We start from the raw sequence: 57,671 nt of genomic DNA on the forward strand, positions 1-57,671 counted from the left end.
AGGCCTGATCAGGGTGCCGTCCCGTAGCTCTTTCTCGACCAGGAACAACTGCGCCATGGCAATGCCCTGGCCTCCGACGGCAGCGGCATAGACCATCGAAGAACTCTGATATGACATGCCGGCAAGCGCATCGACGTCTCGGCTCACACCACTTGCCTCCAGCCAGTAGCGCCAGTCCTCGGGTCTGGCGATCGAATGCAGCATGGTGTACTGCGCGATGTCGGCGGGTGTGTTCAGGCCCGGGCCGTGTTGCAAAAGCGAAGGGCTGCAGACTGGTGCAAGGCGGTTGTCGCTCAACACGTAACAATTGCAATTGGGCCATTCGCCGGAACCAAGACGGATCGCGGCATCGATGTCTTCCTTGTAAAAGTCGACCGGCTCAAGCGATGCGGTCAACAACACCTCGATCTTGGGATGTTCGGCGTGAAAGCTGGCCAGCCTGGGTATCAACCATTGCATGGCAAACGTGGTGTAGGCACGCACCTTGATTTGCCGACGCAAGGGCGGCGACATGAGTTTCTTCGTGGCGCCGCGCAAGTCTTCGACCATCCTGGCCACCGCACGGAAATATTGTTCGCCGGAATGGGTCAAGGTGATTTGCCGGTGCCCCCGGACAAACAGGTCGAGTCCGAGAAACTCCTCGAGCGCGCGGATCTGCCGACTCACCGCACCCGGCGTGACATTCAACTCATCGGCAGCATGGGTGATGCTCAAATGACGCGCTACGGACTCAAAGGCGCGGATGGCATTCAGTGGCGGCAGTCGGTCCATGGAAGTCATCTCTTGTTGTTGGAAGTTACTGTATTGGAAAAAACGAGGACGCGGAGTGTATTTAATTGCCCGGTGCATCCCAACAATAAAGTGAACGCTTGATAAAAGCTCAAGGTGGGCGCTCGTTTTAATCGATTGTCGTCCGGGGTCTGCGATTTCTACGATCGGCGCGCACGCGCCATCTGGTCGTGTTGCAGCTCCCGACAACAATAAGAGATCCATCTATGAAGATCGCTAGAACGCGCCATCGCAAGCATATTCAACGAGCCTCAGGACTGGCATTGTGCGGCGCAGTCAGCACTGTGCATTCGCCGGCATATGCGGACTTCATCGCCGACAGCAAAGCCAGCATTGATTTACGCAACTACTACTTCAATCGCGACTTTCGCCAATCAGGTGCGGCGCAAAGCAAGGCAGAGGAGTGGGCACAGGGTTTTGTCCTGCGCTATGAGTCCGGCTTTACCCCCGGAGCGATCGGCGTTGGCCTGGATGCGTTGGGCATGCTCGGCGTCAAGTTGGACTCCAGTCCATCCAGGACCGGCACGGGGTTGCTCGTTACCGACCGTGACGGCCGGGCCCAGGATGAATACAGCAAGCTGGGGCTGACCGCCAAGTTACGCGTGGCGCAAAGCACGCTGAAAGCCGGCACCCTGATGCCCAAACTGCCGGTGGCGATGTACAACGATACGCGCTTGTTGCCACAGACTTTTCGTGGTGCCTGGCTCAACAGTGTCGAGTTGAGCAACACGACCTTCGATCTCGGGCGACTAGACCGGATCAATCTGCGCAACTCAACCGACAATGAGCCCATGACGGTCTTCAACGGCGCCGCACGCAATATCAGGGTTGGTCGGCAGGCAAGCAGTGAGCGCTTCGACTTCGCCGGCGTGACCTATCGCTGGACGCCGACGTTGAATACGGCTTACCACTATGGCGCCTTGGACGGCATCTACCGCCAACATTACCTGACGTTGAGCCACAAGCTGGCGCTCACCGAGCGACAATCGCTCACGTCCGATATCCGCTGGGCGCGCAGCCTCGATGAGGGCGGCAGCAACGTCGAAAACTCCGCCCTGGGCGCAATGTTTACCTACAGCGCGATCGGGCATTCGGTAGGCCTTGGCTATCAACGTATGAGCGGGGCCACCGGTTTCGCCAACCTCAATGGCACCGACGCTTATTTGATCAACCTGGTGCAGATCAATGATTTCGGCAATCAGGATGAGCGTTCCTGGCAGCTACGCTACGACTACAACTTCACGGCGCTTGGCATTCCTGGCCTGACCTTCATGACCCGCTATCTGTCGGGTGACGAGGTGACTGTGCACAACCGGGCTCAGGCTGGAAAGGAGTGGGAGCGGGACACGGAATTGGCGTATGTCATTCAGAGTGGTGCATTGAAAAACCTTGCCGTGAAATGGAAGAACGCCAGCACGCGCAGCAACTTTGCCAGCGATATCGACGAGAACAGGTTGATTGTCAGCTACTCCCTGGCGATCTGGTAAATAGTTAACGAAAAGGGCACAGCCAATGGCTGCGCCCTTTTGTTTTTTGTGTGGAAAGGACTTAAAGGCGAATGATCACGGACTTGAGCTGGGTATAGTGGGAGAGGGCGTCGATACCTTGCTCTCGACCGTAGCCACTTTGCTTGAAACCACCACAAGGCGTCTGGACGAAACCGCCACTGTACTCGTTGACGACAATCCGGCCAGCCTCCAGTTGCGCGGCAACCCGATGCACCCGGCCGATGTCACGGCTCCAGATGCCGGCACCGAGGCCGAATTCGCTGTCGTTGGCAATCCGCAACGCATCGGCTTCGTCCTTGAAGGGAATGACGCAGACGATAGGCCCAAAGATCTCCTCGCGCGCCAGGGTCATATCGTTGGTCACACCGCTGTAGACCGTCGGTTCGATGTACCAGCCATTCTCATAGCCTGCTCGCGTGGCCACCTTGCCGCCGATGGCCGGCTTGAGCCCCTCGCGCTCGGCGATGGCGAAGTAGCTTTGGATCTTCTCGAATTGCGCGTGGGTGGTAATCGGCCCGGACGTCGAGTCATCCTCCGGGCCGACGCGCAAGGCACCCACCTCGGAAATCAGCTTGTCGACGAAGCGGTCATGGATGCTTTCCTGGACCAGCAACCGCGTGCCTGCCGCGCACCATTGGCCACTGTTCCAGGTAAATGCCTTGGTCGAGCCTTTGGCGGCGGCATCGAGGTCGGCGTCGTCGAAAACGATGTTGGCGGACTTGCCGCCCAGTTCGAGGGTCAGTGGCAGGATGCGGTCAGCGGCGATGTGCCCCAGTTCCTGACCCGCGCGCAGGCCGCCAGTAAAGGAGATTTTGCGGATGTGCGGGTTGTGCGCCATGGCGGGGCCGATCACGCTGCCTTTACCCACAATGACGTTGAAGACACCGGCAGGGACTCCCGCCAGCACGGCAATACGCGCCAGCTCCACCAGTGAGGCAGAGGTGTGTTCGGAGGGTTTGGCCACCACGGTATTACCGGTAGCGAGGGCGGGTGCGATAGCGCGCGCAGCCTGATGGAGCGGGGCGTTCCAGGGCAGGATGACGCCAATCACGCCAAACGGATCACGGCGTGTATAAATGTGATAGTCAGGACCTTGGTTGATGACGTCCCCGTCCATGACGTTGACGATGCCACCATAAAATTCGAAGTACTGGGCGGTCAGGTCCATCAGCGCCGCCATCTCGCTGCCGGGTTTACCGGTATCGGCCTTTTCCAGCGCGCCCAGCGTATTTTCGCTTTGACGGATGATGCGCCCGAATTCATTGAGGATGCGCCCACGTTCGGCGGGGCGCATGTCGCGCCAGCCTTGCAGCGCCGAGGCTGCCGACTCGATTGCCAGAGCCACATCCTTCGGTCCGCTGTTGGCGACTTCACTGATCTTGGCGCCGGTGCGCGGATCGATTTTGTCGACATACTGCCCATCAGCCGGCGCCAGGGAACGGCCATCGACGAAGCTGTTAACTTTTACAAACATTGTGTGTCTCCTCTAAAACTGCAGTGAGGCTCGCCTTTATTGTTTAAAACTCCTTTACGAATTCCTATTACATCCAGCGGCCTCTTATTGCTCAACTGAGTTTTATGACATTGGCGATTGAGCAAATATCAAACGTCTTCAAATAACCTGAAATATTCAATAGACGCCTATGCATTGAGATTTAGTCAAGGGTACAGGGCGTAAATGTCGGTTCACCGGGGGGTGGGTAAATAGCAGTATTAACTCGCAACAAGGCCGCGACTAAAGGTCAATAATAATAGCGCCCACGGGAGCCGTAGAAATGAACAACGACAATAGTTTAATGAGTGCACTGGCACCGGAGTCTGCCTCAGGCGCCAGGGAGAATGTTCAAGGCCGACAACTGACCTATGCTGAAAAAAAGGCCATTGTCGCCGCAACGCTTGGCACCATCGTCGAATATACCGACTGGGTGATTTACGCCACGTTTTCTTCCATCCTTGCCCGCCAGTTCTTCCCGGCGGGGGATGGTATTACCAGCTTGCTGTCGGTATTGGCGATCTTTGCCGTCGGTTTCATCATGCGGCCTATCGGTGGTGCGGTTCTCGGTCAGGTAGCCGACCGCTACGGTCGCAAGAAAGGCTTGACGCTGTCTATTCTGCTGATGTCGCTGGCTTCGCTGGTCATCGGCCTTTGCCCCAACTATGACAGCATCGGAATTGCCGCGCCGATCATTCTGGTCTTCGCGCGCCTGGTTCAAGGGTTTTCCGCTGGCGGTGAATTCGGCTCCGCTTCCGCGTTCTTGATCGAGTCGGCACCTGCACACCGCCGCGCATTTGCTGGTTCGTGGCAATGGTTCGCGATCAATGCCGGGACCATGGTCTCGTTCCTGCTGGGTTTTGGTCTGGCATCGCTGGGCAGTGACGCTGCGTTGAACGACTGGGGTTGGCGCGTTGCCTTCATCATTGCCGCCCTGATGGGACTGATCGCGCTGTGGATCCGCCTATCGGTGCGCGAGACTGAAATCTTCAAGGCGAGCGCCGCGAGTAACGTCAAAAAACGGCCTCTGCGTGAACTGTTCTTCAGCCACAGGAAAGATGCGATGCGGGTGATCGGCATCGCCATGGCCGGTAATTTGCTGAACTATGTATGGATGGTGAGCTATCCCTCGCAGGTCCACCTGATCACCGGGATGTCGATCCGTGACACGTTGCTGGCAGGCGTGATCTCGGTAGGGGTGTCACTGGTGCTGCTGCCCTTTGCCGGGAAACTGGCCGACCGTGTCGGTCGCCGGCCGGTACTGATTGCATTCGCAGTCGCATCGGTGCTTTGGGCGTGGCCAAGTTTCGGACTGTTGCATGCTGGCATCAGCCTGACGGAAGTGACCATCCTGCAAACCATTTCCATGATCATCATGACAGGCTTCGGCGCGGCCTCTGCAGTGACAATGGCGGAACAATTCCCGGCTGAGGTTCGCGTGACCGGAATCGCCTTGCCGTACGCATTGTCTGTGACGTTGTTTGGTGGAACCGCGCCGTATCTTATGGCCTCGATGGCCGGTTGGGGATATGGGCACCTGTTCTGGATCTACCTGGCGGTGATCAGCGCCATCAGTGCCGTCGTCTATCTGCGCATGCCAGAAACCAAGGGCCTGCCACTGCGCTGATTATTTAGTGTTACACCGGTTTCAATCAAACGCCCGATGCACCGCGTCGGGCGTTTTGTAATTTCAGTGATGGATATAGAGGGTGAGCGCGGTTTTGGTTGTTGCACAATTTAATGCGATTAAAGCCAATCCAAACTTAGCTCAACTAAATAGACGTTTAGTTGAATTATCAATGAGTTAGCGGCATGCGTTAGTGTGACCGCTGCTTTCGCGAAGTAGTGATACAAAAAAAGAAGTCGATGATCGTTTCGCCTGCTTGCGCCGAATTTGAAGCATAAATCTGTAGCAGAGGATGCGCACAGCAAGTGTTCCTCTCGAACAGCCGCAATTTTGCATGAGAATTACGTAAAGTTTGTGGTTCGTCATGATGAACAATGCCATTAACCAAGCCTTCCTGCTTACATTGGAGAGGAATCGGAGATCAGCGCGCCAAGCGCAAGGAGTTTTCTGGCAAACCTTGCGCACCTGCATATAAATCAGCCAGCGATTGGAACCTCCTGAAATCTACGCACCAACTCCATGTTGAACGCTGTAGATTTCATAGAGGGGCGTGCTTCAAGACGGGTTTGTGACGTAAGAAATGCCATGCTTGGTTTACACGACAACCTCACATTTTTCCCATGATGACTTCTCAAAACTGCCGAGGTGGAAACACCTAGCAGAGAAGCTAAACTTAGAAGTATCGGCTCAGTGCTGATTTTTGAGGAGCGAAGCACGACTTTGTCGTTTCGCATTTAAATAACTTTTCACGTTAAATTCCCAAAATACTCTGAATTCCTAGCGTGTGGCGATCCACAAGACAATGATTTTTAAGAGTTTTCCAAGTTTAAATGCCTTTTCCATTTTTAAGTAGTGCTCAGAAGTAAATTATTGACATTTCCTTACATAATATTACCAATAAATACAAAGAGATGACACTGTTTTGAACCAGCGCACGATGCATTGGGAAAAACAATTAGTTCAATCTTGAGAACTGATTGCTTTTCCAAGAGAGCGCCGGAACAAATTTTTTTTCGAAGCTGCGGTCATGCTATAGCGGAAGCGAAACCAACTTGGCTTGGACAAGTATTACGCTCATGCCTCCTCGCGCCGTTATACGCAGATGGCGGAACAGCTTTGGAATGTCATATAAATCAAATGCTCACCCGTCGAAAGCGCTTCGTGTGGTCAAATCGCTTGTTTTGGCCATTTGCTTTAGCTTGGATGGCTGAAAGTGTCAGATCAACACCATTTAAATATGGTGGTGATATTAATGCATTACACGTACGCGTATTGTGCTTGTCGCGATTGATGTGCTTGAGAGGATACTAATCACGTACGCATAAACAGCAAGCAAAATATTAGCTTGGCAACTTTTAGGAGTGTCGCGCGATGATTTTAACGTCTGGGCTGCTCGGCAATTAGTTGAGGTGTTCATATTATAAATTGATATAGCGAAATAAAAATTTCACGTTAGATTTAAGCGTGGACAGCCGGAGGCGGGTGTATGAACGCGGGCAAGCATTCTCTCAAGCAAGAGCACAGAAGAAGGATTCTGCAGGAAGCGCGAGCGCGCGGACATGGAAGTAGCAACCTTTGGTACGTGTATAGCGTCAAGCTGAATAGAGATTTGGTACTGCCGTCTGACAGCGCTCTAATTTACTGGGTAGTGTTCCTGGAGACTAATTTAGACGTAGTAGAATTTAGCCAGTCTGAAGGCGGGGATGGCTTCGATTTTCTGGTGAAAAAACATTCAGGAAGTGTGTCTGAAGTGGTTTTTTCGGATCTGGACGAACCTTCAGGCAGCGAAGAGGGACACCCCATTCGTATTTCACGGAGACAGCTTCTGGCAAAGGCACCTTTGGCTATCAAGGCCATGAAAGCGATGGCATATGCAGCGGCGATCAGGGGATCTGCATGTACGGCAGCTTCAAATGCCGTGCGTGCAATTGAAGTATCACTGGGAGCTGGAGATGTTCAGGCTGTGCTTAGAAACGCCCCGCTTATCGCCCCACCCATAATATGCGGTGTCTTGGTCCGCCATTTCATCGCCGGACTCATAGAGATTGATCTAACGAGAGAGTCTTCATTCGGTCGCTATACCCAATGGAAGTGCCGAACATGACCAATAAAGACGTTGAGGCTAACAACTGGGTCGGATCCTTAAGCAAAAGGGCGATAGCGTTTGGAACCTTTCATGACTGGCAAAAGCCAGAGCTGATTGGGCTGACGGAAGTTGAGTTAGAGGATTTTCAGATAAAGTCTCTAGCAATGAAACTCTATTGCGAGGGAGTGCCCATTAAGGACATCGTCGCCGCAACGGGCATAAACAGGCAGTGCATAAACTACTATGCCGCACGCTGTCTGCAGTCGGCGCCGGATGGCATGTGGTGGGGGTGTCGCGCGCTGTTGCCATACTTGCACATAAAAAACTACGGCAGAACCAAATCGGTGGCCCCAAAACTTTCGGAAGCGCAAGGCGGTCATGCAGGCGCATTGGGCATGGTATTTGACAAATACCCGGAACTGGAGAAGCGGTTCAACCGGAAAATTCTCTCTCATGTAGATCCTGAGTCTGAAAACGAATACGCAATCAAACCAAAGACATTGCATAGATTTTTCCTTTCCCTACTCGAAGAGTTCGATATTCAAGAACCTGAGTGGCCATTTAATACCAAATGGTTGGGGCAGCGTTCAGTATGCGAACACATCAGAAATGTTAGGGAGGGTAACTTCAGTCGCGTGGTGCGCAAAGAGGGCGAGCGCGAGGCGAAGGCCCACATGGCAGTCGGAAAAGGGCCGAGGCCCGGGTTGATCTATACCGAGCCCTTCGATGCCGTTGAGATCGACGGGTACAAATTTGACAGCCATTCCTCGGTGCTGATGAAGGCTCCAAACGGCACCTACGTCGCCAAGAGAATTAACCGGATATGGGTTGTCCTCATGTGTGAGTGCGCATCCGAAGCCGTCTTGGCTTACAAGTGTGTTTTCAGAAGTGAGGTCTCTGCCACCGACGTGATCGATGTCATGCGCTATTCGATAGTGGGACAGTCCAGGCCAGAGCCAGTTATTGAAGGACTATATATCCCGAAGGTAGCGGATTACCAAATGAAGTCATTCAAGAATGTAAAGGTGCCTTGTTCACAGTCGTAAAGTTTGATGGGGCGTTGGCGCATCTATCTGAAAAAGTGACGAATGCCGCCAGAAAGGAGCTGGGCTATTTTTGGACGCTCGGCCCTCCAGGGCACTTTGAAAGGCGACCATATGTAGAGCACTTGTTTGGCCTGCTCTCCAACAATGTGTTCTGCCGGCTTTTAAGCACAACCGGACACGGCCCGAACAACGGGCGTGCAGATAATTGCGAAGAGTATGCCACACAGGCTCCAGTACTTGCGGAACACCTGCTGCACCTTCTTGACGTTGAGATCGCGCAGCACAATGCGAGGATCAGTGAAGGGTTGTTCTTTCTGTCGCCATTGGATTTTATCCGGCAAAAGCTGGAACAGAACCGGCATCATTTTTTGGTAAGAACACTACCTGACGCTAGTGATAGAGGAGTTACGATATTGCAACTGAAGAAAATCGTCACTGTTCGCGGTAACACAAAAAACGGACGTCATCCGTATGTTCAGTTTTTGAGGGTTCATTACACCTCCAACTACTTGTACGACGCATGGCCCATGATTGGGAAAAAAATTGTCCTCCATATTAATGAGAACGACTTGAGGTTCGTAACGGCATTCACAATGGAAGGCTTTTTGCTTGGCAACCTGGTTGCGTTAGGGAAATGGGCTGATACCAAGCACGATATGCGAACCCGTAAAGCCATCAACTCAAAAATGGCGGACAGGACGCTGCAGGTCAGTCTCGAGCAAGACCCGGTTCTGGTTTACCTGGCTTACCTAAGTGCCTCAAAGAGCAAGAAGTCCGTTGTTATTTCGGCCGACGCGGTAACCGAGGCAAAACGGGTAGCGAGTGAAGGGGGAGTGCCGTTGGTAGTTGCCGGACCCCGCCCCGCCCCTCTGCCGGCTATCGAGGGAAAACCGTTGGAGTTTTCGGACACATTGATCATTGGCAAAAAGGTTCCTGATCTGAACGCATTGCTCAAGCAGAGGAGGTTTAAAGAATGAATACTACCAACAATGGTTTTGACCGGGAGCTTTACCTAGAGAACCATCCGGTTGTGAGCACTCTCTATACATTGATTACTCCGATGATCGCCAAAGCATATTCGATTTTTCGCGAGCGGGTCTTTTCGAGGCATACGGGCACTTTTCTGTACGCGAAGCCGAGAATGGGCAAAACCAGGTGTGCCAGAATCATTAGGGATCTGCTGGCGGCCGAATTCCCCAAGAAGTACTTTCTGTATCACACCGCGGATGGGAATAAGTCGGCCAAGCTGATCCGGGACTTGGTCGTGGAAGTAGGCCTGTTCAAAAATCCAAAAGAGTCGTACAGCGCCTTGATGGAAAAATTTATTGTCCATGTGCGTGCCGAGGTGGAGTCCCGGGGCGGCGGTCATTTTGTAATTATCATTGACGAAAACCAATTGCTGTCGACAGACAGCTGGAATGAACTGCTGGTCATTCATAACCGTCTGGAAATGCACGGCATCAGCATGACGACGCTGGGGTTCGGCCAGGAAGAAATACTCCAAAAACGACATTTTTTCTTTGGTTTGGGAGCCACCAACTTGGTCGCCCGGTTTTTGTGTGAGCCGATTCGGTTCAACGGCTGCATGTCCGAAGCCGATTTCGAATCCATGCTCAATGAGTATGATGCGAATAAAGAGTTTCCGCTGGACTCTGGCTGCAGTTACACAAACTTCTTCTTGCCCAAGGCCTTCGCGGCAAGTTTCCGCCTTGTCCAGTACAACAAGCTGATCTGGTCTGGGCTGATGAGCGTGGCAGGGGAGAGTGGCCCCGGCGCGTTACCCATGGAACACATGTTCCGTGTGATCGAACGTATCTTGATCAGGTCCCGCCACATGGACTGCTCAGAGTTCAAGCTCACCGAGGGGATCGTCAAGGAGGCCGTGGATTCCAGCCTGATTGCTGAGTTCGTGTCCTTCATGCAACAAGCTCCAAGTAGCGAGTAGATGAAACTCACATATGGGCGATTCAACCACATTCCTTTTGAGTCGTCTTGGGGGATTCTCCTTAAAGCGAGCGCCTTGAACCTTGCATCGCCCCTGCAATTGCTCAGCGGGCTGTTCCGAACCCAACAGCCCAGCTATCCCTCCCAGTATTGGAGAGCCTGTGATGTTGACGACGCGAAACTGGCGGCGGCGCTGTCCCTGCCATATCCAGCAATCAGACGAGCCTTTATCGACAACCTGGTGGAGTGCACTCCGCGGATGTCCCCGGTATGCATCCGGCACTGCGCAAAATGTGTGGCCGTCGGTTATCACTCGGTCTTCTTTTTTCTCCAGATAGTAAAACGGTGTCCTTGGCATAACGAGCTGCTTGAGCCTTGCTCACGCTGCAGCAACGCCATCGTACGTGGACTGGTTGTCACCCATGCGCCGGACGGCTTCAGCACCAAGATGCGCTGCGGTCACTTTTTGTTCGACTCCGCTGGATCCGTTCGCTTGATTTGTGCCACCCCGGACCAGAGACGTAAGTATGCGGAGTTGGGCGCGAGGATAGAAGCATGGCTCGATGCTGCGGGAGCGATGCAGGACCCCTTGGTCAACTATGCAATTTCTTCGCTCCATGCTACCAAGGTGAAAGGCGGGAACAGTGACGAAGAAGAGCGGTTGATCAACATCGGTCTCAATTCAGCAGTTACCGCAGTGGGAGGCTTTCCCGCCCCCAATGCCATCAACCTGATTCCGATTCCCCGATACGAAATGACCTGGGCGACTTACAGCGCCCAAGAGGCTGCTGGTTTTGACTTCAGTGCGCGGCAAGTCTTCCTGTTGTACCGGTGCGTCCGTCGTTACCTGTACAACGCCTACGTGAGACCACATGCGAGCTGCTACAGGTATCTGTCGAGCCTTTCTGCGCGGGGTCGGCATGGCCTCGATTGCCAATGCGCCTGTACGGTTTCCGCGGCCTTTTTGGCATGGCGTGCCGCGTTGCGCTATCGATTCGTAGAGGAGGAAGGGATCAATCTTGTTGCGCCGAACTGGCATGACCGTCCGTCCACGCCTCGTCAGACCATGACACTCTGGATAACGCACTTCTACGCAATTTGGGCCGGCATCGAACTCATGTGCACGGCCTGCAATCTAGATTTGGATCGTTTTTCAGTTGAGCTGTCGGGCAGCAGCTCACTTGTGTTAGGTGCGGAAGCTATCAGCGTCATTGGTGCTGGTTCTCGGCTGAGTTCCGATCTGACCTGCTGGCACGCTTGCCCCGCGTTGCTGTCCCGCTGTACGGACAAGCGATGCGGCATGAGGTTGCGCGTCAGCGACCAGAGCAACTTTCGCGCGCATGAGACAGTTGAGTTCTGGTGCTACGTACCCGAGCCGGCGACCTTTCTACGCTTTTGGTATGGTGATCACATCAAGATAGGGCGTCCGTCGCCGTTTGTTGCTGCGGGGTGACCGGCTTTCAGCTCGCCCGGTACAGCGGATTGCAGTTGGCCCCGAGGAGGTTGGCGCCCCCGACTTCTTCATACGCTTCACCGTTGGCGAGCGTGACGGTCGCCACGGGCATGCCGTCTTTGGCATGGGCGTCGATGCGGTCTACCTGAACCATCGACCAAAGACCCATACCATCGCGATTGGGCAGAACGCTCATAACCCCCGTCACGCTCGCGTTCTGGGGTAGGTCCTCCAGCAGTTTCGCAAAATGTTCAACGCACGATACCAACAACATCCGCCGATAGTCGTAGCAGTGGTCAGTTTGTGTGATGCAAACGTATAGCCAAGGTATCGATAACTGCTGTTCGATGATCGCCCATTGTTTAGTTCCATCTCCGAATTGCAGCCTGCCGTGTAGCTCAGCGCCTGGATGAGTCATAAACATTCAGACCACCCCCCGCATAAAATGAACACTATAGATTGTAGTCCTTTAGTGTTCAATGTCGCCTCATCGTTCCCTTTGCAGGCTGCGCAAATGGAACTTAACAATGCCCTCGGGCAAGCACTGAAGAACGCTCGACTAAGAAGGGGCTTTACCCAGGAGGACTTTGGCGCGATCAGCAGCCGAACCTACATCAGCTCCCTGGAAAGGGGCATCAGGGCGGTGACCGTGAACAAGCTCACGGCCATCGCTCAGACAATGGATGTCCATCCGCTGAGCATCCTCGTCGAAGGCTATATTCTCCAGTCAGGCGAGAGCCTTGACGTGATCCTGGAAAGGATCAGGGCGGAGCTTACCGGAGCGCCATGAAGCGCCCAGAAGTCGCCGCCTCACTGAGCGGCTGGCCTCGCTAGCCATACTAGAGTACAGGCGGCATAGCCCTCAGCGGTGCGCTTGCCGATCCGGCTTATCATTTCATCCCTAGTGCGCTTTGGTGTGCTTGGTCAGGTTTTCGGGCCGAGGAGGTCTGTGACTCGGCTGTGCAGCAGAGTCCCCGCCTGGAAGTAGCCCATCACCGTGGTCACGCTGCGGTGTTCGGTCATGGCCATCACTTCGCCCAACGGCACGCCCTGGCGGCCGGCCTCGGTGACGAAGCCCGAGCGCAGGCTGTGTGCCGCCCAGTCCCCGTCTAGCCCCGCGAGCTTGGCACGACGCTGAACGATACGCGCCACCTGGTCCGCCGACAGTCCCGTGCGACCCACGGTGTTGCCTTTATATAGGCGACGAAACAGCGGGCCGGAATCGGCCGGTGCCGCCGCCAGCCAGGCGGTCAGCGCGGTGGCGGCCGGGCCGCGCAGCGGCTTCTCGCGACGCACGCCGCCAGTGTCGGTTTTGGTCGTACCCAAGGCATACAGCCAGGTGTCGGCATCCAGTTGGCGCACATCACCGACTTGCAGGCCGACCACTTCCGAGCGCCGGCGACCGCCACCGCTCCAGGCCAGCAAGAGCAGGGCGCGATCCCGCACCCCGCGCACGCCGTCGTCGTCGCAGGTGGCGAGCAGCGCCTGCAGTGGCTCGAGCACGATCGCGGTTTTCTTGCGCACGTTCACGCCCTGGCGCGACTGGGCTTTGCGCGCCTCGCGTAACAGGGTCTTCAGCGCCGGCGCCTCGGTCGGACTGTCCCACTCGTTGAGCCGGTGCCATTTACCCAGCACCGCCAGACGGTGACTGACCGTGTTGAACGCCAGCGGCCCCAACCGGCTCTTGACTCGGGCGGCGACCAGTGCCGCGTCGATTGACGGCGGCAGCAGGTGGACCCAGCCGCCGTCGGCCAGCGGCCGCGCCAGGTGATCGAGGACAAACTGCACGGCGACCGTAGTCGGTAGCGGCGCATCGCCCAGCGCCTGGCCGTAACGCAGCTGCAGCCAGGCCGACCAGTAGGCGAGGGCGCTGCGGTAGCTGCGCACGGTGTTGGCTGCGGTGCCGGCCGCGATAAACGCCGCGGCGGCTTGCTGGGCGCTAAGCGCCAGAAAGTGCGGGTCCAGCGGGGTTTCGTCGACCAAGAGTAGTTGGTCTGTAATATTTAATACGTTCAACGTATGATAATTCCAGTATTCAGAAAATAACGTCGGATAATCTTTCATTATCAGACCTAATATACGCGGAGATCAGCCATGGCAGTAGGAGTGCCGGAACACGAGGTGTTTGCCGCGGCGGACGCGGTGTTGGCGCGGGGTGAACGGCCGACGGTGGAACGGGTGCGCCTGCAACTCGGCCGGGGCAGCCCGGCGCGAGTCGGCAGCCTGCTGGATCAGTGGTGGTCGCGCCTGGCCGAACGCCTGAATGGCGAGACCCGCCTGCCAGCGTTGCCTGGTGAGTTGTCGCTGGCCTTTGTTGCGGTGTGGCAGCAGGCGATTCATCTGGCGCAAGGTGTCGTCGAACAAACGCTGGGCGAACAACGCCAAGCGCTGGCCGGCGAGCGCGAACGGGTGGCGGCAGTCGAGGACCAGGCGCGTCTGGAGGCGGTGCAGTTTCGCCAGCAGGCGGCGGAGGCCGTGGCGGGACGCCAGGCGGCCGAGTCGCGCCTGGCTGATCTGGAACAGATGCTGGCGCAACGCCAGACGCAGATCGAGGACCTGCAGCAGCAGCGTGAAAGTCTGCTGCGTGAACGCGGTGAAGCGCTGCTGCACAGCAAAACACTGCAGGGGGAACTGCAGGCGTTGCGACTCAAGGCCGAGCAAGACCGCGTGGCGCAGGAGAGCTACCTTCGCGGGGTCGAGGACCGTGCGCACCGCGAGATAGATCGCGCCCGGGAGGAGGGCAAGCACTGGGCTGCCCAAGTAAAGGAGGCAGGTAACCAACTTGAGCAGTTGCAGCAGAGGATTGAAGGAGTTCAGGCCGCGCTGGGTCAAGCACAGCAAAACGGCGCTGCTCAACAGGCACGGGGAGACACGCTGGAGCAACAGTTAGCGCAACTGCGCTCATCGCCGGTCAGCGAACGCAAGACACGCGTGAGGAAAAAGCCCAAGCCCGAGCCAGCGAAGTAAGCACGCCAGGCTAAATCTTCAGCATAAGGCGCCTAAGCTTCAACGGCTGGCTAGCCGATGAGCCCTTGAGGATGACGATTTCGTGGACGAGTTGTTCATGGTCGTTTCAATGCGGTGGATCTTCTTGCATCGACCTGAGGTAGCAGTACCGTGGCTTGTTCAGCCAACCCACGCCATCCGGCATCACGGAAACACAACATGATCAACAAGTAACCTATCGCAAATTTGCTTGAGCTTCTGTCCGTGCTCAGCCCCCCACCGCGGTTCGATGCTGATGCCGTAGGCGATCTTGCCGCTGACATGGTTGATCAGCCCCTGAAGCGAGTTGAACCCTTTGCGCGCTGCATGGGCCTCGGCGCTGATCTCCGGATGTGACAGGTAATAGAGGTGGTCACTGACATACTTCTTGTAGGCTTTCGTGAGTCTCGGTACAGGGCCATCCACCAGCAAACCCAGCACTACCTTTCTTGTCCCAGGGGTGACGACTTTGGTTTTGGCACGGTTTAGCCAGTACCCCGCGGCACGCAGCACCTGGTTGACGGCCTGAATATGGGTGGAGGCTAAGGCTCGATCGAAAGGCTGCCTTGAAGAGAAAATCAGGTCGTCCGCGTACCGAGTGTAGATGAGCTCATTTCTTGAGGCGAAGTCGTAGAGCTGTTCGTCGAGCGATCGCATGACCAGGTTGGCAATCTTGGGCGAGGTTGCAGCACCTTGAGGTAGATGGCCGATCCTGGAGTCTTTATATGGCAAGTTCGCCGAGAGCTCCCCGCGCCAGAACTTGCTGTCTGGATTACCGCTGACGCGAGTGCGAGTGCAGAGTCTCGACAACTCAAAAGCCACAAGCGGCTGGTACCCAATTGACCTGAAAAGCTTAAAAACCTGTGGCTCCAAGATGGACTCGAAGAAATTGGTGAGGTCGAGTTTAATCAACCAAGTTGCCTGGCAGTGGACGCTAGCCGCTTCCAAAACGCCGTTGCGCTCATCATAGGCATAGCTCGCATGGTGAGGCGTGAGGTTCGACAGGATGTGCTTGTTGATCCATCGCTGAGCTCGGAGCAGCTCAGGACTTGGGGCGCAGATGTATCGGAAGCGATCAGGGCTGTGGCCCGCGTTGGCCTTTTGTAGCCGGAACACGGTGTAGGCTTCTGTCTGGTACGTTCTGCCAATGGTTCTGTGCAGAAAGGGGTAAGGAACGCCTGTCAGGTTGGCCAGGTGCTTAAGGGAGAAGACAGGGGGACAATCATCATGCATTTCAGCGGCGATCTTCACCGCGTTCTGCAGAACGTCCTCAGGAATGCCTGCGGCACGTCCTGCTTTTAAATAGGGCTGAGGGCTCCAGCGTTTCATCTACCTTTAGATTCCGCCTGGCGGATGAGAGCCTTAAAATAGCCAGACATCGATAGCGTCATTTTAAGGCTCTTAACCTCCTGTCAGCGTGAGATCGTTCCAACGGAAAGCAGAGTTTGCTCCCTAAACGTCCCGCACAGCGTGCGGGATACTAGATTCCGCTACTGCGGACCCCTCAGTTGCTCCGGATGATACGGAGCGAAGGGGTCGGGGGCTACAAAAAATTTGGCTCCTTGCCGTCGCAACGTTCTTATCTGTTTTCGGCCCGCTAGCGTGAGGGCCCCCTCTACCGTAATCCAGTCCCGTTTGACGGCTCGATCTTTCGCAAGCAGCAACGTGTCCAGTGATAGCGGGAGCAGCCGCCGTAGATCCGTTGCTCGCCTTTTCTTCTGCGAGAACGCGAGGAGAGTTATCACGGCTAATTTGAGCGTGTTGCTTGCACGCCGAAAACTCGGTGCGCCTTGGATTTCGGGCAGTCTCAGTGCTTCGAGTGCGTTGGTAATGACGGGAGCCATGTCGACGTCGGTGGATCGCCAGTAGTACTCGGTCACTCGCTTGGGGAAAAGAGGTGCCCAGCGTTTGGCACCACGGTTCTTCTCAGACACGAAGATTGCCGGCATGTTGTTCGGCGCACCATGCTCGAAAGCCAGGAGTGCTGCTGCGCCTTGATATCCCAGCGGATTATCGCTATGAGCGCCGTACACCTTACACAGGGCGATTATTTCGTCCTTGTCTTCATCAAAGCTGTTGAAGATGGTGGGGCAGTCAGTGACCACATGCACTTGAGGCGCAAATCTGTGGCTGCGGACATTGATTATGCCTTGCTCCGTCCCGCTGTAAGCCAAGACCCAGAATTTGACGAATTTGCCCGAATACCAGCTCCTGATGGAGGCCACGCCCCACATCGCATCCAAGATTTTCCGGGCCCGATCACCGCTGCCGATGAAGTCTGTGAGCACGACGAAATTTCTGACTTTCGAGTTTCTAATGTTGTCAGCGGTGGGCTGCAAGAGAAAGCGCACATCGTTCTGACGGCACAGGGTATTTGCTATCCAGGCAGTCAGCGCTTCACTGCCAATATCCTGAGTTTTGTACTTGATTGACTTGACCGCTTGGATGGCAGCTCCGTAAGCCCTGATGTGCTTTTTCTTCGATCGCTTACTGTAGGTTTTCATTTCCTTGTACAGCGGGGGCGGGAGCTTGGCTTTGGTGGGTTGGAGCTCACGCTCGATGAATAGCGCGGAAGGTTGTTTGAGTGGCAATACCTTGCGCGTGAGTTTGACCATGCTGTCCTTGAACTCATTCAACGGGCAGTAGTTCACTGAGTTGAGCAGCTTCTCGGCGAGCGCGCGGTCATTCGGCCCTTGGTCGAACTGTGAGAGCCAGAGCTTGGCTTTTTCCTTCTGACTAACCTGCTGCATAGCCTGTTTCCTTAAACGTTCAACCCACCTCATTTTCCGATGTGGTGCCTTTGGCCAGCATTTCCAAGTTCGTAGTTATCTTGGGGGATGAAGGATAGGAGTTTGAGAGCAAATGAGGAGCTTCTTTGCCCCACGGGTCATCGCCACGTAGAGGTTCTTAGCGTTCATCTCATCTGGTTGCAGGATAACTGCAATTTCAGCTTCTAAGCCTTTGAGCAACAATGTGCTGCCTACCGCACGACGTGACAGTGGTCGGCCGAGCATACGATTTCTTTCGCGAATTTGAGCTGCAGCGGCGTACAGGGACTGCCCTTCTATCGTCGCAACTCTCAACGCTGCCAGGCAACAGCGCAGTAACTCGGGTCGGTATACATGCGCCCCCTGTTGTCTAGATAGGCATTGCAGAAGCTCGGCCGCGCTACCGTGTGTCAGCGTGTCGAGGAAGGTAATCGCGCAGTGCTCAGCCGGAGTCGGAGCAGTGCGATTTCGGCCATTGCGAATGATCTCAATCCTAGGTAAAAACGCGGCCGCGCCAACGCCCGTCATCACACTCGCTGCAAAATTAACAAGCTGATTCAGCGACTGCTCTACGGTGGGAACGAAGGTTCTGGCGAATGATATGAGGTCTGGAAGATCGACGCTCTCGACGGTAGTGGCTCCAGCAGTTTGGCTCGTGAGTCGCTGGCGGCCAGCAGTGTTTCTGGAATCCCCAATTATCAAGGCCGATTCGCCATCCTGAAGTCGCACCAGGGCAGCTGTGCGTCGTTGAGCATCAGCTGTAGCAGCCTGTATTCGCACCCACTCGACTTCATCGGGCGCCGTCCCCAAGTCAATAGGCTGTCCCGCTTCCAACAGCCCTCTTGCCTGAAGTAGCCACCTCCCGAACTCTTCTGTACCTGCTCGGCGCCACCTCCAAGGGGTGCTTAGAGCCCCGATAGGAGGGAAATGAACGATCACCTCAGCAGCCCAATCGACAAGCCTGTTTCCCCCAAAGTTGAAAATCGCTTGCATCGGGTCGCCCAAGACGTAGGTGCGGAGTGCTTGCGCCAACCAGGTAACGATCGCATGTTGTGCTTCATTGCAATCCTGATATTCATCGACCAGCAAATACGCATAGCTGGCCTGCAGTACGCTATCAAGATGGCGTCCACTCAAAAGCGCAATCGCGGAGGCTCGAATAGCGGGATAGTCATGACTGGGATTTTGCAAAAGCATGATCGCTGGGTCATGCCCGCTTCTCGCCGGAAACCGACTGATGAGCTTCATGGTGAAGCCATCTAAGGTTGCAATTACATACGATGCATTCGGGATGTTCGCTCGTGACATTCTGGCGCGTAATGCTGCCACCCCAGCGTTGGTGTGGGTCAAAATCAACGCAGGTTTGAGGCCCATATGCAGTGCCAAGGTATCGGCAATGAGCTGCGTTTTTCCACACCCAGCAGGCGCCGTGACAGAGCCCCGTTGGAACGCCAGAATATTGATCTCAGGCGGCATGAATCCAATCCCTAATCCTGTTGATGATCGCTTGGGAGCCTGGGTTCGCGTTAGGTAAGTCAGGGCCAATGATGTTCTTGGCAATGTATTCGTAGGTGGTGACAGATTTGTACCAGCCGTTCTTTCGGATACGTGAAGCACTTCCGAGAACGCCTCGGACCAATGGCGAATAGGGCAAACCCGGTCGTGAAGCTTGAATCATGTCTAGCGAAAGTGCATTTTCCGACTTCTCACGGATGTGCGCTGCCACGATGTCAGGCCCCCTGACTTCGAGCGCTTTGGCCAACAAGGCGTCGATCGCCAAATCGGACAGGCTAAGGAATAGCTCGTCCTCCAAGGCACGACCTTGCCCCCATGTTGCTGATTGACCACCCGCAAAGTGGAAGGCATCTCGAACAGCTGGGGTTGGCGGTTTGTCAGCGTCAACGATCACGAAAACCTGGTAGCCCAAGCTCAACAACGCACTGCCTCGCAGATAACAGTTGTCGGTACTTCCTCCGCTTACGTTTACGTATGCGCCTCCAGTGGCCAGAAAAGAGGGAAACCTCTGTGCCCCCCAGAACTGATCGAGCCCTCGCATAAGACCGACTTCGCTTGCACCCTCGCATACGATGATCCGCTTGGCCAAAAACGCCTCAGGGTCAGCTCGAAGGGTGCTCTGAACGTCATCGGTAATGCCTGCCTGACGAACCTCATGGAATCCAATTTGAGCTCGAACAACGAAAAGTTGATTGCCCGAAAGCTCGCGCAGCGCCACGGGCGAATGGGTCGTAAGGAACACCTGAAGTGGCGGTTGGGGCTCCTTACCTCCGAGAGAATCCATGAATCGAACCAGGCGGTGCGGTTCAAGACCAAATTCCACCTCATCAACTAACGCGATTGAGGCAGCTTCAGCGGCTCGGCGTTGAAGTCCGGCCACAAGCAAACGAGATGAGCCTGTACCTAAGGAGCGCAACGGTATCCCTTGCTCGTTGTGCAGTGCGATTGCACCATCCCCGATGGACACTGAGTGCGCATCCAGGAGCGCTTGTGCGAATACACCCACTGGAACACCAAGGTTTCTGGCTGTTTCCGTGACGACCTGAAGGGGCTGTTGAAGCTGCTCACCCGCTTGAGCACCGAAGTTATTTCGCGCCTCCCTCGCAGCATTTGCGAGCGCCTCCCCTAATGCCGGACGCTCATCAGTGAGCCGATTGAGGATCGAGTTGCGACTCCACGACAAATTTGTGTTCGCGAAGCTACCAATACGCGCAGGTGCGATGCGGGAGCGATCTTTCCAGGAAAGGTTGCGCTCCAGACCTTGCTGCTCGGCCCGATTGGAGAAGAGTCCCCATAATGGCTCAAGGTCGCTATGAACGATCAAGCGTTGAGTCAGAACGGTCTCGATGCCAAACCGTGGCTCGTCTTCGATGGCACCAGATGCAGCATCGAAACCACGTAGAAAGTCGCCGTAGCTATCAAGATTGATCAGGTCGTCGGGCAGATCGCCCAGTGTAATTGAGATAGTGATCGGCGCATTGACGTTGAGGTTGTAGAAGTCGTTGTCCCCAAAGGGGGCACTGCGCCTGGCGCCTAGGCAAAGCTCAACGGCATCCAGAATGGTAGACTTTCCGCTGTCACCCGGCCCAATTAGGCAATTGAATCCAGGGGAAGGTGACCAGCTCAGCTGTTGGATCGAACGGAAGTTCTGTATTTCTAGCTTGCGAATCCGTGCCATTGGCGCGCCTCCATGCGATAAGAACGATACTCGGTCGATACCTCACAGGAGCATAGCTTCTGCCACCTGGTAAGCCACTAGGGTGCCGAAGTCGAGCTATTCATGTGAAATAGCACTTCACGGCCAGATGCCAACATTCGACCTAATCAGCGATAGCATCAGATTTGACCAGCACGCTTTGTCACCCTGATCGGCGAAGAGCTGTCCATTTCTGCCGGTGGCGACACGTAACAATAGGCCAATAGCAGATACGCACGGAGGGATAAATCCCCCCCGAAACTCATGAGGTTAGGTTAACCAGCCGGGCTAGATGTCGGTTTCTTAGGTTGGCTCTTTGCGCTATCTCTGGTTTGAGCTTTAACAAACCACTGTGGCGCCCAAGTCACCGTATCGTCGTTAATCTCGTGTGGGATGGATTTCCAGAACTCGATGATCGTATCTGAAAGCTCATCTAGCTGTTGGTCCGTTGCAGTGAGGTCCGTGTGATCCATCCACGTGAATTCTGGAAGAATTTCGTCGATGGGGGACTTCCTCAAAAACTCTGGATGGTTGGCTTTCAGCGTTTCGAAAGCACTGCCATCACCATGCTTATAGACATTGATCACATAGCGATACGTACTGAGTTTTCGCATGTAGTCTGTGTTCTGTTTGGCTAGGCCCGTAGCGTCCAGAAGCTCGGCAATTTCGTCGAAGTTGGCTGACCATGTCTTCTTGAGGACTTCCTCACCATCGTGCCAATGCCTAATCTCCTTCACCAGCCAGCTACGTAGCTTCTTATCCCACTCATGGAGCATGCCGGCGATTATGCTCAGCCGAGTTTGATCGCGCATCTCACTCAACAGCCGATAAAACTCGACGCTATGGTCGTAGGCGCTCTCATAGGCACTTCCCGGATCGTCTCTGCCTGAATCGAAATATGGGGCTTGATCTTCAAGCCACCGTTCTCCCACTGCGTCAGCCTCTCTGTCTATGTCGTTGAACTGCGAGAGCAGCCTGCCTTTCGCTTGCTCAAGGTAAAAGCGGTTTTCTTCTATTACTGACTGCCGAAAGGGCTCCCACACCTGAAAAAGAACTGTGGGCTTTTCTTGTTTTTTGAGATTTGCTCAGTCATAGCTAGCTCTTGGTTGGGGATATGAGTTGGCTGAGGCGTGAAAGGTTTGCACAGCATAGACAGTCCGGAGTGTCCTCTCTTCAACGGCCGCGCTTCCATTGCTCTTACCATTAGGGAATGATCCGGAGGCGGCAGGGAGTTGAAGGCTTCCGAATCGCGACATGAGTATTAGGTATGTGAATGGATTAGCGAATGACCAAGGAAATTGAGCGAAGCGTTGAAGGCATACACCAAGAGCTGAAAGGGAGCGAGCTGGATTTTTATGGGAAGGATGACAATTCGCTGAAGTATTTTGTGCGACACATCAGCGCTCGTTTGGCCGAGCACCTGAACGCACAGAAGCGGCGCCAAGAGGATGAGTCCTTCGATGTCAGGTGGTCCTTGGGGGTCATCGGCTGTGTCAGCATCATCCTTGCGATCACGCGATCTGCAAGTAGTGACATTGAGTGGCTCAGTCAGCATACGTTGGCGTTGCGGCTGTGGGCAGTGGCGCTGAGTACGATTTTCGTCGGGGTCTCGCTGGAGCGCTCGACCTTGGTCAGATCGTTGTGGCGCTTCTCGGTCACCAAGTTTCTGCTTTCGCTGATCTTATCAGGCGCCATCTTTTATGCTCGGGGGAAGGCGGCAGGCTTCGTCAATGGGGTTTTTCACGTTGATGCTTCGGCATTCCCAATTACCTTGGTCATGACCACCGGACTGGTGTTGTTCAAGCTTTTGGTACCTTTCGCCCTGGCGGTGGCCGGAATGGCAGCCGCCGCGCATGTTTTGTCCGTGCTGGCCTGGCTTAAAGACAAACATGTCGGTAGCGATCCTTTTGCGGCGGTACCGCTGTACTCACTGTTGTTCATCGGGGTTTCCGGGGTGATCCTGTTTTTTGGATTGAGTTGGTCGGGAGGGCAGTTGAATGACAGCCGCTTACCAGAGAAGGTGTATCTGATGGCGCATGCGCTGGATTTTAATTACGCGCATGAGTGCGCAAACGTCGACCCCGCGCGCCCGGTGGTGTTTCTGGGCAGCGCGCAGGAATCAGTGCTTATAGCGCCTTATGGCCTGGAGGATTTTGACTTTGGCACCTTCTTTGAGGCATCAGTGATTGTGCCCACCGACTTCACCCGAGAAAAATGCGATTACAAACCACCGGTGGTAAGTCATTAAGCGAGTGGAAATGAAAACCGAGAGTGTCGGCCGGCCACCGAAACCATCAGTTGCACTAGGAAAAATGCGGCATGAATGATGATCTAAAAGCTCAAAGCAACCCCTTCTCAACTGGTGGTGGTGGGGTTAACTTCGAAACTCGTGTGCAAGCTGCATTTGCCGTCGCGTTGCTGGCAGGCTCGCCTCTGCCTTGCCTACCGTCCAGTGCAAAAGCGCAGCAAATCAAGTTCCAGAACAAATACGACGGGGTGCAGACCGATGACTTTGTCGTCGTCGCCGGCGAAGCGCACAGCACTGTGAGCAGGCTTTATGCGCAGGTTAAGCACGAAATCACGACCAGTGACGCTGAAGATTCAATGTTTGCGCAAGTGGTGAAGGGGGCTTGGGCGGATTTCACCAGTGATACTTTCGATCCGCAAAACGATGCGATTGCGTTGATCACCGGGCCACTCCCCAAACTCGATGTAAACCATACATTGCCCGTGCTCGAGTGGGCTCGGTACTCAGCAAACGCTGATGAATTCATCCGTAAATCCCAGACCAAAGGCTTCACCAGCAAGACCAAGCTCGAACGGTTACGCATCTTCAAAAGCCAATTGCAATCAGCCAACGGCGGTCAGGAACTCAGTGACCATGAGCTGTGGAGCTTTCTAAAGATCTTTTACTTGCTCTCCTATGACGTGGACGCCAAGGCGTCTGTGGTGGCCAGCTTGCTGGGAGCGTTGATCCAGTGTCATTCGCACCAGCCTCCCCATCTGGTCCTGGCGAAAGTCATCACGACAGTGCAGGAATATAACCAGAACGGGGGCACGCTTACCCTTGATAATGCACCGCCAGAGCTGGCGACGTTATTCGCCAGACCTGTCGCACTTGAACTTGATAGCGACATTGAAAGGTTGCGCGATCGCGGCGAACGTATTGTTTCCGGAATATCCAATTCGATCAACGGGACGCATATTCATCGGGATGAGCAGTTGGCTGCTATCGCCGATGCTTATAATCCAGGTGGCTTCCTTTTCGTCACCGGGGGGAGGGGCGCCGGCAAATCGGGCATCGTCAAAGACTTTGTGTCCGTCAGACTTCAAGACACGGCCGTATTTTATCTTCGCGCAGAAGATCTCGATAAGTCCCACCTAAACGACGTTTTCACTGCGTTCGGAATGCGTTCAACCCTGAGTCAGATTGCTGGGCAGTTAGCGTTGTTGAGTAAGAAGGTTTTGGTGATCGAGTCGGTGGAGAAGATCCTAGAGCTCCAGCATCAATCGGCATTTATTGATTTACTCAACTTCATCAAGGGCCAACAGGGCTGGACCATTATTGCCACCGGCCGCGATTATGCGTACCAGCAACTGACGTTCAACTATTTACAGCCAAGCGGCATTGCTTTCAGCAGTGTCAACATCGAAGGCTTTTCAAAAGATCAGGTCAGTCAGCTTTGTGAGCAGACCCCAGAGCTAAACGCCCTGACTTCAAATGAGTTGCTCTTCGACATTCTGAAAATCCCTTTTTTCATCGATTTGGCGGTCAGAGCGATTGGTAACGGTGCGCATTTTAAACCGCAAGATACTGAAGCAGAATTTCGGACCATTGTCTGGGACTCAGTGATTGCGAAAAGCACAGAACGCAAGGCCGGCATGCCGGGTAGACGCAAGGCTACGTTTATTGCCGTGGCCAAGCTGCGCGCCAAACGCATGGTCTTCGGGGTGAGGGACGCTGAGTTCGATGCGGAAGTCATTGCCAAGCTAGAAGAAGACCATCTCATTTACCGGGACCCGCGTACTTCGCTGATCAGCCCTAGTCACGACGTTTTGGAAGACTGGGCGCTGGAGGAGTTCATCGAGGGTGAATACATTGACAGCGAAGGGCATCCCGCAAATTTCCTGACCAACATCGGCAATGAACCCGCAATCAACCGCGGATTTAGACTGTGGCTGCACCACAAATTGAAGTCACGCAGAGGGCTGAACGGCTTTTTGGAAACGATACTTACAGATGGGGGCATCGAAAATTATTGGAAAGATGAGGCGATTGCGGCCGTCCTGCAATGTCCGGATCCCCAAGACTTTTTAGTCTCACTCAAGCCTCTGCTACTGCAAAACAAAGAAGACATGCTGATCCGTTTCTTCTTCATATTGCGGATCACCTGTCAGCGCCCCGTTGAAGGAGACAATGTCCCGCTTGGCATAGATGAAAAGACTGGACTGGCCAAAGTGTTGCTCTTAAGGCCTTATGGAGATGGGTGGAATGCCTTGGTTGATTTTACCTACGCCGCCAGGCAACAGCTGGCCGAGCCGACGTGTACCCAAGTCGCGGAAGTGCTGAGCACTTGGTGCGAGCAAATAAATATCTGGGAGGAGCTTCCCCACGGCTCGCAATGCGTCGGGCTGCTAGCGCTGTTTCTGCTTGAACGCATCAAGGATGACTACCGGCGTGACTCACTCAGGAAGAAAATTCTTAAGGTTTTATTGAAGGTCTCGGCGGCGGTCGAGCAAGACTTTAGTGCCTTGGTCGAGCGCGACGTATTCCGGTCCAAGAAGCGCTCAGAGCGACCGAGCTACGTGGATGAGCTGACTCAGTTGGCGCTGATGGGCGATGCTATGCCGATGCTCTGCATGCGTAGCCCAGATTTCGTCATCCGTTTGGCGCTGCATGAATGGAAGAGGGAGGAGCCTGAATCTGACCCCTCGTGGCCCATGCCGCGTCAGCGACTGGACGTTGAGGAATCCTATGGGCTAGACGTCGAACGTGGCTTTTCACCTGCCAGCGGCGCCAAGGGCCCTTTCAAATATCTGTTGAGGCAACATCCCAGAAAGGCTTTGGATTTCATCATCAACTTGTGTAATACCACGGCACAGAAGCAAGCCGAGTCAGAGTTTGGTGCACGTTCTGAACAGACATTGGGGTTCGGTTTTACCGAAGAAATGGCCGTGGAGCGAATTGAACTGCAACTGGCTGATGGGCATCGCGTGCTTCAGTATGCTTCCCCGCATCTCTGGAAAGGCTACAGGGGGCATTCCACGTTACCGGGCGTACTGCAATGCGCGATGATGGCATTGGAAAATTGGCTATTTGCGTGGGTTAACGCCTGTACGCAGGAACGTGAAATTGTTTGGCTGTATGACTACCTCCTACGGTCGAGCAATTCGGTAATGCCGACTTCCGTTCTAGCCTCTGTCGCCGTTGCCTGTTCTAGTAAGGTGGGGGCCTCGGCGCTGCCCCTCTTGAGAAGTTTCCGACTTTATAACCTGGATTTGCAGCGTAAGGTCCAGGAGATGGGCGGCGCCGAGATGAATTGGTTTGGGACCATGATGCATCGTGACGTGATGGCGAAATTTTACGCGGAGGAGCGCAGAGAGGCAGCCCTTCGGCCATGGCGCGCAGAGACGCTGGAAGAGTTACTGGTCAAGTTCCAATTTCATGAGAGCTTGCGGGGCGAAGCTCTGCAGATAGTCGACGCTTTCATCGCTGAGGCGGAAGTTACCAAGGACAGTGATTTACGGTTCATGATCCACCGTGTGGATACTCGCGCTTGGGAAGCGGTAGAAGACCGGAAGAACAATCGACTAATTCTACAATCAAGTGCTGCATTGCCTGAGGACCTTCAGCAGGTTCAACGCGAGTTCAATGACAAGCATTCGTACGATTCGGTGGTTCAGCGATTGTACGTGTGGTCCAGAAAGGCGTTCGACGACCTCAGCCCCGACACCGCGCGTTATGCCACCTACCAGGATGCTGTCGCGGAGGCGCGAGGGCTCATAACTGCGCTTGAGACAGGGATGGTTCTAGGTTTTCAAAGTATGGCCGTCGGCGCTATCACAACCACGGCAGCTGTTTGCATTCGAGACGCTGGGGCCGAACTGTCAGATGAAGACAAAGAATGGTGCTTTGAGATCATCCTCGACACAGTCTGCATGCATGCAGACAATCTAGACGATCACTCTGCGGTTGATGCGACTGATCAGGATGGCGCGGCGGCGTGCGCATTCGTACTGGCCAAAATGTTCGATTTTGAGCTGCATGCTGAAGACGTGGTAATTCTGGAATCTGTAATCGTCACCGCATTGACTCATGCCAATTTGCATGTATGTGCGTCCGCCGCGAAAGGGGTAAGGACCTACCTTTGGTCAAGCAACCATGACTTCGCCTCCCGCTGTCTGGCTGGGGCAGTGGAGCATGCTCGCTTCAGGCTGGAAACGGCGAAAACCCGCAGACATCATCATTACGTCGGCGATGTTTCCGCTCAGTCGCGTGAGGATTGGAGCGAGACGATTGCTCGATTCAGGGATGATATATTGGCAGGGCATTTCCCGTTGAGTGTCGAAGACTGCTCGCTCGAAAGCCATGCTCCGTGGCTAATTCATCTGCCCATGTTGCTCATTCCTTACAACAATCAGGAAGAAGACCACATTCGGCTACTCAAGAAAATCGTCGGTTTTGTTTACGAGGATCAATACCGGGAGCCGCGGCAAGGTAGCCAGGAAAAAATACACTACGAGATAAAGAAACAAATTCAGGACTGCTTGGCAGAGCATGTGGTGCATTCAAAACATAGAAATTTCGAGCCGGTGCGCGAGGTTTTGCGTGTCGGGTGCTCGAAGGCGCCCACCTTTACTTACCTGGTCAAATTAGCCTTTGATATTGCCATGGAGAAGAAGAGCGATTTCGATGCGATTTGGACGTTGTGGAGGGTACTTGCACCTGGGCTACACGCCATTGCGGCGACAGAGGTCAATGATCCCTACGCTGGCCACCAGCATGATTTGAATACGTTGCTTCGGGGCATGCTTTATTCCGACAGCCATTGGCAGCGCCACCCCAGCGAGACTGCGTGCCTTCAGGTTGGCGCCTACGATCTTTTAGACTTTGTACGGACCTCGGGGCATAACAGCCACGTTTTCGAGGCACTCAGTTCATTGATGTACAACTTCCATGAACTGTTTTTTGAGGATGGTATTTTCATCTTGGCGGAGAAGTTTTCAGCCGATACTGCGATTATTTCCCGACAGCTAAATACGGCTTTCTATCTCGAAATGTCCATGGCTCGTTACTTGCAAATTGAGAACCGAGCAGCGTTGACGCGCAGCATGTACAACGCTTGTCTAGGATTGCTTACCGGCTTGGTAGAAACCGGTTCCGCGAGGGCGTACTACCTGCGGGAAAATCTGATCAGGACACGAAGAATTTCTTTTTAGGAGCTGGCCATCCAACGCTCCCCCGCAGTAGCAGCGGGGGAGCTAGGCCAGAAGCTGGCTCCTGTTAGGACGGAAGTAAACGCTGACCCAGCGGTCACGGCTCGCGACATTTCCTATCTTCCACGTCTCCTTGGAGCGCTTACGTCAAAGAATCGGTAGCGAACTTCTGAAAATCCGTTGTCTGGTTCGATGCCAGGCGGTAGCGAGTTCATACCTCCCGGCGGTGGATTGCGAATGGTGAAGCTATGCTGAACCAGGCGCAGCCGAGAGGAGAGGCGATTACGATAGGTCACAAGCTCTGAAAAGTTTGCGAACCATTTCCGCTCAACCTAATCGATCAGCGCTGATGTGGTTCGTAAAAACCGAACGCTGGATCGGTTTTTACTGCCTGTCCCCAGCGCGGCGCGGCGCATAGATTCTGCCTTGAATTTTCCCGGCACAGCCGGCAAAACGAGATGGTTTCATGAGTGACCCAACTGATTTAATCAATCCCGCGCGAAGAAAAGTCTTCGGACAAACATTGGCGCTGTCCGCTGCAACCCTGATTGGCGGTGGCGGACTGGGCATCACCAGCAATGCTTCTGCCAGCGCCAGACTCAGCTAGGGAAACGGTGATATTGAGTACGACGTAATTATCGTCGGCGCAGGATCAGTCGGTGCCGTGATGACTGCGCGATTGAGCAAAAATCCGAAGCGTCGCGTAGTGTTACTTGAGGCAAGCAACAACTATGCGACTGTGGGAGCAAGCTTGCCTCCGAATGTTTGCAAGGCGATCTTTTGTCGGACGCAGATACACAACCTTTATCCATGAGAACAGCTCATGAAAATCGGTTTCGTCGGCCTCGGCAGCATGGGCCGGACCATGGCCGCTAACCTGCTCAAGGGTGGTCACGAACTTTGGGTCTGGAACCGCTCGCCGAGTTCGGTGCAGCCCTTGGTCGAATTGGGTGCCTTCGGGGCAAACTGCCGTGGGAGCGAATCAGGCTTCCGCTGCCAGCGGAGATCTCTCGCGTCTGGCGATAGACCTTAATCAAATGGAATTGCGCTTTAGCCTTTAGTGCATGCACTTACTGTTTAAGTGCGTCTATTGCCAGATCCCAGATCGTCGGGTTGCCCAGGCGAGCCTTGAGCAAATCGACCAGCGCATTGATTCTCTGTGAGCCTCGCTTGGAGGGTTTGAATATGACTGAGAACGTACTGCCCTTGGGCGCGTAATCCGCAAGTACGACCACCAACTCGCCCGCGACGATGGCATCGGCAACGAGAAAGGTGGGCATGATAGTGATCCCCAAGCCGGCTTTTGCGGCATCCAGCAACTGGAAGCCGCTATCGCTTCGTAATCGCGAACGAATACTGAACCTTTGTAGCTCGTCACCCACTGGCAAGCTCCAGTAACGGTCGTTTTGGCTAAGGCTGTAGAACAAACCATGATGATCGCGCAGCTCGACGGGATGTTGTGGAACGCCATGTCTGGTCAAGTAGTCAGGGCTGGCGCATAGGACGTGGCGGTTGGGGATCAGAGGTTTGGCGACGACCGCGCCGTCAGGAATTCGGCCAGCACGAATGATCAGATCGAAGCTTTCATCCAACGGATTGACGAAGTCATCACTGGCCCGAATATCGAGTCTCAGGTCGGGATGGGCGAGAGCGAACTCGGTCAGAATTGGGGACAAATAACGATGTCCAAGCACCATGGGTGTCGCGATCCGCAAGTTTCCGCTAAAGCCGGCATAGGTAGATTGCATTCCATCTTCGGCGTTGGCCACGTCGTCCAAGATGCTGACGCAGTGGTCGTAGAAGCGCAGGCCGGCATCATTGACATGCAGCTCACGATCGCGTCTGAACAATGCTACTTTCAGTCGCGACTCTAATGCCGTGAGTCGAGTGCTGACCACTGATTTGCTTGTGCCCAAGGCCCGTGCAGCAGCTGCCAGGCTGCCCGCATCGACCACTGCGACGAACGTGCTCATTTCGACCAGCTTATTCAATCGCTTCGCCTTTTGCTCTGTCTGTTGGCGGGACGCCACCGTCCTTACTGAGAGCAAGGCGTGTGGCATGCCAGTTTATGCCATGACCCTCTAATCGGTCATTTCTCCTGTCGTTCGTAAAAAGCGAACAGCGGATCGGTTTTTACTGCCTGTTCCTTGTACGCCACGACGCATAGATTTCGCCTGGACCATTCCCGGCAGAGCCGGCCATATGAGGTGATTTCATGAGTGATCCAACCGATTTAATCAATCCCGGTCGAAGAAAAGTCCTCGGGCAAACGCTGGCGTTATCCGCTGCCACCCTCGTCGGTGGTGCTTTGGGCGTCGGCCGCGATGCGTACGCGGACAGCAAGCTCGGTAACGGCCAGGGTGATGCCGCGTTTGACGTCATCATAGTCGGCGCAGGATCGGCAGGTGCGGTGCTGGCTGCGCGCTTGAGCGAGAATCCCAAGCGTCGTGTGTTGCTGCTCGAGGCGGGCAACAACTATGCACCCGACAGCTACCCCAAGGAGCTGGTAAAGTCGGCCACGGTGGGCGCTAATCTCGACCCGCGCTTCGAGTGGGGTTACAAGACCGAGCCAGGTTATGTTGGGCATCCCATTCTGGCCATCCGGGGTAAGGTCGTCGGCGGCAGTTCTGCCATCAATGGCGCTGTAGCCGCGAGAGCTCGGCCAGAGGATTTTGCCCGCTGGAATCTCCCGGGCTGGAGCTACAATGAAGTCCTGCCGGCGTTCATCAAGCTTGAGACGCACAGTGGCGGGACGACGGGGCGACATGGCGCAAAAGGGCCGTTGCCGGTTCATCAACTCAGTCGCGCCGAAGTCACGCCGATGCAGCGCGCGTTTATTGATTCAACAGTGGCCTCAGGGTACAAGGCAGTTGCTGACTTCGATGGTGAGGATGCAAACGGTGTCGGCCCTTACGCCATGAACGTCGTCGATGGCGAGCGTATTAATACCGGGATGGCCTACCTGACCACCGTTGTACGTGCGCGCCCCAACCTGACGATCATCTCGGATGGTCTGGTAGATAAGGTGCTGTTCGATAAAAAACGCGCAACCGGCATCAGACTGGCCAATGGAGCCTCCTACAGCGCTCATGAGGTTGTGTTGTCCGCTGGTGTTTACGGCAGCGCTGCGGTGCTCATGCGTTCAGGCGTTGCGCCTGCCGAGCATTCGCGCCGTCTGGGGCTACCAGTGGTGGCAGATTTGCCGGTGGGGCAGAACCTGGTTGACCATCCGTTTTACTTCAACGCTTACGCGGCGCGCCCGGAAAAACTTGGCAGCCAGTCACCGCCGATTGGGGCCTTTCTCTGGACCCACAGTTCGACAACCTCTCGCGGTGAACTGGACCTGCATATCACGGCGACGCACCTGTTTCCCCAGGACAAAAGTCCTACCGGTGCGGGGTTTGTATTGGCGGTCGCCCTGACTCGTCCACTGTCGCGTGGAAAGTTCTGGCTCGATAGCCTCGATCCAGCCGTCGCGCCGCGTATCGACCTGAACTTCCTGGCTGAAAAACACGATCGTGAGCGGTTGCTTGAGGGGGTAAAACTGTCGCGCAGCATTGCTAAACGTCCACCGTTGAGCGAGATGATCGCCAGCGAACTGATGCCGGGTGAGGGCGCCCAGAGTGATGAAGAACTACTGTCCGCCATCAAGGCCACGCTGGACAGCTACGAGCATCCGGCAGGTACTGCGCCCATGGGGCTGGTCAGCGATCCGGCCGCGGTCGTGGATATGCAGGGGCGTGTACACGGGCTCAAGGGATTGCGAGTGGTCGATGCCTCGATATTCCCGGATGCCATGTCCGCTGCCACTAACGTGACCACTATCGCGGCTGCCGAGCACATCGCGACCATGATGGTTTGAGTGTTGCGCTGAAATCGCCAGGGCATCTCGCCCTGGCTTTTATTGATCAACGGGTCGTCAGCCTGCCGGGTGAGCAATCGATCCAGCTGTGCTGAGGATCAAGGTGGCGCTGTCGGTCAGCCGCTGCGCCCTCACACCGACATTCAGATATCTGCGCGAATGCAGCTCTCGCTCTGCGTCCAGATGCTGTAATTGACTGGCCCCTCCCATCAAATACGCTTTTTTCGTTCGATCAAGCGATCCTGTGGCCGAAGCCAGGGCTGTTTCGCTCGCTGTGCTGAGCATGGCGTCATGGTTGAGCGCCTGCAGGCTATCGGCAACCTGTCCGAATGCCTTGATCACCACCTGTTGATAGCCCGCCAGTGCCGCTGAATAGTCGGCCTTGGCGGCTTGTTGCGCTGCATGCAGGCTGCCACCATCGAATAGCGGAGCTGTCAGGACGCCGACAGCATTCCAGGCAAGCCCTGACGGTCCGGAAAATATCCCCTGTTCACTGAGTGAGGCACGCAGTTCGATGTGGGGATAGCGATTGGCGGTGGCGACGCCCACGGCTGCGCTGGCGGCATGCAGGCGGGCTTCGGCGGCGAGGATGTCGGGGCGTTGACTGGCCAGGGCGGAGGGTAGCGTTAATGGCAAGTCAGCAGGCAATACAAGATCTTCCAGGGCAAGGGTACTTTCAGTCCATTGGGCCGGTAGTATCCCGGACAACACAGCCAGCGTGTTTTCTGCTACTGCCCGCTCTTGTCGGACCACAGCGGCTTGCCCCTCGATATCGCTGATCAACCGCCATTGGCGATCCAATTCATCCTGTGTGGTCGCACCGCTGAGCAAGGCCTGTTGCATCAGTGCAAACCGGTTGCGCTCAATGCCCATTAGCGTTGCGATGATGCGCAGCCTGGAGTTTGCCGATGCTGAGCGGATCGATTGATACACGACCTGTGCGCTGACGTTGAGCATCACGGCGTCGAGTTCGGCATTGGCCAATGTTTCCTGGGCCTGATGCTGCTCCACAGAACGTTTTATCGTGCCGAAAAGATCGAGGTCGAATGTGCCTGCCAATCCACCGGAGTACGCGCTGAAAGGTGGTGTTTGGCGATAATCCGGGCCCAATTCAGCGGCGCCGATACGGGTTCTACCGATGACCGAATCGACGTTCAACTGCGGTTTGGCACGTCCTGCCACGGCCTCAGTGAGATGGGCGGCTTGCTCTAGGCGGGCGCGCGCGGCACGGATATCCAGATTGCTCTGCAACGCGTGCTCGACCTTTTGGCTCAGCTCGTCACTGCCCATTACTCGCCACCAACCCCAGCCAATCGCGTTGGTGTTGTGCAGTGTCGGAGCGCCGTTTTGTGGAGGCTGTACAGCCAGGTAAGTCGCAGTTGTCGGCACCTGTGGTGCGTGAAAGTCCGGCCCTGTGGAACAGCCAGCCACCAGCAGTGCGCTGATCAAGGGCAAAGTTGCAAAGACGGGCGGTGTTCCTGGGGGAATCAATCTCATGGTCGTGAGTTCCATTGAAGTCATTGAAACGGCATCAGGCATGCTGGGGTTTGAAAAACAGCACCACCACGAACGCCGCGAACAGGCAGGCGCCTTGCAACCAGATGGTGTCGGCGAAGGCCAGCAGTGAGGCCTGGGTTTTGATCTGTGTGCCCATGGTCATGAAGGCTTGATGCTGCGCGCGAGCGGGATCTGCACTGGCAACGCTGAGAAAGTGCTGAGTCAGGTTCTGTAACCTGGCGTTGGTTGCTTGGGAAAACACGTTGACCTGGGTCGTGATGATTTCTGAGTGGAACTGCTCGCGGTGCGAAATGAAGGTTTGCAGCAAAGCGATGCCGATGGCGCCACCGAGATTGCGCATCATGTTGAAAATCGCCGCCGCCGAGCCGACGAATTGACGATCGATATTGCCGGTGGCGAGCGCCGCCAGTGGCGTCATCACCAGTACTTGGGCGAGCGCGCGAACGACGTTGGACAGCATGAACTGTTCGCCGGAAAAGTCGGGTGAGAGCGGCGTCGCCAAGACGGTGCCGAAGCCGTACAACAGAAATCCCAGGCCTGCGAGTATTCGCGGATCGATCAGGCTTATCAGCCGGGGAAGAAAAGCGATCAGCAACAGCTGGGGCAGCCCGAGCCAGGCCATCACGGCGCCGATTTGCGCCGAGTTGTAGCCGTGCAGCCGTGCCAGATACATCGGCAAGGTGAAGATCCAGCCGTACATCGTGAAGCCAAACACGAAGTTCAGCACCGTTCCCAGCCCGAAATTGCGCTGGCCGAGAATGCGCAGATGCAGTAGTGGTTCCTTGCGCCAGAACTGGATCACGGTAAACGCTGTCAGCGACAGCGCCGCGATAACCGACAGATTGAAAATGAACGGCGAACCCAGCCAGTCTTTGCGATTGCCTTCTTCCAGTACCGTTTGCAGACAACCGAGGCCGATCGCCATGGTGACAATGCCCCACCAGTCGCCTTTGGCGAGCAGATGCCATTGCCGTTCCGTCGCGGCGACCGTGGACCAGAGGATGGCCACGGTGAGCAACCCGGGGAGCACGCTGATGTAGAAGATCGATTGCCAGCCGAATTGATCGTTGAAGTAGCCACCGGCGACCGGGCCAATGGAGGGCGCGAGCACCGCGGCCAGGGAATACACCGCCATGCCGATCGGTTGTTGATGACGAGGCAGACTGGTCATGATGATCGAGAAGGCCAGCGGGATCAGTGCACCGCCCGCAAAACCCTGCACGGCACGCATCACGATCATCTGCCCGAGGGTATGGGTAAAGGCACAGGCGACAGTGAAGGTGATGAACGCGATGGCACTGCCAATCAAGTAGGTGCGCATTGAGAAAATGCGTGTCAGCCAACCGCTCATGGGAATGACGATGATTTCCGCGACGAGATACGAGGTGGTGATCCAGCCGCCTTCGTCGGCCCCGGCGCCGATTGCGCCCTGAATATCCGCCAGCGAAGAACCGACGATCTGAATGTTCAGGATGGCGAGAAACGCGCCCAGGGCAGCCCCGCACACGGCCATCCACGTTTTGAACGAAGCACCGACGGGTGGGTGCGGCGGATCAATGCTGTCGACAGTCATGGCACGCTCCCTTGGCCTGGGTTATCTGAAAGGTCATCGTCGACTTACCCCTCATGGCGGGTAGTGACATCGACCTGCACCGACATGCCAGGACGCAACCGGCCTTGCAGTTGGACCGGCACATCGACCGCGATCCTGACCGGAATGCGTTGAACGATCTTGGTGAAGTTGCCGGTGGCGTTGTCGGAGGGCAGCAGACTGAACTCCAATCCGCTGGCGGGGGACAGGCTGTGTACGTACCCGGTGAGGCTTTCGTCGTTGAAACTGTCGACGTGAATGCGCGCTTTATCATCTTCGCGCAGGCGACCCAGTTGGGTTTCCTTGAAGTTGGCGACGACATAGACCGTTTGCAGCGGTACGACAGCCATCAAGGCGCTTCCCGGTTGAACCCATTGTCCGGGGCGAATCGTGCGTGAACCCACTGTCCCATCGATTGGCGCGATGATCCGGGTGTAGGCCAGGTTCAGTTCGGCTTGTTGCAGCGCGGCAGCGGTCTGTTGCACTCGGGCCTGTGCGACGGTTCTATCGGCCTTGAGGGTATCGATCTTGCGTTGACTGGCTCGGGCCGCAGCCCGTTGTTGCGCCAATTGAGCAACCGCGACCTGTTGTTTCGCGTCGTCTTCCTGGGCGCTCTGTTGCGAGGTGTAGCCAATACCGTTGAGCGTGCGTGAGCGACTGCGGTTGATCGAGGCGATGTTCAGTTGCGCAACCATGGCGGCAACCTGAGCGTTGGCTTCGTCAAATCGTGCCGATTGTTCCAGCACCTTGGCGTCCAGGGTGGTGAGGCTCGCGGTTGCCGCGGCGTGGGCGGCGCTGGCGGCTGCCAGCGCCGTCTTGAAGTCATGGTCGTCAAGTCGAGCCAGTAGTTGGCCCGCCTTGACTGGCTGGTTGTCCTCGACCTCCACCGAGGTTACGTAACCGGACACCCTTGGCGCGATCACCGAAAAATCAGCTTTCACGTAAGCGTCGTCAGTGCCTTCGATAAAACGCCCGCTGGTCCAGTAGCGAACCGCTGCATGTACGGCGAATGCAAGGCAGGCAGAGGCGATGAGGACAATGGCCCAGAGTCGTGTGGATGACCTGGATGAGGGGACTGATCGGGATTGTTCCAATGTAAATGCTCCAGCAAGAATTATTGAGGTGGATGACATCACGGGTGCTACTGCCTTGGCGTCGCTACTACCGACGGCTATGCTTCCGATTTTCGGAAGCATGTTCATGGCGGATGAAATCAACGATTTACGATTGCTCGTGCAATTGGTCTCCTCGGCAGGTGTGACCAAGGCGGCGATCGCTTTGAACAGTTCGCCCGCGGCTGTGAGTCGTCGTCTCACGGCTCTGGAAAATCGTTTGGGGGTTCGTCTGATTGATCGTCATGCCCGGCGTTTTCGGCTGACCGAAGAGGGCGTGCTGTTGCATGAGGGTGCGCTGTCGATCCTTGCGCAGGTCGATGAGGTCGAAGCAGAGATCAGTGTCGGCAGCCAGCCCAGTGGGCGCTTGCGGGTCTGCACCCCGGTACACATCGGTCGAACGGACATAGGCCCTCTGGTTGCACAGTTCACGCAACGCTATCCCCATGTCAGTGTTGAACTGGTGCTGACGGATGCCGAGGTCAATCTCGTCGAAGAGGACATCGATATCGCGATCTGCGTCGGTGAGCCGGATTCACAATCGATGGTTAGGCGCAGACTGCTGCCGAGTCGCCGCGTGATCGTTGCTTCGCCGGACTACCTCGAGCGCAAGGGCAGGCCACGGGTACCCGAAGATCTGCTCAAACATGATTGCCTGTTGCTGGTGCGCGGGCGCCGGGTGTTTGATCGCTGGCAATTCGTCAATAACGGCAATGCCTATGAGCTCCAGGTGCGCGGCCGAATGCTCACCAGCAGCAGTGAAGTCACCCATCAATGGGCGCTCAGCGGTTACGGGATTGTGGTGAAGATGCAGTACGACATCGTTGAAGACCTCGCCGCCGGCCGGCTGGTGGAATGCCTGCCTGAATTCGCCAGCGACTCCATCGACCTGTACATCTGCTATGCCGCTAAACGTCACCTGCCGGGGCGTGCCCGGGTGTTCATCGATTTTCTGGTGGAGGCGATGGCACGACGAGTTTGGTGAGTTGACCTGAACAGGGCGCTGATGCGCAGCGCCCCGTCAGGCAGGCAATCAGACGTTGCTGACTTCGCCGCCGGCAACAGGCTTCCAGTTCTGCAACGGCGTCAGAAAGTGCAGCTCGAATCGGCGTTCGACAAAGGCCCAGCGTCCGTTTCGACGTTCGAGGCGATCGTGATACAGGCCGCTGATTTGCGTCTGGCCCATTTCAACGTGAGTCACCAGGCAGTCCACAGCGACCTTGGCGGTAGCGCGATCACCGTCGAGGTTGATCAGAGTGTTGGCCATCCAGTGATGCATATGCGGCATTTGCGACCAGTTCTGATGCGCGGACGCAACAATGGCGTCGATACCCTCGAAATTGCCGAACGCATCGCCCAGGGCCAGAACCGCCCCTTCGTGCCAGATGCTGCGCAGTAGGGCTTCATCATGACCGTCGAATGCGTGTCCATACTCGGCGACCAGGCGTTGAATCGCCAACTCGCTTTCTACTGCGTCCAGACGGGATTCCAGATCTTGCTTGCTCATGGTGTTTCTCTCTTGATCAGTGTTGAAAATCAGTACTGAGGGTCAGCTCACGCCAGCGGGCAGTTTCCTCGGCCACGGCGCTCAGTTTGTCTTCGACGACCTTGAGTGCGTCGGCACCGGCAATAAACCGCAGAGGAGGGTGCGGCTCATTCACCAGGTGCACCACGGCGACACCCAGACGCGCTGGATCACCTACCTGCTGGTGGTTGCGTGCGGCGAACACCGCTTGCGCCCTGGCCCGGTATTCGTCGTAGTCGGGTATTTCGCCGCTTCCCAGTTTCAACGAGCGACTGTCGAGAAAGTCGGTGCGAAACGCGCCGGGTTCTATGAGGGTCAGCTTGATGCCGAAACTGGCGATCTCCTGCGCCAGTGATTCGGAGAAACCTTCCAGGGCGAACTTGGTGGCCGAGTACATCGACGCCCCGGCGACACCTTTGAAACCGCCGTTGGAGGACATGTTGATCACATGCCCGCTGCGCTGTTTGCGCAGCACCGGCAGCACGGCGCGGGTGACATTGAATGTGCCCAGGACGTTGGTGGCGAACTGGCGTTCGATGGCTCCGGATTCGATTTCCTCGAACGGCCCGAACTGGCCATAACCTGCGTTGTTGACCAATACGTCGATGCGACCGAAATGTTCTAGACAAGCAATGATCACGGCATGCGCCTGAGCCTGGTCACGAATGTCGAGTTGCGCCGTGAGGACGTGATCGCCGAAGCCGGCGTAAACGACGTTCAGACGCCCGAGGTCAAGGTCGGTCGCAACCACCCGATCTCCCGCCGCCAGTGCCGCCCTGGCAATGCCGGCACCAATGCCACCGGCGCTGCCGGTAACCAGCCAGACCTTGCTCATCTCGGCATTTCCTGTTCGATCCAGTTCTGCACCGAGCTGTATACAGGCGCCCAACCCAACTCCTGGCGTGCACGTTTGGCACGAACCCGGCTGTTGCTGCCGAAGGTGTAATGCCCGTGCAGCGGGCCCCAGTACTGTGAAGCTTCTGCGACTGTCCAGAACTGCACCGGACCCAGTTCAAGACGGCGGGCAATCGACTGGCCGATATCGAGGAAAGCGGCTTCGCCGTTTTCCACGTAGTAGAAAGCACCTGCGGGTGCTTTCTGCAGGGCCAGCAGGAACAATTCGGCGACATCCAGGACATGCACGTTGGACCAGCGATTCACGCCAGTACCGACAATGCGTACCACGCCGCTTTGCTGTGCCTGCTGCGCAAGCCAGGGAATCTGTACGCTTTCCTTGTGTACACCGGAACCGATGCCGTAGATGGTGCTGGGGCAGATCACCACCGAGCGGATGTTTTGCTCAGCCGCTCCCAGCACCTTGAGGTCAATGTCGCGACGCGGCTGCTTGGACTCAGCGACTACAAACGGTGTGTCTTCATCGAACACGCTTGGGTTTACTGCGATGCCTTGAGCGTCATCGCCGATCACACTGGACCCGCTGGTGTGAAGCAACGGTTTGCCCGATCCCTTGAGTGCGTGGATGAACGCGTCGATGGCGCCCGGGTGATCACTGTCGGCGGTGTGAATGACACCGTCGGATGCACTGGATTCGCGGATCAGCAGGTCGCGATCGTCGAGACTGCCGACCACCGGTTCGATGCCCAGGGCTTTCACCTGAATGGCTTTTTGTTCGTCGCGAACCAGTCCGCGAACGGAGTAGCCAGCGCGTATCAACCGCAGGGCGACGGTGCCGCCTACATAACCGTTTGCGCCTGTCAGAAATATGCTCATGTGTACCTCATTGGGTTGATGACTGAATCCGTAAGCACCCGTTGGCGCTCGGTGACGGCCAATCTATCGGCGAAAGGTGGGGGGAATAAGGGGGGGACAAGTCGTCTGAGAAGTGATGCAGATGTCATCAATGTACGGATTGGACTGCAATCTGTCGGTCAGTAAATTCACTAACATGTCAAATATTAGACGAATGTGATTGACTGGTGTGTACGCCAGGATCAAGATGGATTCCGGCATGAAGGGAAGGCTTGTCGGGCGCCTCACACAAGCGCCATCCAACACTTGGAATTGTCCTAAGCACGACGATAAAAACGACGGGAGCGCCGTGCCGGTGCATTGCTACCGTGATGACCAGGCCGTACTCCACACATAAATCCTGAACAAATCCAAAAAATACAGGATGAGCAAAACATGACTGTTATCTATTCAAAGGTGACATGGGCTGCCGTGCTCATGGGTTTCTCAACGGCTTCTTTCGCTGTCGATCAGAGCGATTCAGCCGGCTTTCTCGAAGACGGCAAGACGAAGCTTTTGAGCCGTAACTTCTACTTCAACCGTGATTTTCGCAGCGACTACGGTCCCACCAATCTGCGCCAGGAGTGGGCGCAAGGCTTCCTCCTTGATTACAAATCCGGGTACACCCAGGGCCCTGTGGGTTTCGGCCTCGATGCTTACGGCATGCTTGGCATCAAGCTCGACGGCAGTCGCCAGCGCTCGCCCCTGAATCTGTTGCCGATTAACAGCAAAGGCGAGCCGGAAGATGAATGGTCGGAAGGCGGCGGGGCGGTAAAAATGCGATGGTCCGCTACCGAGTTGAAATACGGCAATCTGATGCCGCTTAACCCGGTGTTCGCCATGGCCAACGCGCGACTGTTTCCCTCCAGTGCCGAAGGCTTTCAGTTACTAAGTACCGACATCCCGAGATTGAGCATTGATGCCGGGCACTTCACCTCGGGAAACGGCGTCAACTCGACCAATGACAACGGACCGCTCAGCGCCTTCTACGCCCGCATCGACGCCAAGCGTGTCGACTATTTCGGTGGCTTCTACAAGGCTTCGGATAGCCTTAAATTGGGAGCATTCGCCGCCAATTATCAGGACATCTGGAACCAGTATTTCGCCAGCGCCGATTACGTTTGGGCCATCGATAATTTGCAGTCCGTTAGTTTGTCACTGGCCGGTTTTCACACTGAAGACAGCGGCAAATCACTGGCGGGAAATATCGACAACAACACGTGGTCGGCGAGCCTGGCCTACAAACGGGGCCCGCACAAGTTGACGCTGGGGCGGCAGGTGGTCAACGGCAATGAGCCCTATGACTACCTTGGGTTCGGTAACCAGCCGGGTGATGCCGTTGCCTTTCTCGCCAACAAATCGCAGAACGCCGATTTCAACCTGCCCAACGAACGGTCCTGGCAATTGCGTTATGACCTGGACATGGTGGCATTCGGTATTCCCGGCCTGACGTTGATGGGGCGTTACCTCACCAGCGACGGAATCGATGGCAGCGGTTATGGCACGGGGGCCTACTCGCGCTTCAAGGCCATTACCGATGGCAGCCGTTGGGAACGCGATCTGGAGGTGAGGTACGTGGTTCAGAGCGGACCGGCAAAGGACCTGTCCTTTCGTGTCAGGCAAGCCACTCTGCGATCGGATGCTGCCGTGCAGCGTGCAGACCTGCCGAATCTGGATGAGGTGCGGGTGATCATTGATTACCCGTTCTCTTTCTAGTGGTTGTGTTTTTTTGCCTTGTATTTGACATATATGTCTAATATTAGACCTTGGTGATTGACAGTGTTTTTTCTGCGGAGCAAGATTATTTCAAGACGACTTCACCGGGTTGGCTCTTTCGGCCCGCGATCGATAACAACGAAAGGAGTTGAACATGAGTAACCAACAGCTTGCGCCCTCTACCTTGTGGGGCGGCAAGATCTACAGTGATGGTTGGGTCGAACCCGGCCTGGGAACGGAAGTGGTCTTCGAGAAGGCTACAGGTGCTGAACTTGGGCGTATCGGTTTCGCTTCTGCCAGCGATGTGGCGGCGGCCGCCGCTTCAGCAAAAGCCGCTCAAGTCGCTTGGGCCGCTTTGCCAGCGCCACAACGCGGTGACGTGATCCGGCGTTTCTCGCAACTGGTCCTTGAGCACGGCGACGAAATTGCTGAAATGATCGTCCGTGAAACAGGCTCCATCCGGCCCAAAGGCCAATGGGAAGTGCACATGACGGCACGTGAAGTGCTAGAGGCTGCGGCATTGGCCAGTCAACCGGGCGGTGTGCTCACGGCGACGGCAGAGGTCGGACGACAAAGCGTGGCTCGTCGTATTCCGATCGGTGTCGTCGGGATCATTACTCCGTGGAACTCACCATTCTTGCTGGCCTCCCGCGCCATAGCCCCGGCGTTGACCATGGGTAATGCGGTCATTCTCAAGCCTGATCCACAATCGCCGATTTGCGGTGGCGTGTTTTTCGCCCAATTGCTGGAAGAGGCTGGTCTGCCCAAAGGATTGTTCCATGTGCTGCCAGGGGGCGCTGAAACCGGTGACGCACTGGTTCGCGACCCGTTGGTCAACATGATCAGCTTCACCGGTTCCACTAAAGTCGGCCGTCAGATCGGTGGCATTGCTGGCCAGATGCTCAAGCGGGTATCGCTGGAACTGGGTGGCAACAACCCTTACATCGTCCTCGACGATGCCAACATCGAAGCGGCCACCAGTGCGGGTGCCTGGGGTTCGTTCTTCCACCAAGGGCAGATTTGCCTGACCACCGGTCGCCATTTGGTGCATGAGCGGATTGTCGACAGGTATGTCGAATCCCTGGCTGCCCGTGCGAGGAAATTGGTGGTGGGCGACCCTGCGACGGGTGAAGTGCACTTGGGGCCGATCGTCAATGAGCGCCAGGCTGCAGGCGTCGACCGGATCGTTGCCGCTTCGCTGGCCAAAGGCGCCACACTGGTTGCCGGTGGTTCACGCGATGGGCTGTTCTATCAGCCCGCAGTAATCCGCGATGTCGTACCGGGCATGTCGCTGTTCGACGAAGAGATCTTCGGGCCAGTGGCTGCCATCACCACGTTCAGTGACGACGAGCAGGCCATTGCACTGGCGAACCAGACCGACTATGGCCTCAGCGCCGCCATTGTCACCCCGGATCTGGCACGCGCCCAGCGCATAGCTGATTGTCTGCACTCAGGGATCATTCACATCAACGACCAGACCGTGCTGCATGAGGTTTACGGCCCCATCGGTGGTGTCGGCGTATCTGGTAACGGCTTCAATCACAGCACGCTGACCAACGCCGATCAGTTCACCGAGTGGCAGTGGGTGACTACACGAATGGAGGTTCCACCTTACCCCTATTGATGATTGCGACAGTCGATCAAGACACGAGACCACGCTTTTAGGCTGGCTCGACAGGCCAGCCTTCCCGAAAACAAAAACAACGAGGAAGCACCATGTCCCTTTCAGCGTTCGCTACTGAATTGATTCACGAATCCAACGTTCGCTTCGATGACGAAGCGGACATAGTTGTTGTCGGCTCCGGAGCCGGCGCTTTCTCTGCCGCGATTAGCGCGAGCAAGCACGGCGCTTCAGTGATCCAACTGGAAAAAGCCGCGCACATCGGCGGCACGACGAAAAAGGCCGCTGCCGCCTACTGGGTGCCGAACAACCACTTCATGCGTGGTGATGGCCGCGAGGATCCCAAGGTCGATGCCCTGAAGTACATGGCGCGTCTGACCCGTCCTGCTTCATACGACCCGGCAAAGCCTCATTTGGGCCTGACCGAATGGGAATACCGCATGACCGAAGCGTTCTATGACAACGCCGGTCTCGCCATCGAGCAACTGACCGAATGGGGCGCGCTTGAGCCGGTACGTTGGGATATACAGCCTGATTACTACTCACAGATGCCGGAAAACAAGGCGCCCTACGGTCGCATCATTTATCCGCACCTGTTCGGCGGTAGCGTCAATGAAGTCGGCGATGGCACGGATATGATCAAAGTCTTCGCCCGAGCCGCAGAAGGGCAGGGCATCGACCTGCGTACCGGGCATCGCGTGATTCAGGCGGTGGTCAATGATCAACAGCAGGTGGTGGGCGTCGTCGCTCAGACCGACGTGGGTACCGTTGCCATTCGAGCCCGCAAAGCGGTCATCTTTGCCAGCGGTGGTTTCACCCATAACGTCGAACTGCGTACCCAGTCGCTGCCGGGGCCGATCTTCGGTGGTTGTGCGGCCAAGTCCAACACCGGCGACTTCATACCCATTGCCCTGGCATTGGGGGCTGACCTGGTCAACATGAATGGCTCCTGGTTGGCACCAATGGTATTGGATCGCGCCATAGCCAACCGGCCGGACGCTACCTGCTCATTCAGCATTCCTGGCGACAGCATGATTTTCGTCAATCGCTTCGGTCGTCGTGTGGTGAACGAAAAGGCTCCATACCAGGATATCGTGCCGACGTTTTGGGCATGGGAATCACAAAAAGCCGAGTACCCGAACCTGGTGCTGGTGATGCTCTGGGACGAGGCAACCCGGCAATTCCATGCTGGCGACAAATACGGCAACCCCATCGGCCGGGCCAAAAGTTCCGGTGGTACCGGCCCGGATGGCGGCGACACCTCTCACATTCTTGAAGCGGCCACGCTGGCCGAACTGGAAAGCAAGATCAGTCAACGACTGGACAGATTTGCCAGCCATACCGGTGGATTTAATCTGGATGCAAGCTTCCTCGATAAACTCCATAGCACCATCGAACGATTCAACGTTTTTGCCGAGAACGGTCGCGACGAAGACTTTCATCGTGGCGAGACGCCTATCGAGCTTTATTTCAACATGGGCGCGCGACCGGGCAACGACAAGAACGAAACGCTTTGGCCGATTTCTGGCGAAGGGCCTTACTACGCAACGCTGCTCGCGCCCGCGACCCTCGATACCAAAGGTGGCCCACGCACCGATGTCACCGCACAGGTATTGAATCGCGCTGGCGCTCCCATCGACGGTTTGTACGCGGTGGGCAATTGCGCGGGCGCCATGTCCGGTGGCAGCTATTGGGCAGGCGGCGCCACGCTGGGCCCGATCATCACCATGGGCTATGTCGCGGGGCTCAATGCAGCCCGACAGAAAGTGCGACCAGCCTTCGCTGAACGTGCCGCTGATATTTCAGCCTGATCATTTATTGGCCGGCTGAATGTCGGCCATCACTGGAGAACCATCATGAATGACATTCGTAGAGTGGCCGTCGTGACTGGCGCTGCGCAGGGCTTTGGCCAGGCGATCAGTGTCGGATTCGCCAAGCGTGGCATTGATGTGATCGGCGTTGATTTGTCCGATTGCGCCGAAACCGGTAAGCAAGTGACCGCACTGGGAGCCGACTTCATCGGTCTGAAGGCCGATGTGTCGAATCCGGAATCGACTGAGATGCTACAGCAGTTGATCGACAGCACGTTCGGTCGCTGCGACATCCTGGTCAACAACGCCGGCATCTATCCGAACAAACCTTTTGCCGAGGTGGACTTCGCCCTATGGCAGCGTGTGCACAGGGTCAACCTCGATTCGCAGTTCCTGATGGTCAAGGCAGTGCTGCCGTCGATGATCAAGAACAGCTGGGGACGCATCGTCAATCTGACCAGCAACTCTTTGGGGCTGGCGGCACCGGGATTGGCCCACTACATGTCGAGCAAGGCCGGGGTCATTGGTTTTACTCGCGGACTTGCTACCGACGTTGCCGAACATGGCATCACCGTCAATGCCGTTGGGCCTACCGCGTCGCTGACACCGGGGGGCAAATCGGGCATCGATCCTGAGGTGATCCAGATGCTCGCCGCGACCCAGGCCATCAAACGCCCGGGCACCGCTGAGGATATCGTCGGAACCGTGATGTTCTTGTCCAGCGAGGACAGTGCCTGGGTGACGGGCCAGACCATCATGGCGGATGGGGGATTGGTGCGTTTGTAGGGCAGGCACCGTCTAGAACCCAATAACAACAAGAGGACAGTCACGATGAAGCTTGAAGGAAGAATTGCCATCGTTACGGGTGGGACCGGCGGTATCGGCCGTGCGGTTTGCGACCGTTTCACTGCCGAGGGCGCGAAGCTGGTGGTAGTGGTTGATCGCGCCGAACCCGGCTACGAACTGCTTGCGGGCCAGGAGTTCCGGCAAGGTAGCGTCGCGGATCCCGAGTTCTGGAGCACATTGGTCGCGGAGCTTGAAGATCGCTTCGGCAGCATTGATGTGTTGATCAACAATGCCGGGATCATCGATCACACGCCATTGCACGAGGTTGAGCTGGAAAAATGGAACGAGGTCATCGCGGTCAATCAGACCGCTGTGATGCTGGGCATGCGGGCGGTGATTCCCGGCATGCTGAAGAAGGGCAAGGGCGCCATCGTCAACACATCTTCAATTTGGGGCACGGTGGCGGTTGAGGGCGTTGCCAGTTATCACGCCAGCAAAGGCGCAGTACGCCATTTGAGCAAAAACGCGGCATTGACCTATGCCAAGCGTGGCATTCGGGTCAACTCAATGCACCCGGGGCTGATCCGAACGCCTATCGTCGATCAACAAGCGGACGAGAAAAACGCTTGGGTCATCGCTCAAACACCCATGGGCCACATGGGACGACCGGAAGACATCGCGGCGGGGATGCTGTTTCTTGCAAGCGATGACGCGGCATTCATTACCGGTACCGAGTTGTACATCGACGGTGGCTACACCGCGCAGTGAGTGTCGATTTGCTGTGTCTGTAAATTGACAGTTGAGTCTATTAATAAACATAACATTCAATAATAGTGAGAACACAATCATGACTGATCAAGCATTGCTCGCCCGCCTGGATGCCCTGGAAAGTCGCATCGCCATCGAACGTCTGATCAACAGTTATGCCCAGGGATTCGACAGCCGAGACCCGGAATTGGTGAGGTCTTTGTGGTTCAGCGATTCCAAGTTATTGATGGGATCGTTTGGTGACTACGACGGACTTGACGCTATCGTCAAAGCCGCCGACGGCTTCTGGAGTCAGATCCGTCACATGCACCACTGGATGGCCAACGTCATCATCGATGTCGACGGTGACAAAGCCACCTCTCGTGCGGCGCTGGACTGCTTCGTCATCGACAACGAAGACGGTCCAACACAGATTGGCGGCCTCTACACCGATACCTTCGAGCGCCGCAATGGACGCTGGGGCATTGTCGTGCGCCGGTTTGAGCTGCATTACCAGGCGCCACTCACCGGCTGGAAATCGAAGCAGGGCACTGATTCCTGAGGTTGTCTGCCCCTTGATACCTGAGCTCGCCAGATTCCTCACTCTGGCGAGCCAGGAGTTTGGGTTTTTTTCTCGATAATTGACGTATTAGTTTTATATTTGACATGCGTGTCGATTTGAGCGATTTTAGATTCATGCACATCGCTGCCCGGATGTTTGGAGAAAAATAATGAACAGTCACGCGTCTTCCCAAGCCACTGCCGGATTCCTCAATACCGACTGGAATCCACGTAACGTGCCCGCTGGTACCAAAACCACCAACGTAGTGCTGCGTACCGCCGACAAGGCCGCAACCTCTGGTTCGCTGTACCAGCCAGCTACGGCCACTGATACCGTGGTATGCGTCATGCACCCGCGTGAATTCATGGCCTGCCATTACCTGATTCCCGACATTGTCGAAGCTGGCTATGCCGCCTGGTCCCAGGCGCCTCGTTCGGTTGGCAATGACCTGCGCCTGGAACACGAACTGGCCCTGCACGATGTGGCCGCGGGGCTCAATCATCTGCAATCCATCGGTTTCAAACGCATCATTCTGCTGGGTAACTCCGGTGGTGCCGGTTTGTATGCGTTCTACACCGAGCAGGCTTCGCTGCCGAGCGAGCAGCGCATCGCCAAGACTCCAGGTGGCCGCCCGACTTTACTGGCTGGACTGAACATGCCGATCCCGGCAGGACTGGTGTTCATCGGCCCACATCCGGGGCAGGGTGCTTTGCTGATGAACTGCATCGACCCGTCGGTGACCGATGAGAACGATCCTCTGTCGATCGACCTGACGCTGGACCCCCTGAATCCGGGCAACGGGTTCAATGGCCCGAGCGATACCCACTATTCGCCTGCTTTCATACAGCGTTACCGCGAGGCCCAACATGAGCGCGTCGCGCGGCTCGATCAGCGGGCTCGTGAGTTGATTCAGCGGCGTCAGGCCGCGCGTCAGCGGGTCAAGGAGCTGGGGCGCGATGCCAGTGTCGAAGACCGCCGCATTGCCGCCCATACACCGATCATCAATGTCTGGCGTACTGACGCAGACCTGCGTTGCTTTGACCTGAGCCTGGACCCTTCCAAGCGCCGGTTCGGTTCTCTGTGGGGCAGCGACCCCTATGTCTCCAATTACGGTGCAGTCGGCTTTGCCCGCCAATGCACCCCTGAGAGCTGGCTCTCCACGTGGTCGGCGTTGTCGTCCAATGCATCGCTAGCGAGAACGGCCTATGCCTTGACCCAGCCGACGTTGGTGGTCGAGTACACCGGCGATCAGGCCTGTTTTCCTGGGGATGTGCAGAAGATTTTTGACGCACTGGGCTCCGCGGACAAACAACACCATCGTGTCAGCGGCGACCACCACGGCCGCTCGATTCAGCCTGATGGGCCGTTAGGCCGACGTGAGGCGGGCCAACGCCTGTCCACCTGGCTGCACCAGAAGTTTGCGCAGTAACTCACTTTGAAACCCCTTTCATCCACGCTGGAGGCGTCCATGACCGCATTGGAACCCACACCCGTCACGTTACAGCTGCATGGTGTCGACCACACCGCGCGTCCGACCTGGAAGCTGCGAGAAACCATCGAGTTCTATCGCGACAAGCTAGGCTTGCCATTGATTCATGTGATTTCTGCAAGAGGTTGGGGCCCAGATACCCACCCTGACTTCCTGCACTTTTTCTTCGACAGTGGCAAAGGCAGCACGATCGCCTTTTTCTACTATTTGGGTTCGGATCAGCCGGACGCACTTGAAGGCCGCAGCGAAATGCGCCCGGCGCCGGACGACCATGTATTCGACGCTACCCACACTGCGTGGGAAGTCCAGAGCGAAGGTGAGTTGCAGGCCTGGAAACAGCGACTGGAAGCCCAGGGTTTGAACGTCTCTGTGGAAACCCGCCACGAAGTGATCGAATCGATCTATGTGCGTGACCCCAATGGGTACTTCATCGAGTTCACCCGCAAGTTGCGCGCGTTGGGTGCACTGGACGCCAGTGACGGTTTGCTGACCTTGCAGGCCGCGCTGGACGCTGAAGACAAGGCTCGGAACGAAGGTCGCCGGGTCACTGAAATCGACGAGGTATGGGCGCGCAAGGCCCAACTGATTGACGCCCGCAGCGGCAGCGGCAGTGCACCGATTCGGTTGTATATCCCGCAGGTTGAGGAGTTCTCATCGATCGTCAAAGACGCGGCTAACCGCAGTGATTGCCGGGTAGTACCGATGACCGGTTATGACCGTATCGATGCCGAAGCGCCCATCGAGTTTCGCCGAAGCGTGCTGGGAGTGAAACCGGCTATCTGGTACGGGCTGTTCACCGGTGGGGTTCACGGCACTATCGAGATACTGGATCGGGATCTCGTAAGGATCGCACCAGCCCTGGCGAACTGAGAAAAACGGGACATCGAGTTGCACAGCTGACATGTAAGCAACCGTCCAAAAAATGCCCTGAACACCGTGCACTTGCATAAAAATAAGTAACCGCGCCGGGATCGTTTTCCGGAGCAGGAGGCAAGAAGTAATGAAAGGTATACACAGCCCCATCGCCGGGGTGGTTTATCCAGTGGCGCAACGTGCCGCTGAATATTTTGCCAACGATGCCTGGGTCGACGCGACCGTCGGCCAGGTCCTTCGTGAAACTGCCGCGCGTCACCCTGATCGTATTGCGTTCATTTGCGACGACGCCAGCCTGACGTTTGCCGAACTGGACGAGCACAGCGAACGGCTAGGTGCAGCCCTGTTGGAGATGGGCCTGAACACCGGTGACCGGGCAATCTTCCAGCTTGGCACATCATTGCAAACCGTGATCGTGCTCATGGCTTGCTTCAAGGCCGGTATCGTTCCTGTGTGTTCGTTGCCCCAACACCGCGAAGTCGAAATCGGTCAACTGGCCAATAAAGCGTCGGCCCGGGGTTACTTCGTTCAAGCGGATTTCGGTCGTGACGATCTGGTGGCATTCGCTCGTGGCATGCTGGCCCAGAGCAGCACCCTCAAGCACCTGATTGTGGTCCGCGGACAACTCGGCGGACTTGCCAACGTCGAATCGCTGATTGCCGACATGCCGCTGAACTTCGCCCGTCAACGTCTTGCGCGAGTGAAACTGGGCAGTGAGGACGTCTTGAGCTTCCAGTTGTCCGGTGGGACCACCGGGACGCCAAAAATCATTCCGCGTTTTCACGCCGAGTACTTGGGTCACTCTCGGGACTTGGCCAAGTTGTATCAGGTCGATGAGCAAAGCAAGGTCATCTGGTCTTTGCCGCTGTTGCATAACGCCGGGCAGCTCTATGCATTGCTGCCGCCGCTGTTGTTTGGCATGACCACCATTCTGATGTCTCGGGTCGATATTCCGTTGATGCTCGATCTGATCGAGCGGCACGAGGTGACCCACGCGTTGTCCATCGGCCCGGTTGCCCCACAATTGCTGGCCTATCAGGAGGTGAACAAGCACGACCTGAGCTCGCTAAAGATGTTCGCCACCATGAGCCGCTCGGAGATTCTCGAAGCTCATCTGAACGTGCCATGTTCCAACCTCTACGGCCTGACCGAGGGCCTGTTGTTCGGCGCAGCCCCCGATGCGCCGGAGTACGTGCGGCATCAGACTCAGGGGTCTTCGGGCTGCGTCTACGACGAACTGCGGCTGCTCGATCCCGACAGTGAACAGCCTGTCGGGCCCGGTCAGATGGGCGAGTTGTGCTTCCGCGGACCCTCGACCCTGAACGGTTATTTCGATGATCCGGCCGCCAATCACGGTGCATTCACCTCGGACGGTTTCTACCGCTCGGGCGACATGATGACCGCCCATGTGGTCGACGGGATGACTCACTACACCTTCGAAGGTCGCCTGCGCGATAACGTCAATCGCGGTGGCGAAAAGATCGGCTGTGAAGAAGTGGAAAGCTTTGTTTGTCGCCATCCGGCGATTGCCGACGCGAAATTGGTGGCGATGCCCGATCCGATCTACGGCGAGAAGGGCTGCATCTTTATCATCCCGCGCACCGGCGCAGTGTTGCCGGATCTCAAGGGACTCAGCGACTTCCTGGTAGGGCAGGGCCTGGCCAAGTTCAAATCTCCAGAGCGCATCGAACTGATCGACGTGTTCCCGGTGACCAAGGTCGGAAAACTGGACAAACCTGCGCTCAAGCGTGTTCTGGCTGAACGCATGACACTTGAAGAGGCCCGAGCATCATGAATACCACGGAAGCAGTGATCAGCCAGGTGCCGTTCATTGTTCGGCGCCGGGTGAAGTGGGGCGATTGCGATCCGGCTGGCGTGGTTTACACACCGGTGTTCGGCGAGTACGTGATCTCCACTGCCGAGTTGTTCTACGAACAGCTACTGGGCATGTCTCCGCAGCATGCCAAACAGCACCATGGCTTCGGTACGCCGACACGGGCATTGGCCTTCGATTTTCGTGGATCAATGCGCCCGGACGACGAGTTCGATACCGAAGTGGAGGTCAGCGAAGTTCGTAGCCGCAGTTTCGTGCTGACGTTGACCGCGCGCACTCAGACCGGTGACATCGTATTCATCGCCACTCACACCCCTGTGTGCATCGCCCGGGATGAACGCAAAGGCATCGTAATCCCGGACGTGTTCCGCGAAGCCCTGCTGAGCTACCAGAGTAATCACGCACAGGTGCTCAAAGCGCCTGGTTCCGAGGTGTCCTCATGAAAATTGCAATCGTCGGTGGCGGTCCTGCCGGCCTTTACTTCGCACTTCTGGCGAAAAAACATAACCCGCGTCATGACATCGTGGTCTACGAGCAGAATTCCCGCGATGCAACTTACGGCTGGGGCGTGGTGTTTTCCGATGTCGGGCTAGCAGCGTTTGCGGAGGCGGATCCGGAGTTTCACAAGGAATTCATCGCGCACCACGTGGCCTGCGATTTTCTCGAAATCGTACATCGCGATACGCATGTGCAGGTCCACGGCAATCATTTTTCCCGGACCTCGCGGATCGACATGCTGCATACCCTGCAGAACGCTTGTGAGCGTGCCGGTGTTCAGGTCAATTACGGCCAGCGCATCGAAGACTTCGACACCCTGGCAAGCCAGGTCGATATTCTGGTTGCGGCTGATGGCACCAACAGCCGTGTTCGCACCCATTACGCCGACCACTTCAAGCCGAGCTTCGAGGGTCGGCGCAACAAGTTCGCCTGGTACGGCACTCGGCAACGCTTCCATCCGGTGTCACTGATTTTCCGTGAGAGTGAATACGGTGTGTTCATTGCCCACAGTTATCAGTACAGCCCGCAGTTGAGCACCTTTCTAGTGGAAGTCGACCCCGAGACCTGGCAGCGGGCCGGTCTGGAGCACGCCAGTGAGGAGGAGAGCCGGAGGATTTGTGGTGAGATTTTCGCCGCCGACCTGGGTGGCAACGAATTGTTGAGCAACCGCTCCCTGTGGTTCGAAGCCAACGTCGTGCGTAACGAACGCTGGACTCACGACAATGTAGTCCTGCTGGGCGACGCCCTGCGCACTGTGCATTTCTCCCTGGGCTCGGGAACGCGCATGGCCATGCAAGACGCCATCGCGTTGCATCGCGCGCTGGTCGAACATCCAGCCGATGTGCGCGCGGCATTCACTCTGTTCGAGTCAGCTCGGCGCGGCGCCTCCACAAGCTTCCAATCCGCAGCGGCACGTAGTCTGGACTGGTACGAAAACGTCGCCGACAAGTTGCATCTGGACCCGGTCAGCTTTGCTTATGACTACATGGGGCGTACCGGCCAGGTTTCCCATGATGATTTGCGCCAGCGCGACCCGCACTTCATCGCAGCCGTGGAAAAACGCGTTCCGGCGCTGCAGGGCGAAGCCGGTTGAACTCAAGGCAGTAGCGTCGTCCACCTTCGACGAGGTGGTCGACGCGTATCAATCAATAACAACAACAAACAATGCTTGATGGAGCCAATCATGAACACGATCGACGTAGGTGAGGTTATCGACAACAGCCGGCTGAGTCGTTTGCAAGTGCTGGTGCTGGTGATGTGCGGGTTGTGCATGATCATTGACGGGTTCGACGTTCAGGCCATGGGCTATGTCGCTCCAACCGTCATTCAACAGTGGGGTATCAATAAGTCGGACCTTGGACCGGTGTTCGGTGCGGGACTGGTCGGGATGGCTTTGGGCGCTCCCTTGGCGGGGATTCTTGCCGACCGCTTTGGGCGACGCCTGATTCTGATCATTGCTCTGCTCGGTTTGAGCGCCGGCATGGCAGCTACGGCGACGGCCGATAGCGTTCGCGATTTGCTGGTCCTTCGTTTTCTCGCCGGTTTCTGTATGGGCGCCATCGTGCCCAATGCCATGGCCATGGCCGGTGAGTTCAGCCCAGCGCGCAACCGTGTCACCTTGATGATGCTGACTTCCTGCGGGTTCGTGGTCGGTGGCGCGCTGGGCGGGACCCTGGCAGTGATGATGATCGAACCGCTGGGTTGGCAATCTGTCTTTCTGGTCGGAGCCGTTGCGCCTTTGCTGCTGGCGATTTTCATGCTGATTCTGATGCCGGAATCGATCCAGTTCCTGGTGATCCGCCAGCGTAAGCTGAGCCGTGTCAAACAGTGGTTGTGCCGCATCGATAGCACACTCAGTCTGGACGATGCTCACTTGAAAGTTAGGGACGCGCCGCTCGGCAAGCGCTCGTCAATGCTTGACCTGATTCGTGACTCGCGAGGCTTAGGCACGGCGATGCTGTGGATCATCCTGTTCATGAACTTGTTGGGCGCTTATTTTCTCGCCAGTTGGCTGCCCGTGATCATGCGCGATGCCGGGCACGATGCTTCATCGGCGGTACTCGCTGGCACGTTGCTGTGGACGGGCGGTATCGTCGGCAATCTTGTCTTGGGTTGGTTCGTCGATCGCCGCGGCTTTGGGCCGGTCATCGTCTGCATGTTCGCGGTCGCCGCAATGGCGATCGCCACGTTAGGCCAAGTGGCGACGTCGATGGTTAGCGCCTGCGTTGTCATCGCCATCGCCGGCTTCTGTGTTCTTGGCGGACAAAGCGCACTCAATGCACTGGCCACCGTGTTCTATCCGGCGCAAATGCGTTCAACCGGGGCAGGATGGGCGCTGGGCATCGGGCGACTGGGATCGATCTTCGGACCGGTGATCGGTGGCGAGTTGATGCGTCTGGGCTGGAGCCCGCAATCGATGTTGCTGGCGGCCGCTATCCCAGCGCTGCTGGCTATGGTGGCCAGCCTTCTGTTCTGGTCCAGAGGGGGCTTGCCAGGACCTGTGTTGCGCACTCCTTCTGCGGATACGGTCAGGCCTGCTTCCGCCGCCTGAAAACCAGCCTTCTTCAATCTTGAACTGATTCCAGTCTGTCCGCTCGACGAGCCTGGCAGGGGAACCTTGCACCCGGCAAACCCGACGACGGATCTGCCGCGCCTGCCAAAAGGCAGTCAATCGACGTGAAAACAACAAGAAAGGGAGACACACCCATGACTCGATTCAAAGGCAAGACAGTGGTAGTGACCGGCTCGGCACGAGGGCAGGGCGCGGCGGAGGTTCGAAGGTTTCACCTGGAAGGCGCGAATGTCGTGGTCAGTGATGTGCTCACCGATGACGGTAAGGCCCTCGCCGCGAGCCTGGGCGAGCGCGCCATTTTCATTCACCACGATGTGTCCAGTGAAAGTTCATGGCGCGAACTGTTCAGCCAGGTCGAACAGACCTTTGGTGGCTGCGATGTTCTGGTGAATAACGCCGGGATTTACCGACCGGCTACGATCGCCGAAACGGATACCGAACTGATGGAGAAAATGTTCCGCGTCAATCAGCTCGGTGTGTTGCTGGGCATGAAGTATGCCGTCGAACCCCTCAAGCGACGCGGCGGTGGATCGATTATCAACATTTCATCGGTGGTTGGGCTGCGAGGTTCGGCGGCGACCGTAGCCTATGGCAGCACCAAATGGGCAGTACGAGGCATGACCAAAGTCGCAGCCAATGAGTTTGCTGAACACCAAATCCGGGTTAACTCGGTTCATCCGGGATACGTCAGCACCGAGATGCTCAAGGCCAATAGTGACGAGAGTAATGATGCCGGAACGTTGCTAACACCACTCAAGCGTCAAGGCACTCCCGAAGAAATTGCAGCCTTGGTTGCATTTTTAGCCAGCAATGAGAGTGCCTTCATCACTGGCGCTGAAATTGCCATCGACGGCGGCTGGACGCTCTAAAAACGTCCGCTGTGCCTTCTGAGATCTGAGTGGGTTGGCTGAGTTAATACCTGCTTGTTAGTTGCCAGGAGCAGTTATTTCCAGTGAAGGTCACAGCGGTATCTGTTCCAACTCATTCGAATAAAAAGTAAGAGCGACGCTACATTGTGCTGCTCTGCCGGGCAGCCTTTCCAAACAAAAACAAAAAACGGAAGGTAATGCAATGAATCACGTTTCTGCCACCCCCCTCAATTGCAGGGGCAAGCGCTTGTGTGCCCAGTTTTTGATCGCAGTATGGCTCGCTAGTTGTATCAATATGCTTGTAACAGGTAATGCACGTGCCATTGACGTTGATGCCGGCGACCTGACGCCGATGCCGGCAGGGACTGATCTGGGGCTCGTCTATTACCAGCATGTTGAGCGGGGTGAGTTCTATAAAGACGGACATAAACAATCGGGAAATCCCAGACTCGATTCCGACATTGGAATATTGCGCGCCGTACATTTTAGGAAACTCGGGCGTTTTACCGTCGACCCTCAGTTTCTATTACCTTTTGGTCAATTCAAGGGCAAGCGTGATTCATCTGACCTTGGGGAGGCTAATGGAATCGGGGATTTGATGCTGCTTGCTACAGTCTGGTTAGTCGAGCAACCGCAGCAACGCACTTATTTTGGTATCACCCCTGTGCTGTATGTGCCGACGGGAAACTACGATCGCAATGACCCGCTGAATTTGGGTGAGAACCGCTGGAAAGCCGCAGTGAATGTCGGATTCATGCAAGGCCTTGGTGATAAGTGGTGGTTCGATTTGTATACGGATGTCACCTGGTGTGGACCTAACGATGATGCCACTCCCGACGGGGAGACTATGCGCCAGTCCAATCTCTATCAAACTCAGGCTTATGTTCGTTATAACCTGACGCCGTCGTTAGATCTTCGTGTGGGCTATTCCGAATCATGGGTTGGCGAAACCCGATTGGAGGGCGTTCGCCAACATGACCGGACGAATACCAGCAAGTACACATTTGGTGCAGCTTGGTCACCCACACCAAAAACTCAAATTATGATCAACTACGGTCAGGATCTCAGCGTAGAAAATGGCTTCAAGGAGAGTGACCGAATAAATGTTCGGTTAATGCAAGTATTTTGAAGAGCATCTTGGCGCCAGGTAGGTGATATCACTGAATTGCGGCTGGAAACTCTAAAAACTGTCTGCTGCGTTCGCCAATAGGTGCGCAGCAGACATCACCGATCTTGTCCTGTGCCGCTGGCGCTGGCATTCTTCGGCTACTTTGAATGGGATCTACCGCACCTCATGTCCAATACCACAAAAACTAAAGCTCCGGCCCGTTACGAGCTGGTGATGAACCAGTTGATGGAAGCCGCTGAACGCCTGTTTGCGCAGAAGGGGGTAGCGGGCACTTCGCTTCAGGAGCTGGCCGAAGCCGTTGGCTTGACGCGCACCGGCATCTACCACTACGTAAAGGGCAAGGATGAAATGCTCGAGACGCTGGTGCGTGGATTCACGTTGGAAACTGCGCGGGATCTAGAGCGTTTAGCCAGTGAGGATAGCGCGAGCGCAATGGACCGATTGCGCGAAGGTGTGACCAACATGGCATGCAAGGTGGCCCAGCATCCGCAGCGATTTCGTTTACTGCTGACCAGTGAAGGCGCGTTTCCGGAGGCATTGGCCAAGCAATACCGAACTGCTCGTAAGCGCACCTTGGCTGCATTGACCGATTTGGTGGCGCAGTCGATCCGCGAAGGATCCTGTCGCGCCGTGAACGACGAAATGGCGGCATTTTCACTTTTGGGCGTCTGTAATTGGGTGGCTTTCTGGTACCCCCATGGCGAAAAGACCAGCGACTTGACCCCTGAGCAGCTCTCCAGCCAGTTGACGGCGATTGCGCTTGAGGGCCTGGTAGCCGGACGCGATGCGTCAGGGGCGGGCGGCATTGCACAGATGATCGGTTTATTGCGCGAAGACATCGACCGCCTTGAAGGCATGATTGTCGCTGAATGAACCACTGTTAGCCAAAATCTGAAAGGGTTTCAGAGGTAGTTAAGACCCAAGAGAATCGCTCGCTTGTGGCATTGGCTTCAGTCAGCCAACATCCGGACGGTGCCAGGAATAAAAGCTACCCATGCCCAGCTCGGTACGTACTGAGCGCCTCCTCATGATGCTGTATTCAAGGAAGAATTTTTATGCCCGCCGAAGGAAAAAAAACTTCTCTTACCCCAAATGTGCGCCTCGCATGTGTTGAGATAAATCGCTTTCGCCGATTAGGGGCAGTTGAGGTCAAGATTGATCCTGAAACCACGATTCTCGTGGGGGCGAATAACAGCGGAAAGACTTCCATCTTACTGGCCTTAAGAAAATTCCTCGCGGATTCGCCTGCATTCGGCGCGTTCGACCTGAGTGTTGATCAGTGGTCGAAGCTCCGTAAGCTCGGTGAGGCTTGGGAAGCTCTGGATGAGCCCCCTAGTCTGGGGGAGGCCGGCGTACAGGTATGGGATCAGTACCTGCAGGACCTTTTGGGGGCTATGCCAACTCTGGACCTCTGGTTCAATGTGCAGCCTGGCGCATACCATATCGTTTGTCCTTTCCTGC

47 protein-coding genes and 1 pseudogene (2 of these 48 only partly in view) are annotated in these 57,671 nt (G+C 56.1%); 32 read left to right on the forward strand and 16 right to left on the reverse strand.

Annotated elements, in window-relative coordinates; all coding sequences use genetic code 11:
* Positions 1-771, reverse strand: partial view of a transcriptional regulator GcvA gene (gcvA, locus tag KUF73_RS11180; protein ID WP_218438101.1) — the 5' portion only. The gene continues 135 nt to the left of window position 1, outside the view; only the first 771 of its 906 coding nucleotides appear in the window; the start codon lies at positions 769-771; its stop codon lies beyond the left edge, outside the window.
* 224 nt (positions 772-995) lie between these two features.
* Between gcvA and KUF73_RS11185 the strand changes: the two genes are divergently transcribed.
* On the forward strand, positions 996-2,276 hold the full coding sequence (locus KUF73_RS11185; RefSeq protein ID WP_256345566.1) for an OprD family porin: 1,281 nt from the start codon (positions 996-998) through the stop codon (positions 2,274-2,276).
* A gap of 61 nt (positions 2,277-2,337) precedes the next feature.
* On the opposite strand, the gene KUF73_RS11190 is transcribed toward KUF73_RS11185, so the two are convergent.
* Positions 2,338-3,771, reverse strand: coding sequence for an aldehyde dehydrogenase (locus KUF73_RS11190; RefSeq protein WP_218438102.1), 1,434 nt, complete (start codon positions 3,769-3,771; stop codon positions 2,338-2,340).
* Positions 3,772-4,072: 301 nt separating this feature from the next.
* On the opposite strand from KUF73_RS11190, the gene KUF73_RS11195 reads away from it, so the two are divergent.
* The 6 genes from KUF73_RS11195 (at position 4,073) to KUF73_RS11215 (ending at position 11,945) form a co-directional block, all read left to right on the forward strand.
* Positions 4,073-5,416 (forward strand): MFS transporter, encoded by a 1,344-nt coding sequence (locus KUF73_RS11195; RefSeq protein WP_218438103.1) that lies wholly within the window; start codon positions 4,073-4,075, stop codon positions 5,414-5,416.
* A 1,486-nt stretch (positions 5,417-6,902) separates the two neighbouring features.
* Entirely contained in the window at positions 6,903-7,520 is a 618-nt protein-coding gene (locus tag KUF73_RS11200) for a hypothetical protein (RefSeq protein WP_218438104.1), read from the forward strand.
* Positions 7,517-8,548, forward strand: coding sequence for a hypothetical protein (locus tag KUF73_RS31350; RefSeq protein WP_256345568.1), 1,032 nt, complete (start codon positions 7,517-7,519; stop codon positions 8,546-8,548). Before KUF73_RS11200 ends, KUF73_RS31350 begins: the two co-directional genes overlap by 4 nt.
* Positions 8,533-9,525 (forward strand): hypothetical protein, encoded by a 993-nt coding sequence (locus tag KUF73_RS31355; protein ID WP_256345569.1) that lies wholly within the window; start codon positions 8,533-8,535, stop codon positions 9,523-9,525. Before KUF73_RS31350 ends, KUF73_RS31355 begins: the two co-directional genes overlap by 16 nt.
* Positions 9,522-10,493 carry an ATP-binding protein gene (locus tag KUF73_RS11210; protein WP_218438105.1) on the forward strand — a complete coding sequence of 324 codons (972 nt, stop codon included), beginning with the start codon at positions 9,522-9,524 and terminating at the stop codon, positions 10,491-10,493. Before KUF73_RS31355 ends, KUF73_RS11210 begins: the two co-directional genes overlap by 4 nt.
* On the forward strand, positions 10,494-11,945 hold the full coding sequence (locus tag KUF73_RS11215) for a hypothetical protein (protein ID WP_218438106.1): 1,452 nt from the start codon (positions 10,494-10,496) through the stop codon (positions 11,943-11,945).
* Between the two features lie 7 nt (positions 11,946-11,952).
* Here the strand turns inward: KUF73_RS11215 and KUF73_RS11220 are convergent, their stop codons facing one another.
* Positions 11,953-12,369 carry a hypothetical protein gene (locus KUF73_RS11220; protein ID WP_218438107.1) on the reverse strand — a complete coding sequence of 139 codons (417 nt, stop codon included), beginning with the start codon at positions 12,367-12,369 and terminating at the stop codon, positions 11,953-11,955.
* A gap of 90 nt (positions 12,370-12,459) precedes the next feature.
* Between KUF73_RS11220 and KUF73_RS11225 the strand changes: the two genes are divergently transcribed.
* On the forward strand, positions 12,460-12,735 hold the full coding sequence (locus KUF73_RS11225) for a helix-turn-helix domain-containing protein (RefSeq protein WP_218438108.1): 276 nt from the start codon (positions 12,460-12,462) through the stop codon (positions 12,733-12,735).
* Between the two features lie 134 nt (positions 12,736-12,869).
* Here the strand turns inward: KUF73_RS11225 and KUF73_RS11230 are convergent, their stop codons facing one another.
* Positions 12,870-13,961 (reverse strand): site-specific integrase, encoded by a 1,092-nt coding sequence (locus KUF73_RS11230; RefSeq protein ID WP_218438109.1) that lies wholly within the window; start codon positions 13,959-13,961, stop codon positions 12,870-12,872.
* 78 nt (positions 13,962-14,039) lie between these two features.
* On the opposite strand from KUF73_RS11230, the gene KUF73_RS11235 reads away from it, so the two are divergent.
* Positions 14,040-14,912 carry a DNA-binding protein gene (locus KUF73_RS11235; protein WP_218438110.1) on the forward strand — a complete coding sequence of 291 codons (873 nt, stop codon included), beginning with the start codon at positions 14,040-14,042 and terminating at the stop codon, positions 14,910-14,912.
* A 183-nt stretch (positions 14,913-15,095) separates the two neighbouring features.
* Here the strand turns inward: KUF73_RS11235 and KUF73_RS11240 are convergent, their stop codons facing one another.
* The 5 genes from KUF73_RS11240 to KUF73_RS11260 all read right to left on the reverse strand — a co-directional run bounded on the left by KUF73_RS11240 (position 15,096) and on the right by KUF73_RS11260 (position 21,952).
* Positions 15,096-16,259: a reverse transcriptase family protein gene (locus KUF73_RS11240; protein WP_218438111.1), complete on the reverse strand. Its 1,164-nt coding sequence runs from the start codon at positions 16,257-16,259 to the stop codon at positions 15,096-15,098.
* Between the two features lie 161 nt (positions 16,260-16,420).
* On the reverse strand, positions 16,421-17,680 hold the full coding sequence (locus KUF73_RS11245) for a hypothetical protein (RefSeq protein ID WP_218438112.1): 1,260 nt from the start codon (positions 17,678-17,680) through the stop codon (positions 16,421-16,423).
* 75 nt (positions 17,681-17,755) lie between these two features.
* On the reverse strand, positions 17,756-19,174 hold the full coding sequence (locus KUF73_RS11250; RefSeq protein WP_218438113.1) for a UvrD-helicase domain-containing protein: 1,419 nt from the start codon (positions 19,172-19,174) through the stop codon (positions 17,756-17,758).
* Positions 19,164-20,891, reverse strand: a complete 1,728-nt coding sequence (locus KUF73_RS11255; protein WP_218438114.1) for an ATP-dependent endonuclease — start codon at positions 20,889-20,891, stop codon at positions 19,164-19,166. The genes KUF73_RS11250 and KUF73_RS11255 overlap by 11 nt, the downstream gene beginning before the upstream one ends.
* 293 nt (positions 20,892-21,184) lie before the next feature.
* Entirely contained in the window at positions 21,185-21,952 is a 768-nt protein-coding gene (locus KUF73_RS11260; RefSeq protein WP_218438115.1) for a hypothetical protein, read from the reverse strand.
* 242 nt (positions 21,953-22,194) lie between these two features.
* Here KUF73_RS11260 and KUF73_RS11265 point away from each other — a divergent pair, with 242 nt between their 5' ends.
* The 5 genes and pseudogenes from KUF73_RS11265 to KUF73_RS31360 form a co-directional block, all read left to right on the forward strand.
* Positions 22,195-23,157, forward strand: a complete 963-nt coding sequence (locus KUF73_RS11265) for a hypothetical protein (RefSeq protein ID WP_218438116.1) — start codon at positions 22,195-22,197, stop codon at positions 23,155-23,157.
* A 71-nt stretch (positions 23,158-23,228) separates the two neighbouring features.
* Positions 23,229-28,349 (forward strand): hypothetical protein, encoded by a 5,121-nt coding sequence (locus KUF73_RS11270; protein WP_218438117.1) that lies wholly within the window; start codon positions 23,229-23,231, stop codon positions 28,347-28,349.
* Positions 28,350-28,812: 463 nt separating this feature from the next.
* Entirely contained in the window at positions 28,813-28,953 is a 141-nt protein-coding gene (locus tag KUF73_RS11275; RefSeq protein ID WP_218438118.1) for a hypothetical protein, read from the forward strand.
* 30 nt (positions 28,954-28,983) lie between these two features.
* Positions 28,984-29,160, forward strand: a complete 177-nt coding sequence (locus KUF73_RS31675; RefSeq protein ID WP_371135455.1) for a hypothetical protein — start codon at positions 28,984-28,986, stop codon at positions 29,158-29,160.
* Between the two features lie 9 nt (positions 29,161-29,169).
* Positions 29,170-29,286: pseudogene (locus KUF73_RS31360) on the forward strand (NAD(P)-binding domain-containing protein); the annotation flags it as partial.
* Positions 29,287-29,416: 130 nt separating this feature from the next.
* Here the strand turns inward: KUF73_RS31360 and KUF73_RS11290 are convergent.
* Positions 29,417-30,337 carry a LysR family transcriptional regulator gene (locus tag KUF73_RS11290; protein WP_218438121.1) on the reverse strand — a complete coding sequence of 307 codons (921 nt, stop codon included), beginning with the start codon at positions 30,335-30,337 and terminating at the stop codon, positions 29,417-29,419.
* A gap of 224 nt (positions 30,338-30,561) precedes the next feature.
* Between KUF73_RS11290 and KUF73_RS11295 the strand changes: the two genes are divergently transcribed.
* The gene (locus KUF73_RS11295) at positions 30,562-32,208 is read left to right on the forward strand and encodes a GMC family oxidoreductase (RefSeq protein ID WP_218438122.1); all 1,647 of its coding nucleotides are present in this window, start codon (positions 30,562-30,564) and stop codon (positions 32,206-32,208) included.
* Positions 32,209-32,265: 57 nt separating this feature from the next.
* Here the strand turns inward: KUF73_RS11295 and KUF73_RS11300 are convergent, their stop codons facing one another.
* Genes KUF73_RS11300 through KUF73_RS11310 form a run of 3 tightly spaced genes read right to left on the reverse strand, consistent with a single transcriptional unit; the run spans position 32,266 to position 36,258 of the window.
* A complete protein-coding gene (locus tag KUF73_RS11300) occupies positions 32,266-33,705 on the reverse strand; it encodes an efflux transporter outer membrane subunit (protein WP_218438123.1) in 1,440 nt (479 codons plus the stop codon).
* Between the two features lie 34 nt (positions 33,706-33,739).
* Positions 33,740-35,299, reverse strand: a complete 1,560-nt coding sequence (locus KUF73_RS11305; RefSeq protein ID WP_218438124.1) for an MDR family MFS transporter — start codon at positions 35,297-35,299, stop codon at positions 33,740-33,742.
* A 44-nt stretch (positions 35,300-35,343) separates the two neighbouring features.
* Positions 35,344-36,258 carry an HlyD family secretion protein gene (locus KUF73_RS11310; protein ID WP_256345572.1) on the reverse strand — a complete coding sequence of 305 codons (915 nt, stop codon included), beginning with the start codon at positions 36,256-36,258 and terminating at the stop codon, positions 35,344-35,346.
* Between the two features lie 259 nt (positions 36,259-36,517).
* Between KUF73_RS11310 and KUF73_RS11315 the strand changes: the two genes are divergently transcribed.
* Positions 36,518-37,414, forward strand: coding sequence for a LysR family transcriptional regulator (locus KUF73_RS11315; RefSeq protein ID WP_218438126.1), 897 nt, complete (start codon positions 36,518-36,520; stop codon positions 37,412-37,414).
* A gap of 48 nt (positions 37,415-37,462) precedes the next feature.
* Here the strand turns inward: KUF73_RS11315 and KUF73_RS11320 are convergent, their stop codons facing one another.
* From KUF73_RS11320 to KUF73_RS11330, 3 genes are read right to left on the reverse strand one after another with little or no spacing between them, the layout of a single operon-like run.
* Positions 37,463-37,936, reverse strand: a complete 474-nt coding sequence (locus KUF73_RS11320) for a nuclear transport factor 2 family protein (RefSeq protein WP_218438127.1) — start codon at positions 37,934-37,936, stop codon at positions 37,463-37,465.
* Between the two features lie 16 nt (positions 37,937-37,952).
* A complete protein-coding gene (locus KUF73_RS11325) occupies positions 37,953-38,789 on the reverse strand; it encodes an SDR family NAD(P)-dependent oxidoreductase (protein WP_218438128.1) in 837 nt (278 codons plus the stop codon).
* A complete protein-coding gene (locus tag KUF73_RS11330) occupies positions 38,786-39,685 on the reverse strand; it encodes an NAD-dependent epimerase/dehydratase family protein (RefSeq protein ID WP_218438129.1) in 900 nt (299 codons plus the stop codon). Before KUF73_RS11330 ends, KUF73_RS11325 begins: the two co-directional genes overlap by 4 nt.
* Positions 39,686-40,099: 414 nt before the next feature.
* On the opposite strand from KUF73_RS11330, the gene KUF73_RS11335 reads away from it, so the two are divergent.
* The 16 genes from KUF73_RS11335 to KUF73_RS11410 all read left to right on the forward strand — a co-directional run.
* On the forward strand, positions 40,100-41,419 hold the full coding sequence (locus KUF73_RS11335) for an OprD family porin (protein ID WP_218438130.1): 1,320 nt from the start codon (positions 40,100-40,102) through the stop codon (positions 41,417-41,419).
* 154 nt (positions 41,420-41,573) lie between these two features.
* Entirely contained in the window at positions 41,574-43,043 is a 1,470-nt protein-coding gene (locus tag KUF73_RS11340) for a benzaldehyde dehydrogenase (RefSeq protein WP_218438131.1), read from the forward strand.
* A gap of 92 nt (positions 43,044-43,135) precedes the next feature.
* The gene (locus tag KUF73_RS11345) at positions 43,136-44,851 is read left to right on the forward strand and encodes an FAD-dependent oxidoreductase (RefSeq protein ID WP_218438132.1); all 1,716 of its coding nucleotides are present in this window, start codon (positions 43,136-43,138) and stop codon (positions 44,849-44,851) included.
* A 45-nt stretch (positions 44,852-44,896) separates the two neighbouring features.
* Entirely contained in the window at positions 44,897-45,637 is a 741-nt protein-coding gene (locus tag KUF73_RS11350; protein WP_218438133.1) for an SDR family NAD(P)-dependent oxidoreductase, read from the forward strand.
* 45 nt (positions 45,638-45,682) lie between these two features.
* Positions 45,683-46,405: an SDR family NAD(P)-dependent oxidoreductase gene (locus KUF73_RS11355; RefSeq protein ID WP_218438134.1), complete on the forward strand. Its 723-nt coding sequence runs from the start codon at positions 45,683-45,685 to the stop codon at positions 46,403-46,405.
* 79 nt (positions 46,406-46,484) lie between these two features.
* Entirely contained in the window at positions 46,485-46,946 is a 462-nt protein-coding gene (locus KUF73_RS11360) for a nuclear transport factor 2 family protein (protein WP_218438135.1), read from the forward strand.
* 169 nt (positions 46,947-47,115) lie between these two features.
* The gene (locus KUF73_RS11365) at positions 47,116-48,375 is read left to right on the forward strand and encodes an alpha/beta hydrolase (protein ID WP_256345575.1); all 1,260 of its coding nucleotides are present in this window, start codon (positions 47,116-47,118) and stop codon (positions 48,373-48,375) included.
* A gap of 39 nt (positions 48,376-48,414) precedes the next feature.
* Positions 48,415-49,305: a VOC family protein gene (locus KUF73_RS11370; RefSeq protein WP_218438136.1), complete on the forward strand. Its 891-nt coding sequence runs from the start codon at positions 48,415-48,417 to the stop codon at positions 49,303-49,305.
* Between the two features lie 130 nt (positions 49,306-49,435).
* The gene (locus KUF73_RS11375) at positions 49,436-51,103 is read left to right on the forward strand and encodes an AMP-binding protein (RefSeq protein ID WP_218438137.1); all 1,668 of its coding nucleotides are present in this window, start codon (positions 49,436-49,438) and stop codon (positions 51,101-51,103) included.
* Complete coding sequence (locus tag KUF73_RS11380; RefSeq protein ID WP_256345577.1) at positions 51,100-51,585, forward strand: thioesterase family protein; 486 nt, start codon at positions 51,100-51,102, stop codon at positions 51,583-51,585. Before KUF73_RS11375 ends, KUF73_RS11380 begins: the two co-directional genes overlap by 4 nt.
* Positions 51,582-52,733, forward strand: a complete 1,152-nt coding sequence (locus tag KUF73_RS11385; protein WP_218438138.1) for an FAD-dependent monooxygenase — start codon at positions 51,582-51,584, stop codon at positions 52,731-52,733. Before KUF73_RS11380 ends, KUF73_RS11385 begins: the two co-directional genes overlap by 4 nt.
* A 90-nt stretch (positions 52,734-52,823) precedes the next feature.
* A complete protein-coding gene (locus KUF73_RS11390; protein WP_218438139.1) occupies positions 52,824-54,191 on the forward strand; it encodes an MFS transporter in 1,368 nt (455 codons plus the stop codon).
* A gap of 155 nt (positions 54,192-54,346) precedes the next feature.
* Positions 54,347-55,081: an SDR family NAD(P)-dependent oxidoreductase gene (locus KUF73_RS11395; RefSeq protein WP_218438140.1), complete on the forward strand. Its 735-nt coding sequence runs from the start codon at positions 54,347-54,349 to the stop codon at positions 55,079-55,081.
* Positions 55,082-55,283: 202 nt separating this feature from the next.
* Positions 55,284-56,210, forward strand: a complete 927-nt coding sequence (locus tag KUF73_RS11400; protein WP_218438141.1) for a transporter — start codon at positions 55,284-55,286, stop codon at positions 56,208-56,210.
* Positions 56,211-56,321: 111 nt separating this feature from the next.
* Positions 56,322-57,083, forward strand: a complete 762-nt coding sequence (locus KUF73_RS11405; protein ID WP_218438142.1) for a TetR/AcrR family transcriptional regulator — start codon at positions 56,322-56,324, stop codon at positions 57,081-57,083.
* A gap of 182 nt (positions 57,084-57,265) precedes the next feature.
* Positions 57,266-57,671, forward strand: the 5' end (the start) of a protein-coding gene (locus KUF73_RS11410; RefSeq protein WP_218438143.1) for an AAA family ATPase. Its footprint extends 1,850 nt past the window's final position; 406 of the gene's 2,256 nt are visible here — the first part of the coding sequence; the start codon lies at positions 57,266-57,268; the stop codon falls past the right edge of the window.

Source organism: Pseudomonas sp. PD9R (genome assembly GCF_019200975.1).
Lineage (GTDB): Bacteria > Pseudomonadota > Gammaproteobacteria > Pseudomonadales > Pseudomonadaceae > Aquipseudomonas.

Bases quoted from the DNA above. Each gene is read 5' to 3' on its own strand.
- KUF73_RS11185 (WP_256345566.1), top strand. From the start codon at position 996: ATGAAGATCGCTAGAACGCGCCATCGCAAGCATATTCAACGAGCCTCA.
- KUF73_RS11190 (WP_218438102.1), bottom strand. From the start codon at position 3,771: ATGTTTGTAAAAGTTAACAGCTTCGTCGATGGCCGTTCCCTGGCGCCG.
- KUF73_RS11195 (WP_218438103.1), top strand. From the start codon at position 4,073: ATGAACAACGACAATAGTTTAATGAGTGCACTGGCACCGGAGTCTGCC.
- KUF73_RS11200 (WP_218438104.1), top strand. From the start codon at position 6,903: ATGAACGCGGGCAAGCATTCTCTCAAGCAAGAGCACAGAAGAAGGATT.
- KUF73_RS31350 (WP_256345568.1), top strand. From the start codon at position 7,517: ATGACCAATAAAGACGTTGAGGCTAACAACTGGGTCGGATCCTTAAGC.
- KUF73_RS11210 (WP_218438105.1), top strand. From the start codon at position 9,522: ATGAATACTACCAACAATGGTTTTGACCGGGAGCTTTACCTAGAGAAC.
- KUF73_RS11215 (WP_218438106.1), top strand. From the start codon at position 10,494: ATGAAACTCACATATGGGCGATTCAACCACATTCCTTTTGAGTCGTCT.
- KUF73_RS11220 (WP_218438107.1), bottom strand. From the start codon at position 12,369: ATGTTTATGACTCATCCAGGCGCTGAGCTACACGGCAGGCTGCAATTC.
- KUF73_RS11225 (WP_218438108.1), top strand. From the start codon at position 12,460: ATGGAACTTAACAATGCCCTCGGGCAAGCACTGAAGAACGCTCGACTA.
- KUF73_RS11235 (WP_218438110.1), top strand. From the start codon at position 14,040: ATGGCAGTAGGAGTGCCGGAACACGAGGTGTTTGCCGCGGCGGACGCG.
- KUF73_RS11240 (WP_218438111.1), bottom strand. From the start codon at position 16,259: ATGAAACGCTGGAGCCCTCAGCCCTATTTAAAAGCAGGACGTGCCGCA.
- KUF73_RS11245 (WP_218438112.1), bottom strand. From the start codon at position 17,680: ATGCAGCAGGTTAGTCAGAAGGAAAAAGCCAAGCTCTGGCTCTCACAG.
- KUF73_RS11250 (WP_218438113.1), bottom strand. From the start codon at position 19,174: ATGCCGCCTGAGATCAATATTCTGGCGTTCCAACGGGGCTCTGTCACG.
- KUF73_RS11255 (WP_218438114.1), bottom strand. From the start codon at position 20,891: ATGGCACGGATTCGCAAGCTAGAAATACAGAACTTCCGTTCGATCCAA.
- KUF73_RS11265 (WP_218438116.1), top strand. From the start codon at position 22,195: ATGACCAAGGAAATTGAGCGAAGCGTTGAAGGCATACACCAAGAGCTG.
- KUF73_RS11270 (WP_218438117.1), top strand. From the start codon at position 23,229: ATGAATGATGATCTAAAAGCTCAAAGCAACCCCTTCTCAACTGGTGGT.
- KUF73_RS11275 (WP_218438118.1), top strand. From the start codon at position 28,813: ATGAGTGACCCAACTGATTTAATCAATCCCGCGCGAAGAAAAGTCTTC.
- KUF73_RS11295 (WP_218438122.1), top strand. From the start codon at position 30,562: ATGAGTGATCCAACCGATTTAATCAATCCCGGTCGAAGAAAAGTCCTC.
- KUF73_RS11300 (WP_218438123.1), bottom strand. From the start codon at position 33,705: ATGAGATTGATTCCCCCAGGAACACCGCCCGTCTTTGCAACTTTGCCC.
- KUF73_RS11305 (WP_218438124.1), bottom strand. From the start codon at position 35,299: ATGACTGTCGACAGCATTGATCCGCCGCACCCACCCGTCGGTGCTTCG.
- KUF73_RS11315 (WP_218438126.1), top strand. From the start codon at position 36,518: ATGGCGGATGAAATCAACGATTTACGATTGCTCGTGCAATTGGTCTCC.
- KUF73_RS11320 (WP_218438127.1), bottom strand. From the start codon at position 37,936: ATGAGCAAGCAAGATCTGGAATCCCGTCTGGACGCAGTAGAAAGCGAG.
- KUF73_RS11325 (WP_218438128.1), bottom strand. From the start codon at position 38,789: ATGAGCAAGGTCTGGCTGGTTACCGGCAGCGCCGGTGGCATTGGTGCC.
- KUF73_RS11330 (WP_218438129.1), bottom strand. From the start codon at position 39,685: ATGAGCATATTTCTGACAGGCGCAAACGGTTATGTAGGCGGCACCGTC.
- KUF73_RS11335 (WP_218438130.1), top strand. From the start codon at position 40,100: ATGACTGTTATCTATTCAAAGGTGACATGGGCTGCCGTGCTCATGGGT.
- KUF73_RS11340 (WP_218438131.1), top strand. From the start codon at position 41,574: ATGAGTAACCAACAGCTTGCGCCCTCTACCTTGTGGGGCGGCAAGATC.
- KUF73_RS11345 (WP_218438132.1), top strand. From the start codon at position 43,136: ATGTCCCTTTCAGCGTTCGCTACTGAATTGATTCACGAATCCAACGTT.
- KUF73_RS11350 (WP_218438133.1), top strand. From the start codon at position 44,897: ATGAATGACATTCGTAGAGTGGCCGTCGTGACTGGCGCTGCGCAGGGC.
- KUF73_RS11355 (WP_218438134.1), top strand. From the start codon at position 45,683: ATGAAGCTTGAAGGAAGAATTGCCATCGTTACGGGTGGGACCGGCGGT.
- KUF73_RS11360 (WP_218438135.1), top strand. From the start codon at position 46,485: ATGACTGATCAAGCATTGCTCGCCCGCCTGGATGCCCTGGAAAGTCGC.
- KUF73_RS11365 (WP_256345575.1), top strand. From the start codon at position 47,116: ATGAACAGTCACGCGTCTTCCCAAGCCACTGCCGGATTCCTCAATACC.
- KUF73_RS11370 (WP_218438136.1), top strand. From the start codon at position 48,415: ATGACCGCATTGGAACCCACACCCGTCACGTTACAGCTGCATGGTGTC.
- KUF73_RS11375 (WP_218438137.1), top strand. From the start codon at position 49,436: ATGAAAGGTATACACAGCCCCATCGCCGGGGTGGTTTATCCAGTGGCG.
- KUF73_RS11380 (WP_256345577.1), top strand. From the start codon at position 51,100: ATGAATACCACGGAAGCAGTGATCAGCCAGGTGCCGTTCATTGTTCGG.
- KUF73_RS11385 (WP_218438138.1), top strand. From the start codon at position 51,582: ATGAAAATTGCAATCGTCGGTGGCGGTCCTGCCGGCCTTTACTTCGCA.
- KUF73_RS11390 (WP_218438139.1), top strand. From the start codon at position 52,824: ATGAACACGATCGACGTAGGTGAGGTTATCGACAACAGCCGGCTGAGT.
- KUF73_RS11395 (WP_218438140.1), top strand. From the start codon at position 54,347: ATGACTCGATTCAAAGGCAAGACAGTGGTAGTGACCGGCTCGGCACGA.
- KUF73_RS11400 (WP_218438141.1), top strand. From the start codon at position 55,284: ATGAATCACGTTTCTGCCACCCCCCTCAATTGCAGGGGCAAGCGCTTG.